This is a genomic window from Uliginosibacterium gangwonense DSM 18521 (genome assembly GCF_000373965.1).
Lineage (GTDB): Bacteria > Pseudomonadota > Gammaproteobacteria > Burkholderiales > Rhodocyclaceae > Uliginosibacterium > Uliginosibacterium gangwonense.
The window spans coordinates 113,336-167,877 of the sequence record NZ_KB892865.1 but is presented as its reverse complement, the minus strand read 5'-3'; the positions used below and the strand labels follow the sequence as shown (position 1 = coordinate 167,877).

The 54,542-nt window shown below is 57.8% G+C and carries 62 protein-coding genes and 3 tRNA genes (2 of these 65 running past the window's edge); 37 read left to right on the top strand and 28 right to left on the bottom strand.

What is annotated here, in order from left to right:
- From B145_RS0119660 to hisD, 7 genes are all read left to right on the top strand, one after another.
- A protein-coding gene (locus tag B145_RS0119660) for an MlaC/ttg2D family ABC transporter substrate-binding protein (protein WP_018609664.1) crosses the window boundary here: on the top strand, positions 1–175 show its 3' end. 452 nt of this gene lie to the left of the window's left edge; 175 of the gene's 627 nt are visible here — the last part of the coding sequence; the start codon falls outside the window, past its left edge; it ends in the stop codon at positions 173–175.
- Entirely contained in the window at positions 176–496 is a 321-nt protein-coding gene (locus B145_RS0119655) for an STAS domain-containing protein (protein ID WP_018609663.1), read from the top strand. It abuts the gene before it with no gap.
- Entirely contained in the window at positions 489–1,400 is a 912-nt protein-coding gene (locus B145_RS0119650; RefSeq protein ID WP_018609662.1) for an ABC transporter ATP-binding protein, read from the top strand. The genes B145_RS0119655 and B145_RS0119650 overlap by 8 nt, the downstream gene beginning before the upstream one ends.
- Positions 1,397–2,152, top strand: coding sequence for an ABC transporter permease (locus tag B145_RS0119645; protein WP_018609661.1), 756 nt, complete (start codon positions 1,397–1,399; stop codon positions 2,150–2,152). Before B145_RS0119650 ends, B145_RS0119645 begins: the two co-directional genes overlap by 4 nt.
- A gap of 64 nt (positions 2,153–2,216) precedes the next feature.
- Positions 2,217–2,465, top strand: coding sequence for a BolA family protein (locus tag B145_RS0119640; protein WP_018609660.1), 249 nt, complete (start codon positions 2,217–2,219; stop codon positions 2,463–2,465).
- A 120-nt stretch (positions 2,466–2,585) separates the two neighbouring features.
- Positions 2,586–3,230 (top strand): ATP phosphoribosyltransferase, encoded by a 645-nt coding sequence (gene hisG, locus B145_RS0119635; protein WP_026259313.1) that lies wholly within the window; start codon positions 2,586–2,588, stop codon positions 3,228–3,230.
- On the top strand, positions 3,227–4,531 hold the full coding sequence (gene hisD / locus B145_RS0119630; protein ID WP_018609658.1) for a histidinol dehydrogenase: 1,305 nt from the start codon (positions 3,227–3,229) through the stop codon (positions 4,529–4,531). Before hisG ends, hisD begins: the two co-directional genes overlap by 4 nt.
- 64 nt (positions 4,532–4,595) lie before the next feature.
- Here the strand turns inward: hisD and bioA are convergent, their stop codons facing one another.
- Entirely contained in the window at positions 4,596–5,903 is a 1,308-nt protein-coding gene (bioA, locus tag B145_RS0119625; RefSeq protein WP_018609657.1) for an adenosylmethionine--8-amino-7-oxononanoate transaminase, read from the bottom strand.
- Positions 5,904–6,270: 367 nt separating this feature from the next.
- Here bioA and B145_RS0119620 point away from each other — a divergent pair, with 367 nt between their 5' ends.
- Positions 6,271–8,157 carry a glycoside hydrolase family 3 protein gene (locus B145_RS0119620; protein ID WP_018609656.1) on the top strand — a complete coding sequence of 629 codons (1,887 nt, stop codon included), beginning with the start codon at positions 6,271–6,273 and terminating at the stop codon, positions 8,155–8,157.
- Here the strand turns inward: B145_RS0119620 and B145_RS0119615 are convergent.
- Positions 8,139–9,095 carry a helix-turn-helix domain-containing protein gene (locus B145_RS0119615; protein WP_018609655.1) on the bottom strand — a complete coding sequence of 319 codons (957 nt, stop codon included), beginning with the start codon at positions 9,093–9,095 and terminating at the stop codon, positions 8,139–8,141. The two genes, B145_RS0119620 and B145_RS0119615, sit on opposite strands and share 19 nt — an antisense overlap.
- A 115-nt stretch (positions 9,096–9,210) precedes the next feature.
- On the opposite strand from B145_RS0119615, the gene B145_RS0119610 reads away from it, so the two are divergent.
- Positions 9,211–9,855 (top strand): HAD-IA family hydrolase, encoded by a 645-nt coding sequence (locus tag B145_RS0119610; RefSeq protein ID WP_033407717.1) that lies wholly within the window; start codon positions 9,211–9,213, stop codon positions 9,853–9,855.
- Between the two features lie 18 nt (positions 9,856–9,873).
- Positions 9,874–10,146: a SemiSWEET transporter gene (locus B145_RS0119605; protein WP_018609653.1), complete on the top strand. Its 273-nt coding sequence runs from the start codon at positions 9,874–9,876 to the stop codon at positions 10,144–10,146.
- 25 nt (positions 10,147–10,171) lie between these two features.
- Here the strand turns inward: B145_RS0119605 and B145_RS0119600 are convergent, their stop codons facing one another.
- The 10 genes from B145_RS0119600 to nifE all read right to left on the bottom strand — a co-directional run bounded on the left by B145_RS0119600 (position 10,172) and on the right by nifE (position 17,593).
- Positions 10,172–11,212, bottom strand: coding sequence for an oxidoreductase (locus B145_RS0119600; RefSeq protein ID WP_018609652.1), 1,041 nt, complete (start codon positions 11,210–11,212; stop codon positions 10,172–10,174).
- Between the two features lie 85 nt (positions 11,213–11,297).
- Entirely contained in the window at positions 11,298–12,311 is a 1,014-nt protein-coding gene (locus B145_RS0119595; protein WP_018609651.1) for an alpha/beta hydrolase, read from the bottom strand.
- 86 nt (positions 12,312–12,397) lie between these two features.
- Positions 12,398–12,736, bottom strand: a complete 339-nt coding sequence (locus B145_RS0119590; protein WP_157288530.1) for a hypothetical protein — start codon at positions 12,734–12,736, stop codon at positions 12,398–12,400.
- Positions 12,737–12,886: 150 nt separating this feature from the next.
- Positions 12,887–13,186: a ferredoxin III, nif-specific gene (gene fdxB, locus B145_RS0119585; RefSeq protein ID WP_018609649.1), complete on the bottom strand. Its 300-nt coding sequence runs from the start codon at positions 13,184–13,186 to the stop codon at positions 12,887–12,889.
- A 35-nt stretch (positions 13,187–13,221) separates the two neighbouring features.
- Entirely contained in the window at positions 13,222–13,458 is a 237-nt protein-coding gene (locus B145_RS0119580) for a CCE_0567 family metalloprotein (RefSeq protein ID WP_018609648.1), read from the bottom strand.
- A gap of 7 nt (positions 13,459–13,465) precedes the next feature.
- The gene (locus tag B145_RS0119575) at positions 13,466–13,915 is read right to left on the bottom strand and encodes a NifX-associated nitrogen fixation protein (protein ID WP_018609647.1); all 450 of its coding nucleotides are present in this window, start codon (positions 13,913–13,915) and stop codon (positions 13,466–13,468) included.
- On the bottom strand, positions 13,912–14,361 hold the full coding sequence (locus B145_RS0119570; protein ID WP_018609646.1) for a SoxR reducing system RseC family protein: 450 nt from the start codon (positions 14,359–14,361) through the stop codon (positions 13,912–13,914). The genes B145_RS0119575 and B145_RS0119570 overlap by 4 nt, the downstream gene beginning before the upstream one ends.
- Entirely contained in the window at positions 14,358–14,765 is a 408-nt protein-coding gene (locus B145_RS0119565; RefSeq protein WP_211209880.1) for a NifB/NifX family molybdenum-iron cluster-binding protein, read from the bottom strand. Before B145_RS0119565 ends, B145_RS0119570 begins: the two co-directional genes overlap by 4 nt.
- A 22-nt stretch (positions 14,766–14,787) precedes the next feature.
- On the bottom strand, positions 14,788–16,194 hold the full coding sequence (gene nifN / locus B145_RS0119560) for a nitrogenase iron-molybdenum cofactor biosynthesis protein NifN (RefSeq protein ID WP_018609644.1): 1,407 nt from the start codon (positions 16,192–16,194) through the stop codon (positions 14,788–14,790).
- Position 16,195: 1 nt separating this feature from the next.
- A complete protein-coding gene (nifE, locus tag B145_RS0119555) occupies positions 16,196–17,593 on the bottom strand; it encodes a nitrogenase iron-molybdenum cofactor biosynthesis protein NifE (protein ID WP_018609643.1) in 1,398 nt (465 codons plus the stop codon).
- Positions 17,594–17,862: 269 nt separating this feature from the next.
- On the opposite strand from nifE, the gene B145_RS27765 reads away from it, so the two are divergent.
- From B145_RS27765 to B145_RS26385, 3 genes are all read left to right on the top strand, one after another.
- Positions 17,863–18,399, top strand: a complete 537-nt coding sequence (locus tag B145_RS27765; protein ID WP_018609642.1) for a nitrogen fixation protein NifQ — start codon at positions 17,863–17,865, stop codon at positions 18,397–18,399.
- A gap of 16 nt (positions 18,400–18,415) precedes the next feature.
- A complete protein-coding gene (gene modD, locus B145_RS0119545; RefSeq protein ID WP_018609641.1) occupies positions 18,416–19,249 on the top strand; it encodes a ModD protein in 834 nt (277 codons plus the stop codon).
- 90 nt (positions 19,250–19,339) lie between these two features.
- Positions 19,340–19,741, top strand: coding sequence for a hypothetical protein (locus tag B145_RS26385; RefSeq protein WP_051082629.1), 402 nt, complete (start codon positions 19,340–19,342; stop codon positions 19,739–19,741).
- 146 nt (positions 19,742–19,887) lie between these two features.
- Here B145_RS26385 and B145_RS0119535 read toward each other — a convergent pair whose 3' ends face one another.
- Complete coding sequence (locus B145_RS0119535) at positions 19,888–20,316, bottom strand: TOBE domain-containing protein (protein WP_018609639.1); 429 nt, start codon at positions 20,314–20,316, stop codon at positions 19,888–19,890.
- A gap of 182 nt (positions 20,317–20,498) precedes the next feature.
- Here B145_RS0119535 and B145_RS0119530 point away from each other — a divergent pair, with 182 nt between their 5' ends.
- The 4 genes from B145_RS0119530 to modC are packed head-to-tail and all read left to right on the top strand — an operon-like array spanning position 20,499 to position 23,881.
- The gene (locus tag B145_RS0119530; protein WP_026259309.1) at positions 20,499–21,311 is read left to right on the top strand and encodes a TOBE domain-containing protein; all 813 of its coding nucleotides are present in this window, start codon (positions 20,499–20,501) and stop codon (positions 21,309–21,311) included.
- A gap of 42 nt (positions 21,312–21,353) precedes the next feature.
- Positions 21,354–22,097, top strand: a complete 744-nt coding sequence (modA, locus tag B145_RS0119525) for a molybdate ABC transporter substrate-binding protein (protein WP_018609637.1) — start codon at positions 21,354–21,356, stop codon at positions 22,095–22,097.
- Positions 22,098–22,105: 8 nt separating this feature from the next.
- The gene (gene modB / locus B145_RS0119520; RefSeq protein WP_018609636.1) at positions 22,106–22,786 is read left to right on the top strand and encodes a molybdate ABC transporter permease subunit; all 681 of its coding nucleotides are present in this window, start codon (positions 22,106–22,108) and stop codon (positions 22,784–22,786) included.
- A gap of 9 nt (positions 22,787–22,795) precedes the next feature.
- Positions 22,796–23,881, top strand: a complete 1,086-nt coding sequence (gene modC, locus B145_RS0119515; protein ID WP_018609635.1) for a molybdenum ABC transporter ATP-binding protein — start codon at positions 22,796–22,798, stop codon at positions 23,879–23,881.
- 66 nt (positions 23,882–23,947) lie between these two features.
- On the opposite strand, the gene B145_RS0119510 is transcribed toward modC, so the two are convergent.
- From B145_RS0119510 to B145_RS0119495, 4 genes are all read right to left on the bottom strand, one after another.
- Positions 23,948–25,213: a J domain-containing protein gene (locus tag B145_RS0119510; RefSeq protein WP_018609634.1), complete on the bottom strand. Its 1,266-nt coding sequence runs from the start codon at positions 25,211–25,213 to the stop codon at positions 23,948–23,950.
- A 1-nt stretch (position 25,214) separates the two neighbouring features.
- The gene (locus B145_RS27760) at positions 25,215–26,489 is read right to left on the bottom strand and encodes an ankyrin repeat domain-containing protein (RefSeq protein ID WP_018609633.1); all 1,275 of its coding nucleotides are present in this window, start codon (positions 26,487–26,489) and stop codon (positions 25,215–25,217) included.
- 138 nt (positions 26,490–26,627) lie between these two features.
- Positions 26,628–27,905: an MgtC/SapB family protein gene (locus B145_RS0119500; protein WP_018609632.1), complete on the bottom strand. Its 1,278-nt coding sequence runs from the start codon at positions 27,903–27,905 to the stop codon at positions 26,628–26,630.
- A gap of 180 nt (positions 27,906–28,085) precedes the next feature.
- Positions 28,086–29,252 (bottom strand): GGDEF domain-containing protein, encoded by a 1,167-nt coding sequence (locus B145_RS0119495; protein ID WP_083917822.1) that lies wholly within the window; start codon positions 29,250–29,252, stop codon positions 28,086–28,088.
- A 464-nt stretch (positions 29,253–29,716) separates the two neighbouring features.
- Here B145_RS0119495 and dctP point away from each other — a divergent pair, with 464 nt between their 5' ends.
- Together dctP and B145_RS0119485 are read left to right on the top strand one after the other, a co-directional pair.
- Positions 29,717–30,622, top strand: coding sequence for a TRAP transporter substrate-binding protein DctP (dctP, locus tag B145_RS0119490; RefSeq protein ID WP_245541892.1), 906 nt, complete (start codon positions 29,717–29,719; stop codon positions 30,620–30,622).
- Positions 30,623–30,931: 309 nt separating this feature from the next.
- Positions 30,932–31,789 carry a hypothetical protein gene (locus tag B145_RS0119485; RefSeq protein WP_018609629.1) on the top strand — a complete coding sequence of 286 codons (858 nt, stop codon included), beginning with the start codon at positions 30,932–30,934 and terminating at the stop codon, positions 31,787–31,789.
- A 10-nt stretch (positions 31,790–31,799) separates the two neighbouring features.
- Here B145_RS0119485 and B145_RS0119480 read toward each other — a convergent pair whose 3' ends face one another.
- Positions 31,800–32,633 carry an undecaprenyl-diphosphate phosphatase gene (locus tag B145_RS0119480; RefSeq protein WP_018609628.1) on the bottom strand — a complete coding sequence of 278 codons (834 nt, stop codon included), beginning with the start codon at positions 32,631–32,633 and terminating at the stop codon, positions 31,800–31,802.
- 278 nt (positions 32,634–32,911) lie between these two features.
- Between B145_RS0119480 and B145_RS0119475 the strand changes: the two genes are divergently transcribed.
- The 5 genes from B145_RS0119475 (at position 32,912) to B145_RS0119455 (ending at position 35,214) form a co-directional block, all read left to right on the top strand.
- Positions 32,912–33,802 carry a Tle-like phospholipase domain-containing protein gene (locus B145_RS0119475; RefSeq protein ID WP_018609626.1) on the top strand — a complete coding sequence of 297 codons (891 nt, stop codon included), beginning with the start codon at positions 32,912–32,914 and terminating at the stop codon, positions 33,800–33,802.
- Between the two features lie 32 nt (positions 33,803–33,834).
- Complete coding sequence (gene dusA, locus B145_RS0119470) at positions 33,835–34,851, top strand: tRNA dihydrouridine(20/20a) synthase DusA (protein ID WP_051082628.1); 1,017 nt, start codon at positions 33,835–33,837, stop codon at positions 34,849–34,851.
- 37 nt (positions 34,852–34,888) lie between these two features.
- Positions 34,889–34,964 (top strand) — tRNA-Gly (locus B145_RS0119465).
- An 83-nt stretch (positions 34,965–35,047) separates the two neighbouring features.
- Positions 35,048–35,121: transfer RNA gene (locus B145_RS0119460), tRNA-Cys, on the top strand.
- A gap of 17 nt (positions 35,122–35,138) precedes the next feature.
- Positions 35,139–35,214: transfer RNA gene (locus tag B145_RS0119455), tRNA-Gly, on the top strand.
- 238 nt (positions 35,215–35,452) lie between these two features.
- Here the strand turns inward: B145_RS0119455 and B145_RS0119450 are convergent.
- Positions 35,453–35,872, bottom strand: coding sequence for a DUF1178 family protein (locus B145_RS0119450; RefSeq protein ID WP_018609623.1), 420 nt, complete (start codon positions 35,870–35,872; stop codon positions 35,453–35,455).
- A 128-nt stretch (positions 35,873–36,000) separates the two neighbouring features.
- On the opposite strand from B145_RS0119450, the gene B145_RS0119445 reads away from it, so the two are divergent.
- The 5 genes from B145_RS0119445 (at position 36,001) to B145_RS0119425 (ending at position 39,093) form a co-directional block, all read left to right on the top strand.
- Complete coding sequence (locus B145_RS0119445) at positions 36,001–36,963, top strand: tRNA dihydrouridine synthase (RefSeq protein WP_018609621.1); 963 nt, start codon at positions 36,001–36,003, stop codon at positions 36,961–36,963.
- 1 nt (position 36,964) lies between these two features.
- Positions 36,965–37,636, top strand: a complete 672-nt coding sequence (gene trmB / locus B145_RS0119440) for a tRNA (guanine(46)-N(7))-methyltransferase TrmB (protein ID WP_018609619.1) — start codon at positions 36,965–36,967, stop codon at positions 37,634–37,636.
- The gene (locus tag B145_RS0119435; protein WP_018609617.1) at positions 37,629–37,970 is read left to right on the top strand and encodes a YkgJ family cysteine cluster protein; all 342 of its coding nucleotides are present in this window, start codon (positions 37,629–37,631) and stop codon (positions 37,968–37,970) included. The genes trmB and B145_RS0119435 overlap by 8 nt, the downstream gene beginning before the upstream one ends.
- 87 nt (positions 37,971–38,057) lie before the next feature.
- On the top strand, positions 38,058–38,645 hold the full coding sequence (locus B145_RS0119430) for a peroxiredoxin (RefSeq protein ID WP_086010506.1): 588 nt from the start codon (positions 38,058–38,060) through the stop codon (positions 38,643–38,645).
- Positions 38,611–39,093 (top strand): FKBP-type peptidyl-prolyl cis-trans isomerase, encoded by a 483-nt coding sequence (locus B145_RS0119425; RefSeq protein ID WP_018609614.1) that lies wholly within the window; start codon positions 38,611–38,613, stop codon positions 39,091–39,093. Before B145_RS0119430 ends, B145_RS0119425 begins: the two co-directional genes overlap by 35 nt.
- A 102-nt stretch (positions 39,094–39,195) precedes the next feature.
- On the opposite strand, the gene cpsG is transcribed toward B145_RS0119425, so the two are convergent.
- The 4 genes from cpsG to B145_RS0119405 form a co-directional block, all read right to left on the bottom strand.
- Complete coding sequence (gene cpsG, locus B145_RS0119420; protein WP_018609613.1) at positions 39,196–40,572, bottom strand: phosphomannomutase CpsG; 1,377 nt, start codon at positions 40,570–40,572, stop codon at positions 39,196–39,198.
- A 576-nt stretch (positions 40,573–41,148) separates the two neighbouring features.
- Positions 41,149–41,496, bottom strand: coding sequence for a hypothetical protein (locus B145_RS26375; RefSeq protein WP_018609612.1), 348 nt, complete (start codon positions 41,494–41,496; stop codon positions 41,149–41,151).
- A 41-nt stretch (positions 41,497–41,537) separates the two neighbouring features.
- Entirely contained in the window at positions 41,538–41,675 is a 138-nt protein-coding gene (locus B145_RS29685) for an SEC-C metal-binding domain-containing protein (protein WP_211209879.1), read from the bottom strand.
- 199 nt (positions 41,676–41,874) lie between these two features.
- Positions 41,875–42,219 (bottom strand): hypothetical protein, encoded by a 345-nt coding sequence (locus tag B145_RS0119405; protein ID WP_018609608.1) that lies wholly within the window; start codon positions 42,217–42,219, stop codon positions 41,875–41,877.
- Positions 42,220–42,345: 126 nt separating this feature from the next.
- Here B145_RS0119405 and eat point away from each other — a divergent pair, with 126 nt between their 5' ends.
- From eat to B145_RS26370, 3 genes are all read left to right on the top strand, one after another.
- Positions 42,346–43,734 (top strand): ethanolamine permease, encoded by a 1,389-nt coding sequence (eat, locus tag B145_RS0119400; RefSeq protein WP_018609606.1) that lies wholly within the window; start codon positions 42,346–42,348, stop codon positions 43,732–43,734.
- Positions 43,735–43,763: 29 nt separating this feature from the next.
- On the top strand, positions 43,764–44,570 hold the full coding sequence (locus B145_RS0119395) for a TorF family putative porin (RefSeq protein WP_018609604.1): 807 nt from the start codon (positions 43,764–43,766) through the stop codon (positions 44,568–44,570).
- A 170-nt stretch (positions 44,571–44,740) separates the two neighbouring features.
- Positions 44,741–45,484, top strand: a complete 744-nt coding sequence (locus B145_RS26370) for a rhamnogalacturonan acetylesterase (protein WP_018609602.1) — start codon at positions 44,741–44,743, stop codon at positions 45,482–45,484.
- Here B145_RS26370 and B145_RS0119385 read toward each other — a convergent pair whose 3' ends face one another.
- On the bottom strand, positions 45,485–45,895 hold the full coding sequence (locus B145_RS0119385) for a lysozyme inhibitor LprI family protein (RefSeq protein ID WP_018609600.1): 411 nt from the start codon (positions 45,893–45,895) through the stop codon (positions 45,485–45,487).
- 110 nt (positions 45,896–46,005) lie between these two features.
- On the opposite strand from B145_RS0119385, the gene B145_RS0119380 reads away from it, so the two are divergent.
- Together B145_RS0119380 and B145_RS0119375 are read left to right on the top strand one after the other, a co-directional pair.
- Complete coding sequence (locus tag B145_RS0119380; RefSeq protein ID WP_018609597.1) at positions 46,006–46,587, top strand: chromate transporter; 582 nt, start codon at positions 46,006–46,008, stop codon at positions 46,585–46,587.
- The gene (locus tag B145_RS0119375; RefSeq protein ID WP_018609595.1) at positions 46,584–47,108 is read left to right on the top strand and encodes a chromate transporter; all 525 of its coding nucleotides are present in this window, start codon (positions 46,584–46,586) and stop codon (positions 47,106–47,108) included. Before B145_RS0119380 ends, B145_RS0119375 begins: the two co-directional genes overlap by 4 nt.
- A gap of 51 nt (positions 47,109–47,159) precedes the next feature.
- On the opposite strand, the gene B145_RS0119370 is transcribed toward B145_RS0119375, so the two are convergent.
- Together B145_RS0119370 and B145_RS0119365 are read right to left on the bottom strand one after the other, a co-directional pair.
- Positions 47,160–48,818 carry a tannase/feruloyl esterase family alpha/beta hydrolase gene (locus tag B145_RS0119370; protein ID WP_018609594.1) on the bottom strand — a complete coding sequence of 553 codons (1,659 nt, stop codon included), beginning with the start codon at positions 48,816–48,818 and terminating at the stop codon, positions 47,160–47,162.
- Between the two features lie 51 nt (positions 48,819–48,869).
- Positions 48,870–49,385, bottom strand: coding sequence for a phenolic acid decarboxylase (locus B145_RS0119365; protein WP_018609593.1), 516 nt, complete (start codon positions 49,383–49,385; stop codon positions 48,870–48,872).
- Between the two features lie 117 nt (positions 49,386–49,502).
- Between B145_RS0119365 and B145_RS0119360 the strand changes: the two genes are divergently transcribed.
- Complete coding sequence (locus B145_RS0119360; RefSeq protein ID WP_018609592.1) at positions 49,503–50,411, top strand: LysR family transcriptional regulator; 909 nt, start codon at positions 49,503–49,505, stop codon at positions 50,409–50,411.
- Here B145_RS0119360 and B145_RS0119355 read toward each other — a convergent pair.
- Both B145_RS0119355 and uvrB read right to left on the bottom strand, forming a co-directional pair.
- Positions 50,406–50,726 carry a low molecular weight protein tyrosine phosphatase family protein gene (locus B145_RS0119355; RefSeq protein WP_018609591.1) on the bottom strand — a complete coding sequence of 107 codons (321 nt, stop codon included), beginning with the start codon at positions 50,724–50,726 and terminating at the stop codon, positions 50,406–50,408. The two genes, B145_RS0119360 and B145_RS0119355, sit on opposite strands and share 6 nt — an antisense overlap.
- 124 nt (positions 50,727–50,850) lie before the next feature.
- Positions 50,851–52,902, bottom strand: coding sequence for an excinuclease ABC subunit UvrB (gene uvrB / locus B145_RS0119350; protein WP_018609590.1), 2,052 nt, complete (start codon positions 52,900–52,902; stop codon positions 50,851–50,853).
- Positions 52,903–53,034: 132 nt separating this feature from the next.
- On the opposite strand from uvrB, the gene B145_RS0119345 reads away from it, so the two are divergent.
- A complete protein-coding gene (locus B145_RS0119345) occupies positions 53,035–54,240 on the top strand; it encodes an amino acid aminotransferase (protein WP_018609589.1) in 1,206 nt (401 codons plus the stop codon).
- Positions 54,241–54,425: 185 nt separating this feature from the next.
- Positions 54,426–54,542 carry the 5' end (the start) of a nucleotidyltransferase domain-containing protein gene (locus B145_RS27755; RefSeq protein ID WP_157288528.1) on the top strand. Its footprint extends 621 nt past the window's final position, so 117 of the gene's 738 nt are visible here — the first part of the coding sequence; it begins with the start codon at positions 54,426–54,428; its stop codon lies off the right edge, out of view.

The following is a 54,542-nucleotide window of genomic DNA, read 5'->3' as shown; positions in this document are numbered from 1 at the left end:
CACCGACAACTGGAAGGTTTATGACGTATCCGTTGCAGGGGTGAGTCTGGTCACCAACTATCGTGAAACCTTCGGCCAGGAAATCAAGGCCAGTGGCATCGATGGGCTGATCAAGTCTTTGCACGACAAGAACCAAGCCGGGGCGGCCAAGGCGGCCGATACAGGTAAGAAATAAATGCTGAACGAGCGCGATGGGCGCCTGTATGTGGCAGGCGCCATGACCATGCATCAGGCGGCGGCGCTGCTTGCCCTGGGGGAGGAGCGTTGTACCCAGGGGGACTGCATCATTGATCTGGCCGAGGTGGAGTCTGCTGATTCCTCCGCCATTGCTGTTGTGCTGGGATGGGTGCGCCGCGCCCATACCACCGGGCGCAAGGTGCAGGTACTCAATCCGCCACAATCCTTTGTCAGTCTGGCCGCGTTGTATGGCGTCGATCAATTGCTTGCACCTTATGTGGAAGCAGTGATGTCTGAGGGCGAGGCTCCCATTGAGTGACATACCAGCCATTCGTGTGAGTGGCGCAGTTAAATGCTTTGGCGCACTACGCGCCCTGGATGGGGTCGATCTAGATATCCGTCAGGGCGAGTTCTTTGGCCTGCTCGGGCCAAATGGCGCGGGCAAGACGACGCTGATTTCCGCGCTGGCGGGCTTGTCCCGTCTCACCGAAGGCCATATCGCCGTGATGGGGCATGACGTGGTGCGGGACTACCGCCAGGCCCGTTCTGTGCTGGGCGTGGTGCCGCAGGAATTGGTGTTTGACCCCTTCTTCTCGGTGCGCGAACTCCTGCGCATCCAGGCCGGCTACTTCGGCATCCGTGGCAATGATGACTGGATTGACGAACTGTTGGCCAATCTGGACCTCACCAACAAGGCTGAGACCAATATGCGCCAGCTCTCCGGCGGCATGAAACGCCGCGTGCTGGTGGCGCAAGCCCTGGTGCATAAGCCGGATGTCATCGTGCTGGACGAACCCACCGCCGGGGTGGATGTGGAGTTGCGCCAGACGCTTTGGCGCTTTATCCGCAAGCTCAATGAAAACGGCCATACCATCGTGCTGACCACCCACTATCTGGAAGAAGCCGAGGAGTTGTGCCACCGTATCGCCATGCTCAAGGCCGGGCAGATCGTGGCTTTAGACACTACCCAGAACATTCTCGCCCGGGTGGGGGGCCAGACGCTCAAACTGCACATCGGCTCGGCCGCGCTGCCAGCAGTATTGGTGGCCAAAGCATTGAGTTTTGATGCAGGGGTGGCGCAATTCAATTTTGCCGACCCGCTCCAGGTTGAAGAAACCTTGCGCGTTATGCGCGAAGCCGGGGTGCGTGTGGAAGAAATGGAAATCCTCAAGCCCGATCTGGAACAAGCCTTTATCCAGATGATGCGTCAGGAGGCCGCGTGATCGCCTTCCGTACCCTTCTGTACAAAGAAATGCTGCGCTTCTGGAAGGTCAGCTTCCAGACCGTGGCTGCACCGGTGTTGACGTCGGTGCTTTACCTGATGATCTTCGGCCATGTGTTGGAGGGACGGGTTCAGCCTTATCCCGGCGTGAGCTACACCGCCTTCCTGATTCCCGGCCTGGTGATGATGAGCGTGTTGCAAAACGCGTTTGCCAATAGCTCCTCTTCGCTGATCCAGAGCAAGATTACCGGCAACATCGTTTTTGTGCTGCTGCCCCCCATTTCCTACCGTGAATTCTTTTCGGCCTACGTGCTGGCGGCTGTGGTGCGAGGGATTGTGGTGGGGCTGGGCGTGTGGCTGGCGGCGGCATTCTTTGTCCTCACGCCCCTGGCTCATCTGTTCTGGGTGCTGTGTTTTGCCACATTGGGCGGGGCCATCATGGGCGCATTGGGGGTGGTGGCAGGCATCTGGGCGGAAAAGTTTGACCAGCTCGCCGCGTTCCAGAACTTCCTCATCATGCCGCTGACCATGCTCTCCGGCGTGTTCTACTCCATCCATTCTTTGCCGCCCTTCTGGCAAAGCCTGTCGCGGCTGAACCCATTCTTCTTCATGATTGACGGTTTCCGCTACGGATTCTTTGGCGTTTCCGACATCAACCCTTGGGTGAGCTTTGCTGTCGTCGGGATTGCCCTGATCCTTGTGACAGGATTTAGCCTGGAAATGCTCCGTCGAGGCTATAAACTGCGATACTAATGCCTTTGGCGACCTGCCCCCAGAGGCAGGCGACCGTGTTTCCACCCCCGGCATTTGGAAGATCATGTTTCAGGCAAACGAAATCAAGCGTCTCATCGAGGCAGGCCTGCCCTGCGAATACGTCGCCATCGAAGGTGATGACGGCGTACACTTCTCCGGCATTGTCGTCAGTGCAAGCTTTGCAGGCAAAATGCGGGTGCGCCAGCATCAGGCGGTGTACGCCACCCTGGGCGCGCTGATGGGCAACGAAATCCACGCCTTGCAGTTGCAGACCTACACGCCCGAACAGTGGCAGGCCGCCCAGCAGGCTTGATGGATACGCTTACCCTGATTGCAACCCGGCCTGGCCGGGTTTTTGATGTTTGAGATGGAAAAAAAACTGGCTGTCCGGCATGTCCTTGATCTGAACTCCGGACAAATTGAGGAAATTATCGTGACTGGAATTACCCTAGCCCTCTCCAAGGGGCGCATCTTTGAAGAAACCTTGCCACTGTTGGCGGCTGCGGGCATCGTCCCGGTGGAAAACCCGGAAAGCTCGCGCAAGCTCATCATCGAAACCAATCGCTCGGAAGTGCGGCTGGTGATCGTGCGCGCCTCCGATACACCCACCTATGTGCAATACGGTGCGGCAGATCTGGGCATTGCGGGCAAAGATGTGCTCATTGAGCATGGTGGGGCAGGGCTTTATCAGCCGGTGGATCTGAACATCGCCAAGTGCCGCATGAGTGTCGCCGTGCCTGTGGGCTTTGACTACGCCGCTGCCGTGCAGCGCGGCGCGCGGATTCGAGTGGCCACCAAATACATGAAGATTGCCCGCGAGCACTTCGCCTCCAAGGGTATGCACGTCGACCTCATCAAGCTGTATGGCTCCATGGAACTGGCCCCGCTGGTGGGTTTGGCCGAGGCGATTGTCGACCTTGTGTCTACCGGCGGTACGCTGCGCGCCAACAGGCTAACCGAGGTGGAAGAGATTATGCAGATCAGCTCGCGTCTGGTCGTCAATCAGGCCGCGCTGAAAATGAAGCGCGAATTGTTGCAACCGATTATTGAAGCCTTTGCAGGGGCCGTCAAGCCATGAGCACGCAAGCCTTGATCCGCCGTTTGGATTCTCGAACGGCTGATTTCACCGCCACGCTGGATGCTTTGCTGGCCTTTGATAACAGCACGGATGTCCGCGTTAATAACGCCGTGGGAGAGATTCTGGCTGCGGTGCGCAGTCAGGGTGATGCCGCAGTCATTGACTATAGCAACCGTTTTGACGGCCTGAATGTCAAAAGCATTGAAGCGTTGGAGCTTCCGCGCCGTGAGCTGCAAGCGGCGCTGGATTCCCTGCCTGCCGAAAGCCGCGCTGCGCTGGAATGTGCCGCTGAACGGGTGCGCAGCTATCACGAGAAACAACGGCTGGAATCCTGGAGCTATACCGAAGCCAACGGCACCCGCCTGGGGCAGAAAGTCACCCCGCTGGATCGCGTGGGCCTCTACGTGCCCGGCGGCAAAGCCAGTTATCCCAGCTCGGTTCTCATGAATGCCGTGCCTGCCAAGGTGGCCGGTGTGGGCGAACTCATCATGGTTACACCCACCCCGCGTGGCGAGCGTAACCCCTTGGTGCTGGCTGCTGCTGCCATTACCGGCGTGGATCGTGTGTTCACGATTGGTGGTGCACAGGCCGTGGCTGCGCTGGCCTACGGCACGCAAAGCATGCCGCAAGTCGACAAGATCGTAGGCCCCGGCAACGCCTATGTGGCCGAAGCCAAGCGCCGCGTGTTCGGTACCGTCGGCATCGATATGGTGGCGGGCCCCTCGGAAGTGCTCATCATTTCCGATGGCACTGGCAACCCGGACTGGGTGGCCATGGATTTGTTTGCGCAGGCCGAGCACGACGAAGTCGCGCAATCCATCCTGCTGTGCACAGATGCCAAATTCATTGATGCCGTCGCAGCCTCCATCGCCCGGCTACTGCCGGAGATGCCGCGCCGTGACATCATCGCAGCCTCGCTTGCCAATCGTGGCGCGCTGATCAAGGTGGCCGATCTGGACGAAGCCTGCGCGATTGCCAACCGTATCGCCCCGGAACACCTGGAACTAGCGATTGAGCACGCGGAACCCTGGGTCGAAAAAATCCGCCATGCCGGCGCCATTTTCGTCGGCCACTGCTCGGTGGAATCTCTTGGCGATTATTGCGCCGGGCCGAACCACGTGTTGCCCACCATGCGCAGCGCCCGCTTCTCCTCGCCCCTGGGCGTGTATGACTTCCAGAAGCGTACCAGCATCATTCACATGTCGCCCGCAGGCGCGGCTGAGCTGGCCCCGGTTGCCGCCACGCTGGCCTATGGCGAAGGCTTGCAGGCACACGCCAAGTCGGCAGAGTATCGCAAGTAATCTGCGGACTTTGCTGCAAATAAAAAAGAGGCCAAACGGCCTCTTTTTTATTGGGCTGTTCTGCTTATGACAAAGCCTTCGACAAGGCTTGCAGTGTTTGCACACCTAAATATTGGCATTGCTTCTGCGTGAGTACATACGGCGGCATCCAGTAGATCGTGTTGCCAATCGGGCGGAGCAAAATGCCTTCGGCAAGTGCGGCCTGATGGAAACGTTGGGCGAAGCCTGGGCTTGCGCCTTCCGCATCGAATGCCAAAATCATGCCTTGTTGGCGCAGGTGGCGCACAGCCGGGTGTTCCGCCAAGAGATCAGCCGCTTGCGCAAGCCAGCTTGCGCGCTCCTTGTTTCGCTCAATCACCTTTCCATCGCGGAAGATTTCCAACGTGGCAAGTGCTGCGGTGCAGGCGAGCGGGTTGCCGGTGTAGGAGTGCGAGTGGAGAAAACCACGAGTCACTTCATCGGCATAAAAAGCCTGATAGACCTGATCGGTTGTCAGCACTAAAGACAGCGGCAGATACCCGCCGGATATGCCTTTGGAGAGACACAGAAAGTCCGGCCAGATGCCTGCGGATTCGCACGCAAAGAAGCTGCCGGTGCGGCCACAGCCGACGGCAATTTCGTCAGCGATCAGGTGAACACCATATTTGTCGCATAGCGCACGGGCTTGGCGCAGGTATTCGGGGTCGTACATCGCCATGCCGGTGGCACATTGCACCAGCGGTTCCACGATCAAGGCAGCGGTTTCCCGGTGATGCTCGGCAAGCCAGCCTTCCAGTGCGGCGGCAGCGCGTAGCGCCACGGCACGGGCGGTTTCACCGGGCTGGGCTTGGCGCGCATCGGGCGAGGGTACTGTAGCGGCGGCACGCACCAGTGGGGCGTAGGATTCGCGGAACAGGGCGATGTCGGTCACTGCCAGCGCCCCCACGGTTTCACCGTGGTAGCTGCCCGCAAGGCTCACAAAGCGGGTCTTTTCCGTTTGCCCGCTGTTGCGCCAGTAGTGCATGCTCATCTTGAGGGCAATCTCGGTGGCGGAGGCACCATCCGAGGCGTAGAAAGCGTGCCCCAGCGCATGCCCGGTGAGTGCGGCCAGTTCTTCAGACAGGCGCACCACCGGCTCATGGGTGAAACCGGCAAGGATGACGTGTTCCAGGCGTTCGAGCTGCTCACGCAGGCGCTGATTGATGTGGGCGTTGCAGTGGCCGAACAGATTCACCCACCATGAACTCACGGCATCCAGATAGCGGCTGCCATCTTCTGCGTAAAGCCAGGGGCCTTCACCTCGCACAATCGGGATTAGGGGCAGGGTTTCGTGCTGCTTCATCTGGGTGCAAGGATGCCAGACAGCGGCGAGGGAACGTTCAAGCAAGGTCATGGAGTGGAAATGCGTGGGAATAGCCAAGGGGTGAGTCTATCCCGATGGGCGTACAAAGCAAAATCTGAATTTGGTAGCCCCTTTTTGTATATGCCATTCGAGTTGCCGCGAGTTTGATGATGGAGGTAGGTCGTAGTATTCCCTTGGCACCCGTGATTTTATTAATAGACATCTACAGGCTCGCCTGATTGATCTTGTGGAAGCACGTATTCGGCCATCAGGTCCGGCCAGCATGGTTTGGAGACCCGCATAGCGATAAGGGAATGCCCGTAATGCCATCGCTTGAGGCTTGACCTCCCCCCATGGGATAGGTGCATCATGGTAACGTTTTCAGAAACGTTCCACGATTGATTCATAGGGGGATCTGATGCGTTTGCCGAAGCTGCTTTCTGTGTTGTGTCTGTTCGTCTGTTCACCGGCGCTTCTCGCCGATGTGCTTCCTTACCAAAACCCTGCATTGCCGGTCGCAAAGCGCGTGCAGGATTTGTTGGCGCGCATGAGCCTGGATGAAAAACTGGGCCAGATGCTGATGGGCGGGCGGGATTGGGTGAAGCCTGATCAGGTGCGCCAACTCAATATGGGCACGCTGCTGTCCGGCGGGGGGAGTGTGCCGTCACCCAATACGGTGGATGGTTGGGTGAAAATGATGAAGGGATACCAGGAAGCGGCCCATGCCACCCGTTTAGGTATCCCCGTGTTGTATGGAATTGATTCAGTTCATGGCTTCCAGTTGTTGCCCACGGCGACGATTTTTCCGCAGCAAGTGGGGCTTGGCGCCGCGCGTGATGAGGATTTGATGCGCCGGATCGGCCAGATTACCGCGCGCGAGATGAGTGCTGCAGGGGTTTATTGGAACTTCGCGCCCGTGGTTGCCGTGGTGGATGATATTCGCTGGGGGCGCGCCTATGAGGCTTTGGGCGAGGATACCAAGCTGACGACACGTCTTGCCACGGCCTATAGCAAAGGTTTCCAGTCGGGGCTGGAGGTGTTTGGGCAAGGGGCTCCGCATCCGATTGTGACCGCCAAGCACTATCTGGGGGATGGCGGTGTGGCCTATCAATCGGCCAAAATGCCTACGCCAACGGGGCAGGCGCCAATCATGGACCGTGGGGACACCCGTGGTGATGAAGCTGCGCTGCTGGCGCGTTTCCTGCCTCCCTACAAGGCGCAGATTGATGCGGGTGCCCGTAGCGTGATGCCGTCTTTCAGTAGCTGGAATGGGGTCAAAATGCATGCCAATGGCAAATTGCTGACGGATGTGCTGCGCAAGCAATTGGGATTTAATGGTTTGGTGGTGACGGATTGGGAGGCGCTGCAATACCTGCCCGCCAATGGTTTTGGTGAGCAATTGGCACTGGCCACCAATGCGGGGGTAGATGTGTTCATGGAGCCTTCCAAGACGGCTGAAGTGCTGCGCCTGATGCGCCAGAACGTGGAGCAGAACAAAGTTTCCCAAGCGCGAATCAATGAAGCGGTTGCCAACATCCTGCGGGTGAAGTTTGAAATGGGGCTGTTTGAGCATGACGGCCCGATTGCCGAAGCCAAGGCGCTGGTGGGAAGCCCGGAACACCGTGCGGTAGCGCGCGAGGCAGTTCGCAAATCATTGGTGTTGCTTAAGAATGGAGGTGCTTTGCCGCTTAAACGCGATCAGCATATCATTGTGGCTGGGCGGCATGCCAATGACTTGGGTTTGCAGTCTGGCGGCTGGACTTTGGAATGGCAGGGTTTTGCCGGTAATAACAGCCGCCTGCCCGGCGCAACCACGATCGTGGATGGCATCAGGCAAGTTGCGGGGCCGAGTGCCAAGGTGGATTACCGCGAGGAGGGGGATTTCAGCAAGAGTGCGGTCAGTGCCAAAGCTCCGGCGGATGTTGCCCTGGTCTTCGTGGGTGAGCCACCCTATGCAGAATGGTTGGGCGACCGCATGGCGGAGGGGCTCATGTTGAGCGCGGCAGACCTGCGCCAGATCGCTACGTTGCGGCCTCTTGCCCGTAAGTTGGTGCTGGTGTTGGTGAGTGGGCGCCCGCTGATTCTTGGTGATGCGCTGGCGCAAAGCGACGCGGTGGTGGCAGCATGGCTACCGGGCAGCGAGGGTGAAGGCGTGGCGGATGTGCTGTTTGGTGATGCGCCATTCGTGGGCAAATTGCCGTATGCATGGCCACGCGATGCAGCGGGTTTTTTGCCCGCCTCGGCACCTGTTGAGGCACGTAAGGCGAGTTTGCTTTTTGAGGTGGGCTACGGTCTGAGCAACTGAATCCGCTGCTCGTCTGATACATCCGGCGCTTGCAGCGGGTGACCGTCTTGTGTGCGGAAGCCCTCTGTTGGCGGCATGTCTTCCTTATCCATTTGGCGTAGATGATGCCGCTGGCGGAATTGCGCCGGAGACATGCCGCGCTGCATCTTGAACTGGCGGTAGAAGTGGCTCGGGTTGGGGAAGCCCGCTTCCTCTGCCACCAGTTGGATGGGCAGATCACCTGCAATCAACAGGTTACAGGCATGGCTGATGCGCAGGTGAATCAGGAGTTCCGTTACACTCAGATTCAAATGCTGCCGGAATAGCCTTTTGAGTGTGGCTTCGCTGGTGTTGGCGGTTTGTGCGACTTGGATAAGATTGAGGGGCTGGCGATAATTCTCCTGGATGAAGCGCAAGGCGATTTCCAGGCGTTTGTCATTGCTCTCCGATACCCCCCGTTTGCCCAGATGACGGGCCTCCAGGTCGCGCGGCAAGGCATCGAAAATCTCCATCAGGCAACTCAGGCGTGCCAGATCACGGCATTGGCGCAGGCGCTCAAATGCGGGGAGTAGCTGCCGGATACAGTCCTGGCTGAATACAACCCCTTGGCGGATGCCATTGAGCCAGGAGAGAAACCCTGTCAGCTCTGGCAGTGGGCCGATTGCTAGGGACTCCAGCCATTCCCGCGTAAAAAATACCACCTGGATATGCTGGATGCGGCCATCCTCACGCGGGGTGGTGTCCCAGGTGTGGGCCTGATTGGAGGCCACCAAGGCCAGATCGAGTTCGCCAAAGGCCGAAACATCGCTGCCGATGTAGCGCAGGCCATTGCCATCCAGGGTCAGCGTGAGTTCAAACTCCGGGTGATAGTGCCAAAAGAAGGTGGAGCGCTCGGAGAGCAGGTCTACGTGGTGCCAGTTCTGGCCAAAAGTTCTACCAACAATCTCCCGTGTGAGCATGATGCAAAAGCCAAGAAGTCTTAAGTTGAGCTAATAGTAGACAAAATTGCGCTCTGGCGCAAAGAAAGTGGACTGAAGTGGGCTTATCGTACAGATAGAGGATTTTTGGAAGCGAATGATGCAGGTGATTGTGGCGAGTGCGATTCTGTTTGATATGGATGGAACCCTGGTGGATTCCAATCTGTGTGTCACGCTGGCTTGGCAGGCGTGGTGCGCGGATACGGGGGCTGATCTTGATGAGGTGATGCGGATCTGCCACGGAACACCAAGTCGCTCCACGATCTCGAAAGTCGCTCCGCATCTGGATCTAGAGTACGAAATCGCTCGTCTGGAGGATTTTGTGCGTAACGTGGATGGCGGGCAGAAACCCATGCCGGGTGCAGCAGAGATTCTGGCGAGCTTGCCACCGGATCGCTGGGCCTTGGTGACTTCGGCCGTGGAGGAGACTGCACGTTTCCGCTTTGTGCATTGCCATCTGCCGTATCCGCGTGTCGCCATTACCGCGCAGCCTGGGCGTCCCGGCAAGCCGGCGCCAGACCCTTTTCTGGCCGGGGCGGCGGCTTTGGGGATGGCGCCCGCCGAATGCGTGGTATTCGAGGATTCCGAAGCGGGTGTGCAAAGTGCGTTGGCGGCAGGGTGTAGGGTGGTTGTGGTGGGCAATGGCCCGGCACTACGCCCAGGCGTGCTCGCACGTATTCAGGATTTTGCGTGCGTGCGGGTTGACATGCAGGATCGGCTGAAAATAGCGATTCATTTGTAGCTTTTCAGGAATTTTTTCGTGGATACAATCAACATTCTGGGGCTGGTCGCAGGCACTTGCACCACGGTGGCCTTTATTCCGCAGGTTCTTCAGGTATGGCGCACCCGCTCGGCGCAGGATATTTCGATTGGCATGTACAGCGTTTTTATCGTCGGGGTTGCCCTGTGGCTGGTCTACGGCCTGGTGGTCAATTCCATGCCGGTGGTGGTGTCCAACCTTGTCACCCTGCTGCTTGCCAGCGCTGTACTGGGGATGAAAATGTGGTTCGAAAACAGACAAAAGAACGCTTGATGCGCTCTTTTGTCTGATCGCATGTTTATGCGAAGGGTATTTCTCTGCGTTCGCGTATGCTGGCAATGCCCGCTTCAATCAGGCGCATCACCTGAATGGCATCTTCCGCTGGAACCGGGTTGGGGGTGCCGCTCTGGATTGCGTCCCTGATGGCTGTGTAATAGGCAGGGTAATTGCCCAGTTCGCAGTACTCTTCGCGTGATGTGCGTTCGCCCTGTGCCCAGACGGTGATTTCCGCCTTCAACGGATCATGTCCCCAGTTAGCTGCGGGGGGACGGGCGCCTGCTTTGAGCGCATCTTCCTGCGTGTCCAGGCCATACTTGATGAAGCTGCCCTGCGTGCCATGTACCGCAAACCGTGGTCCGAGGCGCGGAACCAGGGCGCTGGCGTGCAGAATTACACGGCGCTCGCCGTAGCGCAGCAGGGCGTGAAACCAATCATCGGCTTGCGCGCCGGTACGCTGGATGGCGGTATCCACCGAGATGGCCTCAGGCATGCCAAATAGTTGGATGGTTTGATCCAGCAGATGCGCGCCCAGGTCGTACCACAAGCCAGAACCCGGCAGTGCCTGTTCGCGCCAGCGTTGGCGGACTTCCGGCCGATAGCGGTCGAAGTGCGATTCAAAATGCATAATCTCACCCAGTTCGCCGCTGGCGATGAGCTTACGCAGGGTGAGGAAATCAGCGTCCCAACGTCGATTGTGGAACACCGATAGCAGCTTGCCACAACGCTTGGCGACGGCGCACAACTCTTCGGCCTCTGCCAAGGTGATGGTGAAGGGTTTGTCCACCACCACATGCTTGCCTGCTTCCAATGCGGCGCGAGCCAAGGGTGCATGGGTTGTGTTGGGGGTGGGGATGACGACCAGGTCGATATCCGCTCGCGCAAACAAAGCCTCTGACGAAGACTCAGCTTCCACTTGTGGCCAATCCTTGTGTACTTTTGTGGTGTCACTGCTGGAGATGGCAGTTAGCGCCAAGCCGGGGACGGCTGCAATCAAGGGGGCGTGGAAAGTGCTTGTGGCAAAGCCGTAACCGACGATACCGACTCTTAGGGGTGTGGACATGAGGGGGCTTTCCGATTGTGTACGGGAGATGCCTGATATTACACCCTGGCCTCAAGTGTTGCCGCTGCGCCCACGGATTGGCTGCTTATTGTGCGGTGACTTCCCACAAAGGCCAACGAGGGGCCGCGTCCTGATACACCTGGGTGAGAAGCGTGCGGAAAGCGCTGACGCGGCTCGCGTCAATGGGGTGCAGGATGCCCTGTGCCTGCAATACGGCCAATAGCTTGACCGGCGCTGTCTTTTTGTCGCCCACAATCTCCACATGCCCGGCCTTGACTTCGAGCCGGTGGGTAAGAGGGCCGGTTTCTATGACATTGTTGTGCTGTTCGGTCAGGCTGAAAATGTCATCGCTTTCCACACAGCGGCCATTCTTTTCCTGGCGGCAACTGTCTTTTTCGTCGGTGTCAATCTTCAGATAATTCTGTACCTGCGGTGACAATTCTCCGGGAGTGCGGATGAAATCGGAATACTCAGTGATGTCTGCCCATTTTGCCCCAGTGGCAATACGGCAGGATGCGGTGATCAAGCCCAGCGTGAGGGGCTTGAGCCAAGGGTTGCCGCAAGGTTTGGCCGCTGCAATGCCACCGAAAGGGCCAGAGATGGTGACCAGATGTAGTCTGCTCGCCGGGACTGCACCGGAGATGCGGGTGGTGAGCGATTTACGTGCAACCAGTGCTCCCTGGCTGTGACCAATCAGATTAATCTGTGGGACGTGGCTTTGTTCGGCAAGCTCATTGAGCGCGTAACGCAATTGGCTGGCACTGTCAGTCAGCGCCGCACGGTCGTCGTAGGTGAAGCAGGCACTCTGCTGCCCCTGAAAGGCGAGAACCTGTGCCAGCCCACGAAATTGACCCGATGAGCCGAAACAACCATGCACCAGAACACTGACTGTTTGGGCACTGTTCAGATGCAGACTGCGATCTGGGTTATCGGTACAAGGGCCAAGGCCGGGGATGTTGAGCGTGACATCTGGCGTGGGGAGTGTGCCGGGATCTATCTGGTAATAGCTGGCACTTGGCGGTTCGATGCTGGCGCATGCACTCAGCAGGAGTGTGCAAGCCATCATACTGGCAGTGGCAGACAGGGAATTTGCTCGCATGAATAAGCTCTTGCTCAGGGCCGAGGCTTTCAGTGTACGCCATTTGCTGCAACCCGAACAAATTCCATGCTCCTTGGCTGATTGAATTACCCAATCATGTGTTCGTAGGCCAGACGCAAGACGGCCAATTCAGCGGGCGCAATACCCGTGGTATCAGTGATGGAAATCCACTGCGCATGAATCTGTTTGGCAATATCCCAAGGTAAGTCAATGCTGTTGAAACTCGCAAGCAAAATTGTAATCGGGGCATGCGTTGGGCTATGTGCTTCGGCATGGAATTCAGGCTCCACCGCCAGCATGTGAGTGGGAAGCTTGAGCAGACCCGCCAGATGGGCGGTCCAGGCGGCTGGGTGGATGCGGACGGGGGAGGGGGTATTCCTTGGGTAGATGCTTGCGTCTTCCGGCAAGAGGGTTGGCATCAACATGCCATGTGCAAATCGCAAGAATTGCAGTCGCGCACTCGTTTTCTGTTTATGGCATAGCAGGATGCGTGGTGTCTCTGGGGCTGTGTCGAGCTTGGGCATGTTCGAACGGAGCCGGTCTGGCAACCGGCTCTGAAGTAGCCATTTGCGTGATTATGCGCCCAGTGCCATCGGGGAGTGGGTAAAACAGCCCTTTGGGCAGACACGTCCACAGGCCCCACAGCCGGTGCAGTCCATGGCATTGGCCAGCGACATTTTGGAAGAGATGCTTTCGCTGTCGTCGTCATCGTCTTCCATGATTTCGTCTTCGCTGCGGTCGATGAGTTCGAGTACATCCCGCGTGCATACCTTGTAGCAGCGGCCACAGCCGATGCACTTTTTGTCATCAATGGAGATGGCAAATTCTGGTGTCCAGGACGAGCCTCCTCGGGTGATTGCGGTGATAGGGTCCATATTGGGTGCTCCTTGTGTAAAAGATAAGGGGTGGGTCAAAGACGGTGAGGTGTTGGGGAGCAAGCCTGCTCTTGCTGCGCGAGGATCAGCCTCTTCTGGGCTTCTTCCCACGCACGGCAGGCATCGAAAGTGGACTGGCTGATGCCAGGCAGATCAAGGTAGGCGGCAGGTAGGCGGTCTTCCACCAGATCGTGGAGTTGCCCGGCCCATTCGGCTGCGATGCGCCGCAGGCGGCGCACCTCCTTGTCCAGTTCTTTCAGGGTGTCGTCCATGATCGCATTACAGCTCGGCAACTTCGGAATAGCGCCCAACCAGTTCAATGGCGAGTGCCAGCTGTTTGTCAGCCTCGGTTTTCATTTTCGAGAAACTCTCGAAGCCGAAGCGGTGAACGTCGCGCAGGGTGCGATCCAGCGCGACGAGCTTGCCCACGGTGATGATGACGCGGCCAAAGCCTTCATGCGACAGATGTACCAGCGGTACGGCCATGGAGCCGCATTCCTTTTCTATGAGTATGGCGATGGAATTATAAAAGGCTTTGACGCGTGAGAGCGTGCGCTCATCCGGGTCGCCAACGATGGGGATGGCTGCCTTGCGCGCCTTGTCCAGCACAAAGGGGGCAAGCAGCTCATCGGCTTGCTTACCGTCATACATGCCATAGGTATCCAGTGCGCGCATCTGGCGCAACATTTCCTTCATGAAATCGGTGGACATCAGGGGGTCGGTGGTCATGACAAATGGCTCTGTTGATGGGTTGAAGGAATTTGGCTGGCACAGCTGTTAACAACTGGGAATTGTTGGGTGTGGCGCAACAGTTTGCTCAGGCACCAAGCCGCCGCTACACCGATGCACAACCCGAGTGCGGCGCCGACAATGGCAAACAGATCCGCGTCCTTGGCGCTCAGGCTGTCTCCCAGCCATGCCCCGGCAATCAGGCTCAGGGCCGGGAGCAGGTAGGCGAGAAGTGCAGAGAGGTTGACTGTGCTTTCTTCCATGCCAAGCGTGATGGCGTCTCCCGTATGCATACCGGGTTCGAGGGGTAGTGTGACACGTGCAGGGTCTGTGCCATGGCAGCTCTGTCTGCTGCCACAATGGCCGCAGGCAGAAGGCGTGTCGACCTTGACTTCGATGCGATCAGCATGGATGGCGATGATTTTTCCGCTGCGTTCGAGCATCATTCCTGCCATCCTTCTTCGGCCATGCGGTCGAAACGGCTCTCGTCAGCATTGCGGTGGATGATCTTGTCGATCCAGGCGACGCCGCCATTGCGAATACTGTCGCGCAGTGAGTGCAGGATAGGCTCGATGGATTCCGTATCAGCCAACCGCATCGGCTGAATGCCTGCCGCGAGGAGCTGGCGTACCGCAGAGCCGCCCACGGCGAGGCAGTAGACCGCCGCACAACCGGTCAGCGCGGCGATTTTTTCAGCGAGCTTGTTCTCATTGCCATCCATGGATTCAGGTGCGAACTCCAGCACGCCCGACAAGCGGGTGCGCTCAGCATCAATGCTGTAGAGCACAAAGCCCTCCGCTGCGCCAAAGTGTTGGTCGACATGCATACGATCACGGCTGGCGAAAGCCACGCGCAATGTCCCCGGTTCAGGGTCAGTGGCCGACCACGCCAGCGACACGCGACGATGCGGGGCGGTTGTCTTCGTGGTCGCGGGGGCCGCCTGACCAGAAGACGGAACGGTAGGCAGGGATGTCATGGTGTTGCTCCAAGACGAGATTGGCAATGTCAAACAGGGCTTGGCGCGATGCGCGATAGCCCACCCAGGGGCGGGCGAAGCCTCCCACCCTGTCATATAACGGAAAGCCCGCACGTAGCAGTGGCAGGCCGAAGCGCTCTGCACTTTGGGCTAGATGTGAGCTACCGACCAGCAATTGAACGTCATTTTTAATCACGGCATGTTCAAGGTCTTGCAGATCACCGATCTGCACCGCCTCGCACGGCAATTGTTTGAGCGCTTCACTCATGATGGGGGATACCGCCGCCGCAATTTCACAGCCCATTCCGGTGAATAGCGCACTCATGCCAGCAAGCAGATCGGGCTCTGCGGCGAGCCCCACACGCAAGAAACCCGTCATGAAGTGGCTGTCGACCATCGCATCCTGCAATTGGGCGCGGTGGCGTTCAACCCGTAGCGGCACGGCACGTGCGGAGATCGTTGCCAGGGTCTGCGTAAAATTGTCGCAGGCATCCAGCCCCATCAGGTGGTCGAAGCGGTAATCGGGCACGCCGGTGCGGCGTTGCAGTGCATCGGCGGCGCGATGAAGTGATGCACCGATGACCAGGGTGGCGATTGATTCGCCCATCGCGGCAATTTCTTCGCGCGAGGTGCCGCCCAATGTCAATGAGGTATGCTCGGCTTCTACAAGGTGGCCGTCGAGCGAATCTCCTATATCTGGAAGCAGCACGGCACGCAGGCCGAAATCCTCACACCACTCGCGGATGGCTTCCATGTCACCCGGGGTGAGCGAAGCGTTCGTGAGCACATTGACTTGGCGACGACGGCGGCCAACATGCTGGGAGATGGGGACCAGATGTTCAATCATGGCCTCAAGCGCCAGGGCAAAACCACTTTCCAGGCTGCCGGTGAAATCCGGCGTATTGACCGGAATGACGGAGACATGATTGTGTTGTGGGTACTTGGCCCGGAATTCGCGCACCAGGCGGAAGATATCTGTTCCCTGTGTCTCGGACAGACCCGTGGTAGGGAGCCCGATGACCTCCGGTTTGCTTTTTTCGCAGATCGTGCGCAAGCCTTCCACGACGTTCTCATCCGAACTCATGACGGTGGCAATCTGGTCCATCGCCGTGGTTTGCAGCGGAATCGGCTCACGGAAGTGGCGCACGAAGAATACTTTGCCAAAAGCGGTGCAACCCTGCGAGCCATGCATCATCGGAATCGAGCGGCGCAAGCCAAGGAAGGCCAGGGAGGCGCCCAAGGTGGAACTCGCCTTGAGCGGATTGACCGAGAGTGGTTTGCTGCGTTTGATGATCTGTGCCATATCAAGCCTCCACCGCAATGCCAATCAGATTGCTCTGCGCCCACGGGGCGGGTTTGCGTACGGCTTGCCAGACCGGGTTCTCGATGCTCAGTGCAAGCTGCCGCGCCAGTTCCAGCATGCCGCGATAGCCTGCGTAGCCAAACTCGCGTTCCTGATTGATGTCCAGGAAGGGGATGCGGGCCTTGAGCGCGGTATACAGGTTGCGTCCGCCCGCGATCAGGATGTCTGCGCGTAGGTCCTTGTAGGCGCCCAACAGTGCTTTGGGACTACCGTCGTCGATCATGATAGCGTCATCGCCCATCAGGTCACGGATGCGCGCCTTGTCTTCTGCGGTGGATTTCTTGGTGCCAGTGGCGACCACCTCCATGCCCAGGTCTTGCAGCGCCGAGACGATGGACCAGGACTTTACTCCGCCGGTATAGAGCAGGACGCGCCGCCCTTTGAGGCGTTCCCGCCAGGGCTGAAGTGCTGCGTTGATGGCGGCTTCCTCGCGAGCGATGAGCGCTTCGGTGCGGTTGGCAAGGTCCGTGTCATTGAGCAGGCGGGCAAATTCGCGCAGGGCCTGGGAAGTATCAGCAACGCCATAAAAGCTGCCTTCAAAGAATGGGACGCCCCAGCGTTCCTTGAGCTTGCGGGCAACATTCAATAATGCTTTGGCACACACCACCATGCTGGCTTCGGCACGGTGCATGGTCTGGATTTCATGATAGCGTGCGTCACCGGAAAGGCTCGCCAGCACACGCAGCCCAAGTTCATCGAACAATGGCGCGACATGCCAGAATTCGCCTGCGATGTTGTATTCACCTATCAGGCTGATGTCATGCGTCCGGATGCCGGGGAGGGCGCATGCCGGTTCCGGCTCACGGGTGCCGATCACGTGGCGCAGCATGGTTTCGCCTGCAATCCGGTTGCCCATATTCTTGGTGCCATAGAACCCGGCACAGTCGACGGGCACCACCGGCACCCCCCAGCGAGCCTGTGCGGCTTGGCAAACGGCTTCCAGATCATCGCCAATCACGGCGGTTACGCATGTGGCATAAACAAACACCGCTGCAGGGGTGTGTTCGTCAATGGCTTGCTTGATGGCATGAAACAGGCGTTTTTCGCCCCGGCCCATGATCACGTCCTGTTCGGTCAGGTCCGTGGTCATTCCGATGCGGTACAATTGCGGCCCGGAAGAGCGTGTGCCGCGATTATCCCAGGAACTGCCTGAGCAGCCGATGGGGCCGTGCACGATATGGGCCACATCCGCGATGGGCAGCAGGGCAATCTGGGCGCCATCAAAGGTGCAGCCCCCTGCGGTCGCGCCGGGCTTGGGGCGGGCACAGCCTGATTTCTCCCCTTTGTTGTGGGTGCAGGCGGGTTCGTTTTGCAAGGCTGCGATGTCGGAGGCTTTCACGGCAGAGTCCCCATTGTGATCTCACTTTGCCTGTATCAAGAGCCATGCCGGATTTAAGTTGTTGATTTGAATGGATGGGGCGGTGCTGTGTCTGTGGGGTTTGCGACAACGGCGCCGCGTATTGTGTTATTTGGCATCAAAGCTCCACCTATCAATGAAGCAGATGTTCCCGTGTTTCCCCCCTGTTGCTACAGGCTTTTTGAGGGGAGAGACTCCAGACGAGCGTGATTGGGTGCATTCCTTGCATAGCGGATGGTGGAGGTAAGCCCATGAATGCACCTGATACTTCGTTGTTACGCTTGAGCGCGGCCACCATGCCCCTGGAGCAACTGGTTCTGAGTTGCGTGCTGACCGAGGGGCAGCGCATTGGTGCTCAGCCCCTGTTACGTGGTGTGGATGTTGCCGACTATGCGTATTTGGCAGGGCTATGCGGTACGGGTTTTGATCTGGCGCCGATGCAAAGCCTTGCTGCAGAGCCTTTTGACGAGTTCGATGAACTCTTTGAATTGCTATGGGAATATGCTGAACCGCAGGATGCCATGGGGCGCTGGTTGGCTTGTGCCATCTCAACCGCCGCGCAGCGCAATAACCACCTTTGGCAAGACATGGGCTTGCCTTCGCGCCGGGAACTATCGGCGATCCTGAATTTGCGTTTCCCCCGGCTGGCGGCGCAGAATGTGAATGATATGAAGTGGAAGAAGTTCTTCTATCGCCAGCTCTGCCAACGCAGTGGAATCTCGATCTGCAAGTCGCCAAGCTGTGCGGATTGTTGCGATTACGCCATTTGTTTTGGTCCGGAGCATTGATTTGAAACTATGCTGTTTGAGTGATTCAGCTTTGCTGGCCATACTGGCTGAAGATGTACCACATGGAGATTTGACCACCACTGGCATGGGGATCGGCAGTCGACCTGCACGGCTGACGATGACGGCAAGGCAGGCGATGTGTCTGTGTGGCAGCGAGGAGGCTGCGCGCCTGATTGAGTTGTGCGGAGGCCACGTCTTGACTTGCCTTGCTTCGGGTGAGCGCGTCTCGGCGCAAGCTGAGGTCTTGCGGGCACAAGGCGATGCCGCCGGGTTACACCGTGCCTGGAAGACTGTGCAGACTTTGATGGAGTATCTGTCTGGCATGGCTTCCTGTGCGGCCGATATTCTGCATGACTTGCACGAGGCAGGTTTCGATCTGCCCCTGGCGTGCACGCGCAAGAATCTGCCCGGCACACGGACCTTGGCGATCAAGGCTGTGCATGCAGGTGGGGCGATTGCACATCGGCTGGGATTGTCGGAAACCTTGCTGCTGTTCCCCGAACATCGTGCGTTTGTCGACAAAGCCGACATGCCCGCACTGCTCGCGCAACTGCATCGGCAGAATCCTGAAAAGAAGCTGGTGGCGGAAGTCGAAAATCTGGCAGAGGCCTTGTGGTTGGCTGAATGTGGGGCGGATGTATTGCAACTGGAACGCTTCAGCCCCGAAGCCCTGCAAGCGTGCCACCAAGCCCTGCGGGCCAAAGGATTGGCCCCTTTGCTGGCGCCTGCCGGCGGGGTGACGCGCAGCAATGCCCTGGCCTATGCGCGGGCGGGGGCTGATTTCCTGGTGAGTTCCGCCCCTTATTTTGCGCCACCCCGCGACGTGAAGGTGCACTTGGTGCCTGCCTGAGAACGCCTGCCAGCGCGATTGGCATGTTATTCGCTATATACTGACTAACATATCGAAAGCCGTGATTGACTGGGGAGCGAGGTGGCGAACATGTGGGATGCATGTGGACAAACGGGCGGCAGGGTTGAGCGAACCCCGTGCCGCCACTGGAACAAGAAGCCCGCCTGGCGGGCTTTGCTGCCCAAGGATTGGGCGCATCAGGTGGTTGAGCCGATCAGCTTTGAGCATTTCCGGGATTACGAAATCGTCTCTGAGCGTGTTCTGGGCTATGAGTACGAGGATTGCCCCTGCTATTGCGAGCATTACTTTGTGCTGACTGATCTGCGTTCCGATGATGACGAAGCCTACTACCTTGCCCCCAGTTATTGGGAGCATCTGGTGGCTTGGCGTTTGATTGATGGGCGCTGGCTGATCCACCGGCGGATTTCATGTAGTGATGATTGCCAGCAGCATCAGGCGTTTTTCTCTTTTGCAGATCAGATGCCACGTTGATATGGCAGGGGCTCCACGCCGTCTATTTTTATGGCATATTGTTTGTGTTTTATTTGCCTAGGGGCACGGGTTCCGGCTGAGCGTATGCACCATTACTGTGCCATACCGCGCCCAGAGGGTGGGGCGCCGTATGGCTGTTTGCCAGCTTAGGCCTTGATGCCGATGATCACTGAGGATGCCTTGATCACGGCAGTGGCGACGGAACCTTCCTTGAGGCCAAGTTCGTCGGTGGCCTCACGGGTGACACTGGCAAAAATCTCGGCGCCGCCAGGAAGTGCAATGATCACCTCTGCACTGACCGGGCCGGGGACCAGCTTTTTGACCTTGCCGCTCAGGCAGTTACGCGCGGAGAGTTTGACGCCGCTGCCATCGGTCATGACCATCACATTCGAGGCCTTGATCAGTGCGATGACTTCCTTGCCAACGGCCAGCCCCAGCGACTGTGCGCTGCCCTGGGTGATGGTGGCGATGAGTTTGTCGCCGCCTTGGGTGATGATTTCGACTTCGGCACTGACCGGGCCGACATTCAAGGCACTGATCTTGCCTTCGAAGGTGTTGCGTGCGCTGATTTTCATTTGGGGTCGCTTTCCTGGTGATTGAAGAAGGGATCAAACGGCGGTATGACCAATGTAATAGAACAGTACAAGATGTTTCAACCACAGCGCCAAATCGAAAAAACAGTGAAAAAGACATTCCGCTTATAAAAGCGCTGTGTAAGAATATAGATAACGCGGGTCTGTATAACAAGAAAGCCGGTATGAAATCAAACAGGATGATTGGGCGTTTTGGCGTGGATCTGGAGGCGGGCAGCTTTTTGGGCGATACCCGCATTCGTCTGCTGGAGGCGATTGAGCGCTGTGGTTCGATCTCCCAGGCGGCCAAGGAGGTGCCCCTTTCTTACAAGGCCGCGTGGGATGCCGTGGATGCGATGAACAACCTTGCTGATCAGGCGCTTGTGGAGCGCGCAGTGGGGGGCCGCCACGGTGGCGGTACCGTGCTGACTGATTATGGGCGCCAGGTGGTCAAGGTGTATCGCGCAATGGAGGCTGAATATCAGTTGGCGCTGGACCGGGTAGCGGCAAGTCTGGGCCAGGCGGGAGACGATGATCCGCAATCCCTGCGCCGCCTGATGCGTAGCGTGGGGGTGACGACAAGCGCGCGCAACCAGTTTGTGGGCCCGGTGACGAGTCTGCGCGCGGGCGATGTGACCTATGAAGTGGGCATTCGTTTTGACGGCCAGAATGAAATCGTGGCCCATGTCTCGCGTGAAGGGGCCGAACAGATGCGCCTGAATATCGGGCGTGAATTGCACGCCTGGGTCAATTCTTCTGCCGTGATCCTGTCGACTGATGAGGGCATGCGTCTGTCTGCCCGCAACCAGTTGTGGGGTGAGGTGGTGCGCATCCACGAAGGGCCGGTGGCGGTGGATGTGGTGCTGAGCCTGCCTGCCGGGCGCACCGTCAGCGCGATTATCACCCGCGATGCGCTCAAGGAGCTTGGCTTGCGCGAAGGCTACCGGGCCTGTGCGATTTTCAAAGCTTCCAGCGTGATGCTTTCGGCATTTGATTGAACGGGCGATTGGGCTCACTCTTTGACCAGAAAGGAATTTGTGATGAAAAAACTGCTTTCCCTGTTGGTTTTTGCGTGCTTGGCCAGCCCTGTGCTGGCGGACGAAGTGAAGATTGCCGTGGCGGCCAACTTCACCGCGCCGATCCAGAAGATTGCGGCTGATTTTGAAAAGGATACGGGCAACAAGGTATTGATCTCCACCGGTGCAACCGGTGCTTTCTATGCCCAGATCAAGAATGGGGCGCCTTTTGAAGTGTTTCTTGCTGCCGATGATGAAACCCCGGCCAAGCTGGAGAACGAAGGCGCAGGCGTAAAGGGGAGCCGCTATACCTATGCAATTGGCAAACTGGTGCTGTGGAGCGCCAAACCAGGTTTTGTGGATGCCAAGGGGGATGTGCTGAAAAAGGGCGGATTTGAACACCTCTCGCTGGCCAACCCCAAGACCGCGCCCTATGGTGCAGCCGGGGTCGAAGTGCTCAAGAAGCTGGGGTTGTTTGATAGCCTGCATGGCAAGATCGTACAAGGTGAGAACATCTCCCAGGCGCAACAGTTCGTCGCCAGTGGGAATGCCGAGTTGGGCTTTGTGGCGCTTTCCCAGGTGTGGAAAGACGGCGCCTTGACTTCGGGCTCCGCCTGGATTGTTCCAGCCAGCGAGTACACGCCGATCCGCCAGGACGCCATTCTGCTGAGCAACGGGGCAGGCAAACCGGCCGCCGAGGCGCTGCTCAAGTACCTGAAGGGCGACAAGGCCCGTGCGGTGATCAAGTCCTACGGGTATGAGTTCTGAGTAGGGTAATGATGCTTGATCCGCAGGATTGGTCAGCCCTTTGGCTGACCGTGCGCCTTGCTACCACGGTGACGGTGTTGTTGCTGATTGTGGGCACCCCCATCGCATGGTGGTTGGCATATACCCGCTCACGCTTGCGTGGAGTGGTCAGTGCGCTGGTTTCCATGCCATTGGTGTTGCCGCCTACGGTGCTGGGTTTTTATCTGCTGCTGCTGATGGGGCCGCATGGTCCCGTCGGGGCGCTGACTCAGGCGCTGGGGCTGGGAATGCTGCCCTTTACCTTTACCGGGCTGGTAGTGGCCTCTACCTTCTATTCGCTGCCCTTCGTGGTGCAACCGGTGCAGAACGCCATTGAGGCAATTGGTCGTCGGCCACTGGAAGTGGCCGCTACGCTACGGGCTTCTCCCTGGGATCGGTTCTGGTCGGTTGTGGTGCCGCTCGCGCGCCCTGGTTTTTTGACCGGGGCGATCCTGGGGTTTGCGCATACAGTGGGTGAGTTTGGCGTGGTGTTGATGATCGGCGGTAATATCCCGGATAGAACGCGGGTGGTGTCAGTGCAGATATTCGATCACGTCGAGGCGCTGGAATACACTCAGGCCCATTGGCTGGCAGGGGGAATGGTGGCGTTTGCGTTCTTCGTTCTGTTGGCGCTGTACACCTTGAACCCCCAGGGTTCGTTCAGAAAGTAAGAGACTGTGATGGGTGATGAGCCAATCGTCCTGCGCCTGGCGCATCAGTATGCAGGTTTCGATCTGGATGTCGAACTGAGCTTGCCCGGCAAAGGGGTCAGCGTATTGTTTGGGCATTCCGGCTCAGGCAAGACAACGCTGCTGCGTTGTGTGGCGGGCCTGGAGCGGGCGACAAACGCATACCTGCGGGTACAGGGGGAGGTGTGGCAGAACACAGCACAAGGGGTTTTCCTGCCGACCTGGAAACGCGCCATCGGCTACGTCTTTCAGGAAGCGAGCCTGTTTCCGCACCTGAATGTGCATGGCAATCTGACTTTCGGGATGCGCCGCGCAGGCGGGCGGATCAATGAGGATGAGGTTCAGGCCGCATCACGGCAACTAGGGATCAACCACCTGCTCACCCGCAAGCCTGAGGGGCTGTCTGGTGGGGAGCGGCAGCGTGTGGCGATTGCCCGGGCCTTGCTGACCAGGCCGCGCCTGCTGCTGATGGATGAGCCGCTTTCGGCGCTGGACCATGCGCGCAAGCAGGAGATACTGCCCTACCTGGAACGCCTGCATGACGAGCTGGAGATTCCCATGTTGTATGTCACGCACCAGATCGAAGAGGCGGCGCGACTGGCCGATCAACTGGTACTGCTGGAACATGGCAGAGTTTTGGCCAGTGGCCCTCTGGATGAGACCCTGGCACGCCTTGATCTGCCCTTGGCGCGTGATCATGAGGCCAGCGTGGTCATATCGGCAGAGGTGGTCGGGCATGACGAGCGCTGGCACCTCACCCGCCTACGGTTTGGAGGCGGGGACATTTTTGTTTCTCGACGCAACTTCACGCAGGGCAAACGATTGAGGGTGCGCATTCTCGCCCGCGACGTTTCCATCGCCTTGAACAGTGATCATGCCTCCAGCATTCAAAATCGTTTTGCTTGTCGCGTGATGGAGATCGGGGAGACAGAAGACCCGGCACAATGCATGGTCTCCTTGCAGGCAGGTGGTACAACGCTATTGGCACGCATCACCCGGCGTTCTGCTGATCAGCTCGTCCTGACCGTGGGGCAGGATGTATGGGCGCAGGTTAAGGCAGTGGCCCTCCTGGAGTAGTTTCATTTCTAAGTTTCGATATTTAAAAACGGAACACCCAAAGCCATGCCTTTGGGTGTGACGGCTTCAGTTTCCGATCAGGGTGGCGATGAAACGCGCCATCTTTTGCAGGCGGATTTCGTCGAAGCGTGAGTTTTCTTCATCCCGCGTCATGAATAGGTTGATGCCCATTTCATAACCCAGGCTGGCGTACTGGGCCAGATCGGCCTGCCAACGTTCGCGCTGTATCTCATCCAGCTCCGGCAAGTGGAACCAGAGGATGGTGTTGCCCGAGCCATCGTGCAGGGTGAAGTCTGGCACCCGCAAGTGGCGCACGCTGGCCCCGTCAAGGGCTTGGCGATACTCGTAGCCCAGGCGCATGGCGTAGAGTTGCTCTGCGATATATCGCAGGGCAGGGCGATGAATTTCGTGCGAATCGTCCTCTTCCGCGCTTTCTTCGGTGGGCTCGGGCTTTGGCTGCGCACTGTCTTTTGGCTGGGGCGCCGCTTCTTCGACTGGAGGGCGGCGCGACTGGCGCGCAGAGGGCACCGGCTCATCCGTGGTGTTGGCGGCGGTGGCAGCTGTCTTGCGGATGCGATCCAGGCGCAACTGGGCTTCGCTAATCTGGCGCTCCACGCCACGGGCGAGTTCGGAGAGTTTATCGGTGCCTTTGGCCTCGGCTTCTAGTACGATCTTTTGCAGGCGATACAGCTCGGACTCCCGCAGCGTAATGGTTGCCGCCTCAATCTCCCGGATTTGCTCGCGCATGCGAGCAATGGTGCGGATGGTGCGGATGAGCCGTGTAGCGGCATCTTCCTCACCTGTTTCCGCCCGCATCTGGTATTCCTCAATCAAGGATTCGATCACCAGCCCGTTGTTATTGCGATAGGCGGCATTGATGCGCGCCATGATGTCGTCGCGCAGGTTGCGGTCTTCGTCGTCATCGGCGCGATCAGGGTGGACCAGTCGGGCGGCTTGGCGGTACAGGCGCTTGAGGTCTTCACTGGTGGTGAATTCCTCGCTGTTGCCATCGTCCTCTGCTTCGTGTAGTGCTTCGGCACTGGCTTTGGCCTGGGCACCGGCAACGCGAGCGGCTTGCTGGCGGATCGGGTTACGCGGGGCACTACGGGCCAGCTCACGGGCAATTTCGGCACGCAGTTCATCCAGGCGCGCATACAGCGGCCCCACGCGGCGCCAATAGCGCAGCTTGAAGGCCGACAATTCGTTTTGCAGTGTTGCGTACTCGGTCTGGACTTCAGCGTAGCGCTCTTCCACAACTTCGAGTTGGCGCAGTTTTTCCTCAAGCTCCAGGGCTTCGGGGGCGGGGCGGTCACTACTGAGCCACTTGAACAATTCACTTCTCCATCTGCTTGCGATCACCGGGCAGCGCCCGATAGACGCGGGCCAGGTGCACACGATTTTCTGCGCCGAGCACTTCCGCAAGCCAGTCACTGAGTACCAGCAGACCACGGCTATTGACCGGGCACTCGGTGAGCAGATTTTCCAGGAACGGGGTCATCTCCACATAGTGGCGACGCTGCCAGGTGATGGTCTGACCATCCATTCCACTGAAGACTTCTTCGGTAAAGTCCCGCTTTATGGCCGTGTTCAGCAAGGCCACTATTGGCGCGTCGTCATTGCGGCGTGCCATGTCTAGCGCAGTGGCGCGGCTGTTGCTCTCAACCAGGGTTGGGTTGGCACCATAACACAAGAGCATCGCCACTGTATGGGTGTGGCCATTGAGTACGGCGTAATGCAGTGGGGTGAGGTCCGTGGTGATCTTGCCCACGGTGGAGGCTTCACGCGCATTGGGGTTGGCGCCGGAGGCCAGCAGCACCTCCACCACATCGGTGTGGCCTCGTGCCGCCGCGTAGAACAGGGGGCTGCGCAGGTCGTCCTTGGCCAGATCACGCTCTGCCCCTGCCTTGATCAGCAGCCAGGCCATGTCGAGCTGGTTGCCGAGTGCGGCGACATGAAGAGGGGTGTTGCCGGTGTAATGTCCCAGTTCGTCGTCAAATGAACTCCAGGTCGCCTGCGCGTTCAAGGGCGCATCGGTCAGGATCAGGCGCCGGGCAAGGCGTTCCATACCCAGCGAGGCGGCGCAGTGCAAGGGGGTGTCACCGTTAATGGGGTCGGCATGCGCAGGGTCTGCGCCCCAGTCCAACAATTCCAGCGCGTTATCTTCGCGGCGATTGCGCGCGGCAATCAGCAGGGGCGTCCAGCCCGGCAAGGGGCCTTCTTCCGGGCTCTGGCTTGTGCCGCACCCCTGTTCCAACAAGGCCCCATGCTCCACCAGTAGCGCAATGCTGTTCGGGCTGCCTTGGCGTGCGGCTATGTGGAGCAGGCTCAGGCCATCTTCCGTATCCGGCAGGAAGTCGATCAGGTTGGGCAGATCGCTCAACAGGCGCCCCAGCTCTTCCATCTCGTCGCGTTCGATCATTGCCACTGCGGCGCTGTAGGCCATTTTCAGGTCGTGCTGACTCAGCGTCAGGGCCGAAGTCGCCAGACTGCGGGTGACAAAGTGCCCCATGTCGCGTATCAGCCAGAGCGCTTGATGCTCGGCCGCAGCCATGGAGTTCAGCGTTGCACGGGCCAGAATCGGAGTGGAGTCCTGATGCTGATCGAACATAAACACAAAACCAAGGGTGAAATTCCAAGATGGGGATGATACCGCCAGTCTGAATCAGTGCGTAGGACAATGCCTTGATTCTGCCCAATCAGGAATCGCCAAATAGCCTTTCTGGCTGGGGGGCGTGATCGGTGTGGCCTAGACCATGAACATACTGCCACCCCCGACCACCAGCAAGACGACTGACGCCGGGATCATGCTGCGCCCCAGCCCCTTGCTGCCCAGCCCGACTGCCAGCGCACACTTGACCACCGTGTTGGCCAACACCGCCGCGACAATAGCCTGAATGGCGATGCTCGACATGCCTGCCGTCTTGCCGAAATCAGACATCGACAAGGTGATGGCATCCACGTCTGTCAAACCCGCCAGCACGCCCACCCATACCACGCTGCTGGCTGAGAACGCCTGCCGGGACACAGCGACGAGCAGAAGCACGACGGCAAAGAGCAGGCCGAACTTACTGGCTGACCACAGGCTGAAGGGGTTGGTCAGGGGGACTTCGTTGACCTCCCCCGGTTGGGTGCGCAGGCCGTGCAGGTAGTAGCCCAAGGCAAAGCCCAGGTTGATCAGCAGCATCAGGCCCAAGGCGGGGAGCGCCTGACGCAGCAGGGTGGGGCTGAGCACCAGCATCATGACGATGATGCGCAGGAACATCACCACCCAGGCGAATAGGATGCCTGCGGCATACGTTGTACCCATTGCCTCATGGCCGCCTTCACGGCTTTCGCGTGCCATCGAGAGGGTTACTGCCGTGGATGAGACCAGCCCGCCACTGAAACCGGTGATGGCGACCCCACGTGCGCTGCCCAGCCAGCGGGTGGCAACGTAGCCGACCAGGGACAATGCCGAGATCAGGATGACCAGCAGCCACAGTTTGTAGGGGTTGAGTGCGTGCCAGGGGTCAATGGGCGCATCTGGCAGCAAGGGCAGCACGATAAAGCTGGCGATTAACAGTTTCAGCCCCGCGTAGATATCGTCCTGCCCCAGTTTGTTGACCGCACCGTGCAACTCACCCTTGAACGCCAGCAGGGTGGTATTGATCACGGCCAAGCTGATGGCGATGGCGGCATGCCCGAACATGACGGCTGCGCCAAGCATGAAGACAGCTACACCTGCAAACTCGGTGGTGAGCCCGACGGAACTCGTGTTGGCCCGCTTTTCCAGCACGTAGGCCACGGCGACCTGAGCGAACAATCCGGCCAGCGCCACGCCGAAGATCAGGGGCATGCTCATCTGGATGGAGAGCCATGCAGAAAGCGCCCCGATTTCGGCAATCAGTATGAAGGTGCGGATGCCTGCAAAGGTTGGAACCTGTTTGAGCGCCTTGCGTTTCTCCCTCTCAATGCCGACCAGGGCGCCGATCAGCAGGGCCATACCAAACTCATGCACCGTCCGCATATCCAGTTCGAAGATCATGCCGCAGCCCTCGTGGTGGGGGAGACTGTCTGCAAGCGCATCTTGCAGCGATGCATGATCTTACCGTGATCTTGGTGGGCGTAGGGGCGGGTGTGACAGCCCGCCACATTGTGTTCCCTGAAGTTCAGCGGGAACGGACAGTCATCTTCACAATCCGGCGCGTGATGACTATCCGGGCCGCTAGAAGCGGCTGACTTCCCACACTCCAGGCAAACCTTCGCGTCTGCTTTCCAGCTTATAGGCGTAGGCCGCATTGCCCGCACGCTTGGCCTGTTGCATCGCAACGCTGGCAGCGTCCAGCAGCGTATCAGGGGTTGTCCCATCGGCCGGGTAATTGGCCATACCGATGCTGACAGTCACCAGCCCGCCGGGAAGGTCCGGGACGATGGGTTTTTTCAAGTGCCGGATCAGGCGCTCGGCAAAGCGGCCTACCTCTCGACTGTCTGGCTCGCAGGAGAAGATCACCACAAACTCATTGTTACCTATGTGTGCAGTGAAATCCCCCGCCCGGGAGTTGCTGACCAGCCTCTGGGCGGTGGCCTTGAGGAACTCGGTCGTCATCGCTTCGCCATAGGTCTGGCTGATCTGGTCTAAACCATCCAGGTTCAAAAGCATCACATTGAAGCTATCCCCCATGCGGGAGGCCGTCGATATTTGCGCCCTTAACCAGTCATTGAGGTAACGGCGATTGGCCAAGCCGGTCTGCTCGTTATGGGTGGCTTCTTCCTTGAGCTTGTGCTCCAGCGTGCGCACCCGCAGGCGGGCGAAATTCATGATGCACAGCGCAGTGCCCAGCAGGCTGAACAACACCAGTGTCAGTGCGATGGCGATGTAGAAAAACCGCCTGATTTTCGACCCCAGGCGGGCATCCAATAGCTCGTGCTGGGTTTGCAAGGTAGCTTCCAACCGGGCATAGGCATCCAGGCCACTAAACGAGGGCGGTTCTGCCGGAATCCCCCCAGTCTGAATGGTTTCAAGTGTCTGCGCCTCGCGCCCCATGCGTACCCGTGCGTCATCGGCCAGTGTGTTCAGGGTGTGGTGGAGTTGCGGGCTTCCCTCCAGATTCTGTAGGGCAAGCTGCAATGCAGCCTCCCACCGTTGCCGGGCTTGGCGGTATTGCACCAATGCTTTGCCTGCGCCTTCCTGTACTGCGGTCGCGTAGGCCAGTTCCAGCCCATAGTGGGCATCTTGCACAGCGTGAAGGTTGGTGATCTGGGTGTGAAGCGTATCCTGGTTCTGCTCATCGCTCAGGAAATTCCGGTAGTCCATGCTTAACCAGACGCCAAGCGCTACAACGCATGCGGCCGTCAGGCTGATGAGCAGAAGTTTTCGGTAACTTTGATTCATTGGGGGAAATCTTGGGCGAATAGCCTGAACTGCGGGTTGCGGGGTAAAAACGTACTCACAATAGCGAGTTTGGGCGCGCTAAGTTGTTGAGCCGACACACGGTTAGTGATTAAACGTTATTTGTTTTTCTGGTTGAGGCGCAAAACCGCACGGTGAGAGGGATTAACATTTTGTGCCCAAAAGGACGAATTTTGCATGTGATGAATTTCTCACTTTTTCCATTTATGATGTGTTTATTAGTGTAAGTGCTCAACTCAGGCGGGTTTGCTTGCTTTGGCGTGGGATGCACACCAGAATTTCTTTGAAAGTGTGTGACAGTTTTTTACATATTAATTGCAGGTTTATGGTTGGATTTATAATGCAATTTGCATAAAGGTGCCTATATGCGATCTGTTTTTGCGTGTTCCCGTACAGTGCTCTTCGGGCTGGGAGTGTTTTGCTGCGCAGCTTCGCAGGGCGCGACCGTGTTGGTTTCATCTGACCAGCAGAATGCTAATCATCCGGTGGTCCGAACCGTCGAGTATTTTGGACAACTGGTGGCCCAGCGCAGTAAAGGTGAGCTTTCCGTAGTGGTCAAGCCCGATGGTGCGTTAGGGGGCGAACAAGATGCCTTGCGCCATGTAGTAGAGGGTAGCCAGGCGTTTGCGCGGGTGAGTCTGGGGTCTTTTGCCGGCAAGGCACCTGCGGCAGATCTGGCAAGTCTGCCCTATTTGTTCCGCTCCTCAGATCACATGTGGAAGGTGCTCAAGGGGCCGTTTGGGCAACGTCTTGATGACGAATTGCTGCGCGCAGGATATGTCCGCATCATGTACCTCGATAGCGGGGCCAGAGATTTCTACTGCAAAAAAGCCTTGCGCTCCCGGGATGATTTTGCGGGGCTGCGTATCCGCATTCTGCAATCCAAAGTGTTTGAAGCCTTGATCCTGAATCTGGGGGCCACGTCCGTCTCAATTCCCTTCAACAAGGTGGCCGACGCCTTTCGCGCCGGAGAGATTGATTGTGCCGAAGGAGGCATTGTTAACTATGTAGGGGCCGATCATCACAAGCTCGCCCCCTATCTGATGCAGGATGAGCACATGCTCATGCCCGATGTGTTGGTGATGTCAAAGAAAATCTGGGACAAGCTGCCGTCCGCGCAGCAGGACATACTGAAACAGGCCGCAAGCGAGAGCACCGAGTACATGGGCAAGCTGTGGAAAGATCAGGAAGCGGCTGCATTGGTCGCAGCCAAAAAAGCAGGCGTGACGATCATCGCGCATGCGCAGATTTCCATGACCGGGATCGAAGCCCAAGCCGTCAAGACCTACAACGCCTTCATCAAAGATTCCAACGATCTGGAAACCGTGATGAAGATCGTGACCACCAAATAGCACCACCAACAGTCATAAAAGCTACCCGAAGCATATGTGTTGCGGGTGGCTTTTGCTTTTATGGCTGCGGCCACGCTGCGCCTGAGAATGAGTCTTTGTGCTGGGAAGGATCGCTCAGTCTGAATTAGAGGCCAGAACTGTCGCACTCCATTTTGTTACAGCTTCTTGGAATGTATTTGCTATATTCGGATAGAATCCCTTTGAGTTCATCCAATGGGAATCAGGCTCGTGTCAGAGTGCACGGATAAAAGTGAGAGCGGGGCGACACAACCGCTTCTAACTTATGTGGCAGCGGCAAAAAACAAGCGTATGGCGTGGGTAATCATACCTGTAGCGCTGTTTGTGATTGCCTGGTTCATCTACATGCATCATGGCACAGGACTGTCGGATTTTTTTGTGACGTTTGTACTAATTGGTCAGACCCTGAATCCGCTGATCATTACTTATTTCATTCTGGCTTTTCGTCTGGAGTTGGGGGAAGACTTTCTGTCATTTGAGACAGGCTATCGATCCGCCTGCATTGAGCGTGAGCGCATCATTGGCTATTCAATCCGCCCGCGTGGTGGGCATATGGACTTGTATCTGTATCTGGTCGGAGGTGTGAAAGACTCCGTCAAGATTCCGCTCCCCTGTACTGCTGACGAGGCCTTTTATACATGGCTCCGTAGCAGCCCCAACTACTCAAGGCCTGAACAGGCTGGAGTAGATCTGCCCTGCGACAGGCCTTTGCAAACCTACATGGCTAGCAGACAGGAAAAGATTCAGGAGTGTGCAACATTTGCATGCGGGCTTTTGGCTTTGCTGTTTGCAGCATACCTTTTCCTGTCGACCGGTTACGTGTCGATGCTATTGTTGGCTGTTCTTGGTGTGTTTGCCCTTTTGTGGGTTTATTTTGGGTGGATGAGTTACGGACGTCTGAAATGCTGCCTGGAACTCCATGTCGACCATATGAGCTTTCGGGCAGCTTTGCGTAGCGGAAGTATCCCGCGTGATGAGATCGTGGGCTACTCAACCGAACCCGGCCCTGGTTACGTCAAGCTGCATGTGAAACGGCGGGATGCAAACAGTGAGACGTGCGTAATTCCCATCTATGGGCAGTTTGACCAAACGCTTTTAGATTGGCTTGCGCAAAGTACGGGGCAGGCGGGCGAGGGGCCGCCCGCCTGATATGTGCTGTTTAACCTACAGCCAGCACGACACCTGCGAAAATCAGGCAGTAGGCGCCGAACAGGTGCCAGCGCCCATGTTCCAGCCAGCTTGAAAGCCAGCGCAAGGCCAGGAGGCCCGCACCAAAGCTTAACACCATGCCAAGCAGGTTGGGGCCAAGGCTTGCTAGCAGTTGGGTGGAATGGCCTGCTTCGGCTTTGTACAGGCGATACGCCTCCCGCACGATCACGGCGGGGGTGAGTGCCACCGCCAGCGCAAAGCTGAATTCTTCTGCCTTGGTGCGGGCGACGCCCAGCACCATGCCTGTCGAGATGGTGGCACCTGAGCGGGTAAAGCCTCGGAAGGGCAGGCATAGGCCCTGCACCGCGCCAATCCACGCGGCACTGCGCCACGAGATGTCACGCTGGTCGGTTTGCCGCAAACGGCTGGAGAAGATGATCAGAATGCCTGCTGCTGCCAGCGCACTTGCAATCAGGCGTGGGTTGCCGAACAGGTTTTCGATCTCGAATCCCGGGGCATTGCCCATGATGGTGTGCTTGATGATGGCCTGGAGGAAGAGGCCGATCCCCCCGGTCAGGGTGGTGGCTAGCACCACGTATCCGCATGTGCGCAGAAACACTTGTCGGGAGCTGAAGTAGGCGCGTTGCCAGGATTTCCAGAAATGCACGATCACGGCGAACATGGTGCCTGTGTGCAGCATCACCAGCAGCATGGTCATGGCCGGTGCCGTAGGGTCCAGCCCCATGAGCTTTTCGGCCAGGATGACGTGAGCCGAGCTGGAAACCGGCAACAACTCAGCCGCTCCCTGGACAATGGCCAGGATCAATACGTGAAGCAGATTCATGGGGATCAGGCAAAAAACGCAAAGCAGTAATTATGTGGGGATTGGTGCGCGGAAGAAAGCGCCAAAATGTAAGCAAACAAACTGATTACAGCGAAAACATGACCCCGCAGTCTGGTGAGGAACTTCCTTTTACGCTGATGTTGCCCGCCTATTGATAATGGCAAACCAGCCAGATGGCGGTGTAATTTGGGTTCGCCGCAGGCATCGGGTAGACTGCCTCCCTTGTGGGCAGGATGTGCCTTGTGTTGGGGTGTCGGCGGGTGATGTGGAAGAAGTGGATGAGTGCGCTGTTGTTGGCGTTTGCCGCGACAACGGCGTGGGGAGCGGAGACTTCCCGATTCTGGTGTAACGAGCGGTTTTTGAATGCGCAGCAGCGCCCATTTGACAAGCGCCATCTCCTGATTGCCAAACGCGGCTATTTGTATGCCTTGGCTGCCGCGCTTGCTTTGCAGAAGAATAATCGGGAAGGGCAGACCCATCATTTCACCGTGCCAGACCGGATGCGTGAGGTGGATCGTCCTCGCCGCGATCCTTCTGGTTTTGAGGCGGCCGCATTTGAAATCCACGCCGACAATGCCCAAGGCCCATTGCAAGAGGTGGTGGTCGCCTATACCGGTTCAAACGATGATGCGGATTGGCATAACACCAATTTTGGTTTTGACCTGACCCAATATAGGCTGGCCCGCCGTTACCTGAAGTCAATTGCCAGCCGTCCCCAATACAAAGGGGTGAGGGTGGTGGTGACGGGGTTTTCTCTGGGTGGTGCATTGGCCGTGCATGTGACCAAGCATCAGGAAACCTCCGCTCTGGTCGCCGAGACATGGGTCTTCAACCCCAGCCCCAAGACCTGGGTGAGTGGGCGCGTGGATAAGCGCATCTGGCTGGCGGCGGTACAGAACGAGGCATTGCACTTTGCGCGTACCAACAAGTTGTTGGCTGCCGTGGTGCCTGGTGTGGCCGCTATTGGTGCGCCGCCCGAGCAGACTGCGGAAGGTTTCTATCTGCTGGAAGCGAACCCGGTGTACAGTCATTTCCGTTGGGTGCTGACGCGCAATATCCTGTATGCGGCTGATCTGGCAATTGTTGCCGAGCAGCCGGATGCGCCGACTACCGAGCCTTTGGAAATTTTGCAGGCATCCCATTTCACTTCCTGTGGACGGGATTCCTGATTTTTGCAACTGTAGTTTTATCTGAATCAGACATGACTCTTCCTGTTTCCGCCCTCCCGCCCCGGCGCTTGACCGTGGCGCCCATGCTTGACTGGACGGATCGCCATTGCCGCGCCTTTCACCGCCTGCTGGCGCCCAGTGCGTGGCTCTATACCGAGATGGTGACAACCGGGGCGTTGCTGCACGGTGATGTGCCCCGGCATCTGCGCTTCAATCCCTGTGAGTACCCGGTTGCCCTGCAACTGGGCGGGAGCGAACCCAAGGACTTGGCGCGTTGCGCAGAGTTGGCCCAGGAGTGGGGCTACGATGAGGTGAATCTAAACTGCGGCTGCCCCAGCGAACGGGTCCAGAAGGGGGCTTTTGGTGCCTGCCTGATGAATGAGCCGCAACTGGTGGCCGATTGTGTGCAGGCCATGCGTGAGGCGTGCAGCCTGCCGGTGAGTGTGAAGCACCGGATCGGTATCGACCGCATTGAGGACTACGCCTTTGTGCGTGATTTCATCGCCAGGGTGGAGCAGGCCGGATGCAGCATTTTCATCGTGCATGCCCGTAACGCTTGGCTCAAGGGGCTTTCCCCCAAGGAGAACCGCGAGGTGCCACCGCTGCGCTATGAAGTGGTGCATCAGCTTAAGCGGGAGTTTCCGCATCTGGAAATCCTCCTCAATGGGGGCTTATGCGATACCGCCAGCATATTGGAGCAGGTGCGTCATGTGGATGGAGTGATGATTGGGCGTGAGGCGTACCAGAACCCCTGGGCCCTGGTGGAATGGCAACGCGTTCTCTATGATGAGCACTGGCAACCGGAGCGCGGGCCGATTCTGGCCGAGCTTGCCAAGTATTGCCGGGCGGAGCGTGAAGAGCATGGCACCCCGATACGTGCGGTGGTGCGTCACATTTTGGGCTTGGCAAATGGCCTACCGGGGGCCAAACGTTTTCGTCAGATTCTCTCGGACCCCAACGAATTGCGTGACGCGGATGAGAGCCTGCTACTGCGTGCCTGGGCGGCTGTCGGCCCGTTGCCTGAAGGAAAAGATTCACATAAGGCTTGACATTCTCGCCCCATGGTATAGAATTCTTTCTCTCAGCGCGGGAGTAGCTCAGTTGGTAGAGCGCAACCTTGCCAAGGTTGAGGTCGCGAGTTCGAGACTCGTCTCCCGCTCCAGGATTTTAAGGAAAGTTTGGCCGCTTTTCTTGTGAATTGTGTGAGGCGTTGAGTTGTCAGCGTCACGTAGTACAGGTTTAAGGGGCGCGATAGCAAAGCGGTTATGCACCGGATTGCAAATCCGTGTAGGTCGGTTCGACTCCGGCTCGCGCCTCCAAGAAGTATAGTTTTATTGCGGGAGTAGCTCAGTTGGTAGAGCGCAACCTTGCCAAGGTTGAGGTCGCGAGTTCGAGACTCGTCTCCCGCTCCAGGTTCAAAGAGGAAGGCTTCGGTCTTCCTCTTTTCGTTTGTGACGTGTCATGGGCCTGTCATCTGCTGCGTCTATGCTCCTTCCAGCAAAGGAGAACGTACGATGAAAATCCGATTCCCTCACAAGAAAGCCCATCAGCCCTGGTTCGCCCGAGTGCCTGCAAAGCGCCTGAATGCGGCATTCGACGCTCTGTTTCCCTTGTGCTTTGTGCCGGAGGCCCGCAATGCAGCAGCCTCTGCTAATGCAGGTCTTCCTTTGGCGGAACAGGCAAGACGCTGATCCCTTCTTCCAGCAGATCCAGGGCTTCCCGTGGGCTGGCCTGCCCACGGATGGCGCGTTCCTCCGCGTCGCCATAGTAGATGCGCCGCGCCTCTTCCGGGAAACGGCTTCCTACGTCCTCCGAATTGGCCGCATGCTCCCGAATGGCTTCGATCAGCTTGGCAACCGCCTCCGGGGGTACGGCAGGTGGCGTGGGGGCTGGCGTTGGCGCTATGGCCCGGGCCAGATGCGGGGCAGAAGGTAGCCGGCGGATATGGGTGGCGCCACATTTAGGGCACGACACCATCCCGGCCGCATTCTGGTGTTCGAATGCTTCCTGCGAGGCAAACCATCCTTCGAACCGATGTTCGGCGGAGCAGATCAGGTCAACAACTATCACTTTTTGTGTTCCGTGTTTCCAGTTTCAAATCCCTACACTACAAAGATAACACGCACTTGGCGCATATGCTTGGGGCCTTGCTGCAACATGGATAGAATCCCGCCTTTGCACGACTTTCATCTTCCCTGATGTCCCTTGTTCTGCTCGCCCCGATGGAGGGGCTGATCGATGAGCTTATGCGTGAGCTGCTCACCCGTTCCGTGGCCTACGACGTGAGCGTGACGCCCTTTATCCGCGTCACCGATGCGTTGCAACCGCGCCGGGCGTTCTACCGCATGGCGCCAGAGTTGAAACAGGGGGCGCGCACCAATTCCGGTACACCGGTCAGCGTGCAGTTGTTGGGGTCGGACGCCGAATTCATGGCACAGAACGCCGATCGTCTGGCGGGCATGCAGCCTGCCGGGGTGGATTTGAATTTTGGTTGCCCGGCGCCCCTGGTCAATCGACATGGCGGGGGCGCGGCATTGCTCGACGAACCGGAAACGCTGCATCGAATCACCGTACAGTGCGCACAGGCCGTGGCCGGGCGCGTGCCCTTTAGCGCCAAGATGCGTCTGGGCGTGCGGGATACCGGGCGGTGTGTCGAGGCCGCCCAGGCCATTGCCAGCGGAGGCATCCAGCAACTGGTGGTACATGCCCGCACTCGGGACGAATTCTATCGCCCGCCCGCGCACTGGCATCTGCTGGGGCGGATTGCCGAGGCCATCAAGGTGCCGGTGGTGGCAAACGGCGAAATCTGGACGACTGCAGACTATGAGCGCTGCCGTGCTGAAAGTGGCTGTGCCGATGTGATGCTTGGGCGAGGCGCGGTGGCCGACCCTTTCCTCGTGGAGCGTATCCGTGCCGTGCAGACCGGGGCACAGCCGCGTTCTCTGGCACAAGATTGGCTGCGCCTGGCCCCGTTGCTGGGCGAATTCTGGCAGGGCGTGCTCCTCAAAGTAGGGCCGCGACACGCGCCAGGACGACTCAAACAATGGTTGAATTTGCTGCGCCGCAATTACCCGGAGGCGGAGCGCCTGCACACGCATATCCGCGCCATGCGCGAGGTGGGCGAGATTGCCCAGGCGATGCAACAGGCAGGGGTGCTCTGAAATGTTTGCCAACTCGCGCTCAATCAATACCGCTCAGACCGGGCCGCATGAACACCTGCTCGATTTGCTGGAGCGGCATCGCCAGGAAGTCTTTCGCAAACCTTTTGCGCCCTGGAATGTCACTGCTTTTGAGCAGGCCATGGCGCGCTGGGATCAGCGCAGCCCCTTGATCCTGGATGCCGGATGTGGGGTGGGGTGGAGTTCGCTGGCGATTGCCAAGGACTTCCCCGACCACTTCGTGATGGGGGTCGATCAGAGTGAGGATCGGCTCGGGCGAGGCAAGCCGGAGGATATCCCGGAAAATCTCTGCTTTGTTCGCGCCGATCTGGTCGACTTCTGGCGCCTGCTAGATGTCCAAGGGATTCGGCTGGCGCGCCACTACATCTTGTATCCCAACCCCTGGCCCAAGATCGGCCAACTGGCGCGGCGCTGGCATGGGCATGCGGTGTTCCCGCACATTCCGCGCCTGGGCGGGGTGCTGGAGTGTCGCAGCAACTGGCGTATCTATATCGAAGAGATGGCGCTGGCCTTGGGGGCTTTGACCGGACACACGCCCAGCGTGGACGACTGGGCACCACAGCAGGCCATGACGCCTTTTGAGCGCAAGTACCAGGCGTCCGGCCAAGCGTTGTTTCGCCTGAGAACCGACCTGAATGGAGACACGCATGGCTGAAGACAAGTTGGACCCCTGTATCAGTTGTGGCGCGTGTTGTGCCAGCCTGCATGTCTCCTTCCACCGCAGCCAACTCGTCAGCGAAGGCGGTTGCGTGCCCGATGCGCTGGCCGACGATGAGACAGGTGAGACCTGCCGGATGCGTGGCACGGATCGCTCTCCGCCACGTTGCGTGGCCTTGGTGGGCAAGATCGGGGAGTCGGTGCGCTGCGGCATCTATGAATTCCGCCCGGACCCCTGCCGGGAGTTTGCCCCGCACGGCGTGTTCGGGATACTTAACAGTGAATGCTCACGCGTTCGCCAGCGCTATGGTCTGCCGCCGCTGAGCAAGTGAAAATGTTGTAAGGAACGCACATCTGCCTTGTCCTTCTGGCCTGCCTCGTCTATTCCAGATAATGTAGGTACGACTTTAGGGGGAATCATGGGACAGCTTGCCGCGTGGTTAACTGATAGTGTTGCAGGGACAGGCGGGGTAGAATTCGCCGTACAGCAGCCAACCGTGCTGGCGTCGGGTTTCCCGGCGCCAAATTTTTGTCTGCTGGATGCTGACATGGAGTCCTTTGAGTTGGCCGAAGCGTGGCAGAAGGATATCGTCGTCCTGCATTTTTACCTGCATGACAAGATGCCTCTGAGTGTGCGTCAGGCAATCAGCTTCTCGGATCACGAAGAAGACTTTCACCGTTATGGTGCCCGGGTCGTCGGCGTGAGTCTGGACGATTGCTCCACGCACGCGGATTTTCGGGATGAACATGGCTTGGGTTTCAGCCTGCTCTCGGACGCCGACGGCGCTGCCTGCAAACTCTACCGGGTTTGGCAGGACGCCAGGGGTGGGGAAGCAGTACGCCCTGCCGTGCAGCGCGCCACGTTTATCGTCGGCAACGATGGTAGGCTGTGGCATGTGGAATACAAGGTCGATGTGCAGATGCACACCGACAATGTGCTTGATTTATTGAAAAATCTTTCCGGGAGAAAGAATGGAAATCGTAAAGAACACCGTCGTCACGCTTGATTACAAGGTGAAGGACCCTGATGGCAACGTGGTGGATGACGGTGCTCAGCCGCTGGTCTATCTGCATGGCGGCTATGACGCTATTTTTCCGCTTCTGGAAGAAAAGCTGCATGGTTTGAAGGTGGGTGAAAAGCTGAGCGTGAAGCTCCAGCCCGATGATGCCTTTGGCGAGTATGACGAAAGTCTGGTGCTGATCGAAGATCGTGACTGCTTCCCCGACACTGTGGAAGTGGGTATGTCTTTCGAGCGCGTGGGCGACGAAGGCGAGGAAGACATGATCTTCCGCGTGACCGACATTGCCGACGAAAAGGTGGTCGTTGACGGCAACCACCCCCTGGCTGGCGTTGCGCTGGTTTTTGACGTGACGGTGAGTGCCGTGCGTCCCGCCTCGGCAGAAGAACTTGCCCACGGCCATGTGCATGGTCCAGAAGGGCATCACCATCACTGATCGCTTGGTTCGATCATGATGGAGTAATATCGGAAAGGCCATGCTTGCATGGCCTTTTTTCTTGCTGGCACGTCTGGCGTGCGCAGCGAATCAATCAAGCTTCTATTCGGCTTCAATCAGGTTCAGTAGCTCCCTGGTCTTTGCCTGCATCAGCGCAATATCACCACGGCTCTCCACATTCAGGCGCAGCACAGGCTCGGTGTTGGATGAACGTAAATTGAAGCGCCAATCCCCCATGTCCAGGCTTAAGCCATCCGTGGTGTCGAGGGCGGCAGCATCTTTCTCGTAGGTTTCACGGATGCGCTGGATGGCGGCTTTGGCGTCGGCCAGTTTGCGATTGATTTCACCAGAAGACGGGTACTTGGCGATCCGCTCCTTCACCAATGCCGAAAGTGCCATACCTTTGCGACTCAGAAGTTCCATTACCAGCAGCCAGGGAATCATGCCACTGTCACAATAGGCAAAATCGCGGAAATAGTGGTGGGCGCTCATTTCGCCGCCATATATGGCGTCTTCCTTGCGCATGCGTTCCTTGATGAAGGCGTGCCCGGTCTTGCACAGAATCGGTTGCCCCCCCGCCTGGGTGACGACGTCAACCGTGTTCCAGGTCAGGCGTGGGTCATAAATGATCTTGGCACCAGGGTTTTTCTGCAAAAACGCTTCAGCCAGCAGGCCAACAATGTAGTAGCCCTCAATGAATGTCCCAGTTTCATCAAACAGAAAGCAACGGTCAAAGTCTCCATCCCATGCAATCCCCATATCTGCACCATGTTGCCGGACTGCATCGGAAGTATCTTGGCGGCATTCCGGCAAAAGTGGATTGGGAATGCCGTTCGGGAAATGCCCATCCGGGTTGTGATGAACCTTAATGAATTCAACGGGAACGTTTGCCGCCCGGAAGCGCGCTTCCAGTGCATCCACCACATGCCCGGCTGCCCCGTTCCCGGCGTTGACCACGAGTTTGAGCGGGCGAATGGCGGAAAGGTCTACATAGCCCAGCAGATGATCAACATACGCTGATAGAATATTTGTTTGCGTAAGCGAGCCACGTTTGCCAACCGCAGGGAATTTGTTTTCCTCGGCCAGCCGTTTGATATCATTCAAGCCAGAGTCGCCACTGATTGGTTGCGCGCCACGCTTGACCATCTTCATGCCGTTGTAATCAAGTGGGTTGTGGCTGGCGGTGACTTCGATCCCCCCGTCTACATCCAGGTGAAATGCGGAGAAATAGATTTCTTCCGTTCCGCTCATGCCGATATCAATCACATCAGCCCCCGCATCCATCAAGCCTTCAGCCAGCGCGTGCTTAAGTGCTTCAGAGGTCAGGCGCACGTCTCCTCCCACCGCTACGCATTTGGGTTTGAGATATTCACCAAAAGCACGACCGATACGGTAGGCGATGGCCTCATTCAATTCATCGCCGAGTTTTCCTCGGATGTCATAAGCCTTGAAGCAGGTGAGTGTGGAATTTTTTGTCATGATAAGTAGAGTGGACTGCGGATTTCACCAAAAACGCCCACATTGCCGCCACTGTTGTGGACAATACGTGACTCAAACAGAGGGTTGCAGGCGAAGTGAGGACGTTGCGCATTGCTCGTGAACATCAAGTGATGATAGTGAATGTTTGCCGCCAAGAAAAGTATTTGCTGCCGATTGGGGGGCTATCGTTCCTCAATAGCAGGCGCAATCCGAGTGCCGCCACTGCAGGCATGGCATCAGTTATGCGTTGTCCGCAAGCGCTCAACTGGCACTAGATGCCATAGGCTCGTGTACATTTTTGGCCAAATTGAAGAAAGTTGTGGGTATACCCGAAGGGGTAATGCAGGCTGGAAAGTGTAGTGCGGAAATTTTGCGAACAATCGCAACATGTAATTGTTTCTGACAATTCTTGATGGTCGTGTACCAGAAGTTGACCTAGAGTAAAAGCAAGTTTCCTCCCTTGCTCCTTGGATGCAACAGCTCGCGTTGCCGTATCCATTGAGGATTAACCCGCTTCGGTTCGGCGGGTTTTTTTTTGGGAACGAGTGATCGATTTGGGCTGTTTGTATCTGGAAACTACCGGGTACGGCGTGTAGATATTTCAATCGTGGCTTCGTATGCGTCCATCTTTTCGATAATCTCTGGATTGCCCGCGTACTTTCTTTTCAATCGGGCCAACTGGGCGTCGGTGCCCGTGCAATATTGGTGCAGACGACGATTGATGAGAGCTTGGCGTGCCTTACTGTAGCCTTCTTCACCTCGAAAGTGATCGCAGGTGTCGCGTCGCTGAATGAATGTTTGAACCTCCTTGGGCATTTCAGCTGCTTGTGCAATCAATCCATGCATCATGAGCAAACATGCTGCCAGGATTTTGCAGAAGGTGCGATATCTCAAAGCCATCTCTCCATCAAAAAAGGCACGCATCACTTTTTTGCGGTTTGTAATGCGTGCCCTGTGCTGGTGGTCTAGCTTGGCGTATGCCTAGCGGAAGTAATCATCACGATTGCTTCCATCGAAAGCTGCCCGATTTCAGGCAGCAGCGCCTGAAAGGATTTGCCCGAACCGCAGGGGCAGGGGTCTTGTCGGCCAAGTTTTTCGAGCAATTCCTTGTCGCCATGAACGACGCGGAAACCAGCGCGAACCTGGGTTTCCGACGGGAAGCCTTTACGACGCTTGCTGGTGACTTCGAAATGGCACCTGTGTTGGGTTTTTTCTGCTCATGATGCACCTCCATGTAAATAGGCCCAGCAAAAGATGCTGGGCTGAACGGTCCCGCTTTTCCACAGCGAGCCCCGGCGGAGTTTAGCACACCTGTTCCGGCCCACCGAAGCAATGCATCAAGACGAAGAAATATGCAGCGTAACCAAAGGGGCGTGCCTTGTTCTCGCTTGGTGTCCGTCCGCGTGGTGTTGCCTCCCGATCACGGCGTTTTTTAGGCTGGGCACCATCTTGGGTCGTCAGGCGGATGGAAAGGACATCTGCATGTGTCTGCAATGCATGGTCGAGTAGTGGCGATGCGGATGCGGTTGCATTCGCAGGCGGGTAAAAAAGCATGCTTTGAAATTGTGCATGGAATCCGATTGCATCCCGCTTTGGTGCATTTTTAAACTTTGCCAAATTTCGATAACGCCGCAAGGTTGCGCTCACTAATCTTGTCTCTATGCGGTGCCAAATCCAAGGTTTTCATCTGTACGAAAACCGTGCACCAAGCATACGCACGCTGGCCCGCATTGGCTGGCGCAATTCATGGATATGCAGATTGGAAGGGTTATCATGAGCACAACAGATAGTTCCGCGTTGCGCCCCACTCTTGGGACGCTTCAGTTGTGGGGCATTGCCGTCGGTCTCGTGATTTCAGGCGAGTACTTCGGCTGGAGTTACGGTTGGGCTTCGGCAGGAACCCTGGGGTTTCTCGTTACTGCCATTTTTGTGGCGGCAATGTATACCAGTTTCATTTTCAGTTTTACTGAATTGACCACTTCGATCCCTCATGCCGGTGGGCCGTTTGAGTATAGTCGCCGCGCCTTTGGTTCGGTGGGGGGCTATCTGGCAGGGGCCGCCACCCTCATTGAGTTTGTGTTCGCCCCTCCGGCGATTGCACTGGCCATCGGCGCCTATCTGAATGTGCAATTCCCATCGATCAATCCAAAGGCGATTGCGGTGGGGGCATATGTTGTTTTCATGGCCCTGAACATTGTTGGCGTACAGATTGCTGCAAGCTTTGAGCTGTTTGTCACCATTCTGGCGATTGTCGAGTTGCTTGTCTTCATGGGAGTGGTGGCGCCGGATTTCTCCATGAGCCATTTCATGCAAGGTGGCTGGGCAGGGGCTGATTCATTCAGCATTGGTTCGCTGTCGGGCATCATGGCGGCGATCCCGTTTGCAATCTGGTTCTTTCTAGCCATCGAAGGTGTGGCCATGGCGGCGGAAGAGGCCAAGACCCCCAAACGTTCGATTCCCATTGCCTATATTGGTGGCATTCTGACGCTGGTGGTGTTGGCGATTGGGGTGATGGTGTTTGCCGGTGGCTCGGGTGACTGGAAGGCGCTGTCTAACATCAATGATCCCTTGCCGCAAGCCATGAAGCGCGTGGTGGGCGATAGCAGCGGATGGCTGCATATGCTGGTGTGGTTGGGTCTGTTCGGGCTGATTGCCTCCTTCCACGGCATCATTCTGGGCTATTCGCGTCAGATTTTCGCGCTGTCTCGCGCCGGTTTCCTGCCCAAGATGTTTGCAGAGGTGCATCCACGTTTCAAGACTCCGCACAAGGCCATTCTGGCCGGTGGTGTGGTGGGCATCCTGGCGATTTTTAGTGACGAGTGGCTGACCTTTGGTGGCCAGACGCTAACGGCGAATATTGTCACCATGTCGGTGTTCGGCGCGATCCTGATGTACATCCTGAGCATGGCCAGCCTGTTCAAGCTGCGCCGGACTGAAGCTGCCCTGGCACGTCCGTTCCGTGCTCCCGGCTTCCCGCTGGTTCCGGCCTTCGCCTTGGCTGCGTCAGTGGTCTGCATGGTGACAATGGTTTATTACAACCGCCTGATTGCCGGGATATTTGTAGGTTTGTTGGCGGTAGGTTATGCCTATTTCCTGACCACCCGGAGTCGTCGTGAGGCGGTGGAAGAAGAACTGGTTCCGGCTATTGCCAGCGCTGAATAAGCTTGTTTCAACCCACTTGGGAAAATATCATGAAGCATCAATATCTCCTCTCCCTTCTTGCACTGGCGGTGAGCACGCAAGTCCATGCAGCGGACGCGCCTGCAGCACCTGCCCCGAGCTGGACCACGGTTGGTAACATGAGTCTGGTCAGCGACTACATTTTCCGGGGGATCTCGCAGACGCAGCACAAGCCAACCATGCAAGCATCGCTGGAGTTTGACCATGCCAGCGGGTTTTATGTAGGCACCTTCGGTTCCGGGGTCTCGAATGCGGCCTACCCTAATGGCAGTGGTTCTGAGCTGGATCTGTACGGTGGCTATCGCTATACCCTGGGCGAAGATAGCAATATTGATGCAGGGGTTGTGAGTTACTGGTATCCGGGGGCCAAAGCGAGTGTGGGCGACAAGACGATCCGCTACCACACTCAGGAGGTCAAGCTGGCCTACAACAAGGGAACCTTCAATGTTACCGGTTGGGTTGCTGCCAGCCAGTACTGGTTTGGTTTCGCAGCTGATCCCTACAGCGGGGAACGGCGTAGCACGCGCGGCACCACCTATATCGAAACCAACTGGAACCCGGAAATTGCCAAGGGGGTTGCACTCAATCTGCATGCTGGCGCGCAGCAACTGCGCCACCTGTCCGCCTATAATTATTATGACGCCAAGGTAGGCGCTACCTGGACGCTGGATCGCTGGGCGTTTGCCGGGGCTGTCAGCTATAACAGTGGCAAAGCCTCCAAGAACGGTACGCCGTTGTGGACCTTCTTTGATGCGGATGGACATGGCACAAAGGTCAGCGGAACCCGTTTGCTGGCAACGGCGACCTATAGCTTCTGATTCTGGCTGCTACGCGCACGGGTGGGGTATCTGCTGCGCGTGTATTGCTCGGGCGCCGATGGGCGCCCATTTTTTTGGGTGAGCCAGAGGCAAGACCGCAATGGCGATCAAGCTTCAATGCGCGAAGGGGGATACACTGGCGTACGGTTTATTTCGTGGAGTGTTGTTGCATGCTGAACCTGAAACGACTGATCGCCATGTGGGCGCCACTGGCCTTGTGCATGGCATGCGCCAGCCCCCCGGCTGAAAAACCGGGTGTGCGTGTGACCCTGGTGGGGGACTCGACTCAGACTGAGCGCCAGGGCTATGGAAGCGGCTTCTGTGCCAATCTGGACGCCCGTGTCGATTGCGTGAACCGGGCCAAAGGGGGCGCCAGCACCAAGACTTATCGCCAAGAAGGGCTGTGGGAGAGGGCGCAAACGCCAAAGCCCGATTGGATGTTGATCCAGTTTGGCCACAACGATGTGCAAAGCAAGGCTCACGCAGACCGAGAAACCGATCTGGCGACCGAGTATCCGGCCAATTTACGCCGTTACGTGAGTGAGGCCCGTGCCGCAGGCATCAAGCCGATCCTGGTGACGCCGATTGCCCGACGGTATTTTGAAGCGGATGGCAAGATTCATGACGATCTCATGGGGCATGTGGCAGCCATGAAAGCGGTGGCTGCCGAGATGAATGTTCCGCTGATCGACCTGCACCAGATCAGCCAGGATTACTTTGAGAAGTTGGGTGAGACTGAAGCCAACAAGCTGGGGGCCACCAAGAAAGACATGAATGGCCAGACCATCCCGGACAAGACTCACTTCAATCTTGATGGATCGTATGCGCTTGGGCGCCTGGTGGCTGAAGCCATGGGGCGTGCTGTGCCAGCGTTGGCGGCTTACGTGAAGCCGACGCCTGCGCCCAAGCCCTGATCATTCACCTGGGGTCGGGCAGCTCAGATCGCCGTCCTTGCAGTCAGCCAGCGCCTTGATCTCTTCAAGGCGCTGGTGGGTGCGCCGGGTTATGCATTGCGCGTAGATCATGGGGCGTACCGATCCACCTTCCACCCCGGAGGAGTCGTAATCGCAGGCCAGATCCCGGTATTTGATCCAGGCCAGTTGCACCGTTTTCAACTGCTCTTTCTGCTTGGCACTCAGGCGCGCGCGATAGGCGTTGTAGGCTGCATTCAGGGCCTGGTCTTCATGCTTCAGATCACGGTATGCGCATTCGTTCATGTCACCCTGGGTCATGGCATTATTACAGTCCAGGGTGTCCGCTGCATGGGCGGCGGGTATTCCCAAGCCGATTGACAGCACTATGAGCGAGATGCTGGTTATTTTCATTGTTTGAAATTCCTGTATGCGTGTCTGTGTGGTGCATGCCGTGCACCAAAGCAACAATTTCACCATTAAGAATACTATAGGTTTCTCTGCTGCAACGTAGAATTGCGGGCATGGATACCAACGAATCATCTTCGCCCAGCCTTATCGTACCCAGCCTGCTCGGTTTGTTTACGGGCTTTTTCCGTATCGGCATCAGTAGCTTCGGCGGGGCTTTGCCCCACGCCCGGCGCATTCTGGTCGAGCAGCTGCAATGGGTGAGCGAGCAGGAGTTCCTCGAACTGCTTGGCCTGGGGCAATGTCTGCCGGGGCCGAACGTGGGGAATCTGAGCATTGTATTGGGGGCTCGTTTCCATGGCTGGCGTGGCGCACTGGCGGCAATCCTGGGCTTGCTCTTTGCCCCTCTCATCATTGCCCTGAGCCTGGCCACGTTATATGGGCATATGGCCCATTCGGCCCACCTGCAACATGCCTTGAGTGCCATGGCTGCGGGTGCGGCAGGTTTGATGTTGGCAATGGGGCTGAAGCTGGCCAGCCGCTTGCGCAAAAGTCCGCGATGGGCGCCCGCCGTGGCGCTTGTGACCCTGCTTGCGATCTGGTGGCTGCGCCTGCCTTTGCTCTGGATACTGTTGGTGCTGGGGCCGGTTTCCGTGGCGCTGGCGTGGTACTCGATCTACAAGGAGAAAGCGCGATGAATCGCCCAGGCTTGTGGGAATTGTTCTGGCGTTTTGCTCTGTATTCCCTGATGGCAGTGGGCGGGGCCAGCTCACTGCTGCCGGAAATCCATCGTCAGGTGGTGGATGTCGGTCATTGGATGAATGGTGCAGAATTTGCCTCGCTGTTTGCGATTGGGCAGGTTGCACCTGGGCCTAATGTGTTGATCGTCAGCCTGATCGGCTGGAAGGTGGCGGGTATACCGGGCGCATTGGTCTGCACTGTAGGCATCTGTTTGCCATCTTCCCTGCTGGCGTTTCAGGCTGGCAAGCTATGGTATCGCTTTGCTGATTCGCCTTGGCGTAAGGCTTTGGAAATGGCGCTGGCCCCGATTACCGTTGGCTTGGTGTTGGGCAGTAGCGGGGTGCTGGCAAGCCTGAATGGTCAAGAATGGCTACTATATGCCATTACAATTGCCACGGCGGCGACCAGCTACTTTTTGCGCTTTAATCCCCTGTGGTGGTTGGCCGCTGCTGCGGTGCTGGGGATTGTTTTTTTGTGATGCAATCCTCTGGCTGCGCAAGGCAGCCGGAGGATTCTCAGTCAGGCTATTTCAGGGCGCAACACAGCGATATGCGTTGATGCTATTTGCATCGCCACCCATATATTGTGCAGTTTGCGGGTAGGGGCATAGAGGCTGTTCTTTGCCGGGGAAGCGCTTGCCTTTGGCAGCCATGTAGGCCGGGGCCTGACCCTGCTCGACCCAGGCCTGAATGGCTGCCAAGGGATCAAAGTCCTCCAGCGCCGGGCCTTCGCCGCAGTGGGTCATGCCGGGCACCATGAAGAGTCGGGCCCATTGTTTGAGTTGGCTGGCATCACCCGCGTCAGTATTCTGCTGCACGGCCTCATACCAGCGCATGATGTCGTTGGCAGAAAACACCGGGTCCGACAGGCCATGAAATACCAGCAGCTTGCCACCACGCGCTTCAAACGTATTCAGATAGGTGGAGGTGGCATCGTTCAGGGCACCGATTTCGGCGATCCTGCCCATGTCTTTGTCAAAATCGAATTTCAGTGTGTCGAAACCTTTGACCGGTGGCGTCATATAGTATTCGGAGAGCGAACCCGAACCCAGCACCACATTCCGCGCATCAGGTTTGGCTCCGTCAGCGGAGGAACCCAGCTTCCAGGCCCGCCAGCCTGTGGAGGAAATGCCTGCGTCGTAAGGCCAGCTGCTGTAGAGTGCATCGCCACGGCTGTCATGGGCGCCGTCAAAGATTTTTTTCAGCACGGCAACCTGCTGCTGTTGCAGGCAATCGGAAGTCCGTCCGGCCTTACATTGCAGCACTTCGGGCTTGAAGTGGCAGGCGTGATAGTTGTTGATCAGCCCGTCTTCAATGCCATCGAGCTTATCACAGGCCTTGAGGACGGCCTTGCTGACCAAGGCAAGATCAGCCTCGGAAAATGCCTGGGCTAATACGGGTAGGCCTTTGGCATCCTTGGGGGCGATGCTCATGAAGGCTTGGGTATCCCAGGCTTCGGCAACGGCTGCGCGGCTCAAGTGGAAACCGGCATTGCCCGCTACTACGCCATCGAATTCGGTAGGGTAGCGCTGGGCGGCCAGCATGGCTTCACGCCCGCCGTTGGAACAACCCATGAAATACGAATGCTTGGGGGCTGCGACATAATAACTGTTGATCAGGCGTTTGGCCTGTGTGGTGACTTTGCCGATCGCAGCATAGGCGTAATCCAGGCGTGCTTGCTGATCGTGTGCAAATTCCGGTCCCAGCCCTTGGTGGCCGCCATCCATCGAAACCACGGCATAGCCACGCGTAAGCGCAGGGTTGGCGGTGGCGCCCCGCACGGGGATCTTGCCGAGCGCTGGTGCCAGGAACCCATCCAGACCGCCGCCGCCCTGGAAGATGAAGCGCCCTTGCCAATCGTCTGGCATACGCAGCTCGAAGTTGATGCCATAGGGCTTTCCGTCGGCCCCGGTACGCGCTTCAATGATCCCCTGGACCCGGCAATGTGCGGGCAGGGCTGAATTGCCCCCGCTGGCCCCTGTCAGCGCGCTCTGGGCATCCTGTGCCCCCTGGCCGCTGGCAAGGTATTCAGCCACGTCGATCCTGACGTTGGGCGCACTGGCTGAGAGCAGAGCTGCACAGGCTTCCTGAGGCTTTGCAGAGGCGGCTTGGGCGGCATAGCATGCCAGCGCTGCAAGTGTGCCCAGGGCTGCGCGCTGCACGGCGTGGCGTGATGATAGATGCGTCATGAATTGTCTCCTGTGAAGGGGAATCCCTCCTCTTTGGCAAGCCTTGCAGATTTAGGTTTTGTTGGCAAGATTACGCGGGAAATCGGCGGGTAGTTCGCTGGCCGGGCAGTTGATGATGCTATCGTCGTTTTGTGCACAGGTGCGCACGAAGGTAATGGTAGCAAACTCATCAATTACCTCGGTCGGGTAGACCGGGCCTGCTTCACGGTAAGCTTCCATTTGTGGAATATGTTCATTCTGGAAGCACACTGTTTTCTTCGGGTCGTTGATGACCCAACGCGGGAAGAAGATGGTGCCGTGGTAGATCATGTCCTGCAAGTTGGCGATCAGGCTGACATCCGTACCGGTGGGTTCGGTCCAGGAAATCTTGTAGATTTCTGCACCCACGCGGGCGATGAACACGCGCTGGTCCTTCACCCAGCGGTTGGCCACGATGCCACTGTGGATGCGGTAATCGATGGTGTGATCGTTCTTGATGTAGATCTCGTAATTCCAGCCATTGTCATAGGTGTAGACGAGGTGTTTGCCCACAAAACCGCTCAGATCGTGCTTGTCGAAACCAGCCATGAAAATCTCCAATAAAAAGAAGGTCTGGCTTGAATAATATAAGATATTTTTAGATAAAATGCGGCTAGTTTTGGATGAAAAACATCTGTTTTTCTGATTAATTAAGGTGCTCCAACAATGCCTAGCGAACTCCCTGCCACCACGTTTGAACAATGGTTTGTGCTGCAAACAGTTGTGGATGAAGGCAGTTTTACCCGTGCCGCCGAGCGCCTGAATCGCAGCCAGTCTGCGGTGAGTTACGCGCTCAATGCCTTGCAGGAACGCTTGGGGATGGAGTTACTCCAGATCGTTGGGCGCAAGGCGGAGCTTACCGAAGCGGGGCGCCTGATGTTGGCGCAGGCACAGCCGCTGTTAGCCAGTTTCCGCCAACTGGAATTTCGGGCCCACGGGCTGAAGGCAGGGGTGCGTGCGAATCTGGCCTTGATTGTTGATACCGTCTTTCCCAAAAGTGTGCTGTTTGCTGCGCTCAGGGCGTTTCAGCAGGCCTATCCGCAGGTGCAGGTTCATGTCACCGAGGTGCTGCGCACCGAGAGTGAGCAGTTGTTAGCCCAGCAGGAGGCGGACCTCTATATTGTGGCGCTGAAGCAGGAGGCTGCACGCATGGGGAATTTCCTGATGAACATGGATTTTGTTGCGGTCGCCCACCCGGATCATCCCCTGCATGGCCTTGAGGGGCCGCTCACCGCTGCGCAACTGGAGCAATACCCCCTGGTGGCCATGGCGGATCGTGCCCAGCAACGCACAGAAATGCGTCATAAACGGGCGCTGTGGTCTTTTACGACCATTGAGGCCGCTATCGAGGCTGTTTGTCATGGCGTGGGCTATGGCTGGTTGCCCTTGGCACGCATAGAATCCTTGTTGGCGCGAGGTGAGCTTAAGCGCCTGCCAATGGCTGCTCAGCAGGTGCGCCAGACGCCGCTCTACCTGATTTTTGGGAGCGAAACCCTGTGCTATGACCAGACGGTGACGGCCTTGGCGGATGTCATCCGGCAACTGGTGAGCAGGCCGGGTGGGCGAATTCTATAGTTTGGGCGTGATGCGGGCTTTGAGCAGCCCGATCAGCGCCGGGTCCATGTAGGTGTAATCGTATGGAATATCCAGGCAGATCACGCGCTGGCCGTGCAATGCGTGTTTGAACTGCTTGTTGAGCCTGCTGCGCTGGGCTTTTTCCATCACGAAGATAAGATCCGCCCAGGCCACCCGCTCACTCGTCAAGGGATTGTCTGCATCGTGACTGAGCCCGGCAGAGTTGCAGACGATGCAGGGATGATCGGCGAAGATTTGCTCTGCTGTAGGGCTGCGCCAGCGGTTTTTACCGCATACGAAGAGTACCTTTTTCATGTGCAGGGCTTAGAAGTTGTAACAAAATGGAGTGCAACGGTTCTGGCTAGGCGCGCCAACGCAGACAGTACAAGTAGTACGGCAAGGCGGCGTAACAACGCCAGAACCATTTTGTTACGGCTTCTTAATGGTGGTCCGCCCCGAAAGCGCGCTGGCGCAGCTTGAAAAGTTCATCGCGTGCAGCGGCAGCTTTTTCGAACTCCAGGTTTTTGGCATATTCCTGCATATCCTTTTCCAGTTGCTTGATGGTGCGGGCCAGGGCCTTTTCGTCCATCAGGGCGTAATCCTTGCCCGGTTCGGTGGCGACACGGCCCAGGCGTGGATTGGCATCATCCTGATAGACGCCATCGATGATGTCCTTGATGCGTTTGTGCACCGATTTCGGAGTGATGCCATTGGCTTCATTGAAGGCAATCTGCTTGTTACGGCGCCGTTCGGTTTCATCCATGGCGGCGCGCATAGAATCCGTGATGCGGTCGGCATATAGAATGGCAGTGCCATGCAGGTGGCGGGCGGCACGTCCTATGGTCTGGATCAGTGAGCGTACCGAACGCAGGAAGCCTTCCTTGTCCGCGTCCAGAATGGCGACCAGCGAGACCTCCGGGATGTCCAGCCCCTCGCGCAGCAGGTTGATGCCGATGAGCACATCGAATTCGCCCAGGCGCAGGTCGCGGATGATTTCCACGCGCTCCACCGTATCGATGTCGCTATGCAGATAGCGTGCGCGGATGCCGTTCTCCACTAGGTAATTGGTGAGGTCCTCGGCCATGCGCTTGGTGAGCACGGTGACCAGGATGCGCTCCTGCACCGCGATGCGCTTGCGGATTTCCATGAGCACGTCATCCACCTGGGTGATGGCCGGCCGGACATCTACAATCGGGTCGACCAAGCCTGTGGGGCGCACTACCTGTTCGACGACTTGGCCCTGATGTTGTTCCTCGTAGGTGGAAGGAGTGGCGGAGACGAACACGGTCTGCGGCATGAGGCGCTCAAACTCGTCGAATTTGAGCGGTCGATTGTCTGCTGCCGAGGGCAGGCGGAAACCGTATTCCACAAGGTTGAGCTTGCGTGCCTGATCACCCTTGAACATGCCACCGACCTGCGGGATGGCCACGTGGGATTCGTCGACAAACATCAGTGAATCCGGTGGCATATAGTCGATCAGCGTGGGCGGCGGGTCCCCCGGCATGCGCCCGGAGAGGTGGCGGGAATAGTTCTCGATGCCCTTGCAGAAGCCGAGTTCGGAGAGCATTTCCAGGTCGAAGCGGGTGCGCTGTTCGACGCGTTGGGCTTCAACGAGCTTGTTGTTGCGCTGGTAGAACTCGATGCGGTCGCGCAGCTCCTCTTTGATCGCCTCAATGGCCTTCATCACCGTGGCACGCGGGGTGACATAGTGGCTGGAGGGGAATACCGTGAAACGCCCGAGTTTTTGCTTGAGGTGGCCGGTGAGCGGGTCGAAGAGCGTGAGGTGTTCGATTTCATCGTCGAACAGCTCTACACGCAGCGCCAGCTCGGCACTTTCCGCAGGGAAAACGTCGATTACATCGCCACGCACGCGGAAGGTGCCACGCTGGAAGTCCACGTCGTTGCGTTCGTACTGCATGCCGACCAGGCGTTGCAGTACGTCGCGCTGGGCCATCTTCTCGCCTTCGCGCAGATGCAGGATCATGCTGTGGTAGTCGACCGGGTCACCGATCCCGTAGATGCAGGAGACGGTGGCGACGATCACCACATCGCGCCGCTCCAGCAGGCTCTTGGTGGCAGAAAGCCGCATCTGCTCAATGTGTTCATTGATCGAGGAATCCTTCTCGATGAATAGGTCGCGCGAGGGCACATAGGCTTCCGGCTGGTAGTAATCGTAGTAGGAGACGAAGTATTCGACCGCGTTTTCGGGGAAAAACTCGCGGAATTCGGCATAAAGCTGCGCAGCCAAGGTCTTGTTGGGTGCCAACACAATGGCCGGGCGGCCCATGCGGGCAATCACATTGGCCATGGTGTAGGTTTTACCCGAGCCGGTGACGCCCAGCAGGGTCTGGAACATCAGCCCGTCTTCGATCCCTTCGCTGAGCAGCTTGATTGCGGTCGGCTGATCCCCTGCGGGAGGGAAAGGTTGGTGCAGCCGGAAGGGGCTGCCCTCAAAGCAGACGATCTGGGGGGAAGATGCGGTGTCGTACATGCTAAAATTCCAATCTCGAAAGGTTTGGCAGCAAGGTCAACCGACTGAGCCAGCCAATCGTTGATTATTCCGCATTTCCTGTTTCACTGCGACAGCGGTGTAACGCATTTCTTCCCTAGCACTGGAGCACTCATGAGTTCGTCGATATTTGCTGCCGTCGAAATGGCCCCCCGCGATCCGATCCTGGGTCTGAATGAAGCTTTTGCTGCCGATACTCGCAGCACCAAAGTCAATCTGGGCGTTGGCGTGTACTTTACCGACGAAGGCAAGATTCCCCTGTTGGCCGCTGTGAAAACCGCCGAAAAGACCCGCCTGGAAGCTGCACCCGCCCGTGGCTATCAGCCGATCGAGGGTTTGGCTGCCTATAACAACGCAGTGGCTGCGTTGTTGTTCGGCAAGGATTCCGCGCTGATTGCCGAAGGCCGCACGTTGACGGTGGAAGCGCTGGGCGGTACGGGTGCGCTGAAAGTGGGGGCAGATTACCTCAAGCGCCTGTTGCCCGCTGCCAAGGTCTATATCTCTGACCCGAGCTGGGAAAACCACCGTGCGTTGTTTGAGTCTGCCGGTTTCGTGGTGGAAAACTACCCGTACTACGATCCGGCCACCCGTGGCGTGAACTTTGCTGCCATGAAGAGCTTCCTGGCTGCCCTGCCAGCGGGTTCGATCATCATTCTGCATGCCTGCTGCCACAACCCGACCGGCGCTGATATGAGCGACGCGCAGTGGGCTGAAGTGGTTGCGGTGTGCAAGGAACGCGGCCTGATCCCCTTCCTGGATATGGCCTATCAGGGCTTTGCCGAAGGGATTGATGCGGATGCCGTGGCCGTGCGCGCCTTCGCCGCCTCGGGCCTGCAATTCTTCATCTCCAGTTCCTTCTCCAAGTCCTTCTCGCTGTATGGTGAGCGGGTGGGTGCGCTGACCATCGTCACCAGTGCCAAGGAAGAGTCGGCCCGCGTGATGTCGCAAGTCAAGCGCGTGGTGCGCACCAACTACTCCAACCCGCCGACCCATGGTGGCGCGGTGGTGGCGGCGGTGCTGGCCTCACCTGAATTGCGCAAGATGTGGGAAGACGAGCTGGCCGGGATGCGCGTGCGCATCCGTGAAATGCGCACTAGCCTTGTCGAGAAGCTGGCTGCCCGTGGCACAGCGCAGGACTTCGGCTTTGTGGTCAAGCAGCGTGGCATGTTCTCCTACACCGGCCTCACCGCCGCCCAAGTGGAGCGTTTGAAGACCGAGTTCGGTATTTATGCCGTGTCGACGGGCCGCATCTGCCTGGCCGCGCTCAATACCAAGAACATCGACTATGTGGCGGATGCGATTGCTGCCGTGCTGAAGTAATTTCGGTACCAGTTGTATCAAAAGGAAAGGGCCGCTAGGCCCTTTTTTGTTGCCTGCCGTTTGGCGCCTGTCTGCCAGACAGCCGCGCTCACCCGATCTGCGTAAGCAGGATCGTCATGCTTTGTCCCGTATGATAGTGGGGAGAAAGAAACACACTAATAATCATGACCGATAAGGGGGTAAGCATGGTGATTGTGGAAACCAGCACGCTCAATGCAGTGTTGGACGAATTTGTGCAGGAAGCCCAACGTGCGTTTGGCGAGGATCTGCTGTCCGTCATCCTGTTCGGCTCGGCGGCAGAG

Bases quoted from the DNA above. Each gene is read 5' to 3' on its own strand.
- B145_RS0119655 (WP_018609663.1), top strand. From the start codon at position 176: ATGCTGAACGAGCGCGATGGGCGCCTGTATGTGGCAGGCGCCATGACC.
- B145_RS0119640 (WP_018609660.1), top strand. From the start codon at position 2,217: ATGTTTCAGGCAAACGAAATCAAGCGTCTCATCGAGGCAGGCCTGCCC.
- hisD (WP_018609658.1), top strand. From the start codon at position 3,227: ATGAGCACGCAAGCCTTGATCCGCCGTTTGGATTCTCGAACGGCTGAT.
- bioA (WP_018609657.1), bottom strand. From the start codon at position 5,903: ATGACCTTGCTTGAACGTTCCCTCGCCGCTGTCTGGCATCCTTGCACC.
- B145_RS0119620 (WP_018609656.1), top strand. From the start codon at position 6,271: ATGCGTTTGCCGAAGCTGCTTTCTGTGTTGTGTCTGTTCGTCTGTTCA.
- B145_RS0119615 (WP_018609655.1), bottom strand. From the start codon at position 9,095: ATGCTCACACGGGAGATTGTTGGTAGAACTTTTGGCCAGAACTGGCAC.
- B145_RS0119610 (WP_033407717.1), top strand. From the start codon at position 9,211: ATGATGCAGGTGATTGTGGCGAGTGCGATTCTGTTTGATATGGATGGA.
- B145_RS0119600 (WP_018609652.1), bottom strand. From the start codon at position 11,212: ATGTCCACACCCCTAAGAGTCGGTATCGTCGGTTACGGCTTTGCCACA.
- B145_RS0119595 (WP_018609651.1), bottom strand. From the start codon at position 12,311: ATGCGAGCAAATTCCCTGTCTGCCACTGCCAGTATGATGGCTTGCACA.
- B145_RS0119590 (WP_157288530.1), bottom strand. From the start codon at position 12,736: ATGTTGATGCCAACCCTCTTGCCGGAAGACGCAAGCATCTACCCAAGG.
- fdxB (WP_018609649.1), bottom strand. From the start codon at position 13,186: ATGGACCCTATCACCGCAATCACCCGAGGAGGCTCGTCCTGGACACCA.
- B145_RS0119580 (WP_018609648.1), bottom strand. From the start codon at position 13,458: ATGGACGACACCCTGAAAGAACTGGACAAGGAGGTGCGCCGCCTGCGG.
- B145_RS0119575 (WP_018609647.1), bottom strand. From the start codon at position 13,915: ATGACCACCGACCCCCTGATGTCCACCGATTTCATGAAGGAAATGTTG.
- B145_RS0119570 (WP_018609646.1), bottom strand. From the start codon at position 14,361: ATGATGCTCGAACGCAGCGGAAAAATCATCGCCATCCATGCTGATCGC.
- nifN (WP_018609644.1), bottom strand. From the start codon at position 16,194: ATGGCACAGATCATCAAACGCAGCAAACCACTCTCGGTCAATCCGCTC.
- B145_RS27765 (WP_018609642.1), top strand. From the start codon at position 17,863: ATGAATGCACCTGATACTTCGTTGTTACGCTTGAGCGCGGCCACCATG.
- B145_RS26385 (WP_051082629.1), top strand. From the start codon at position 19,340: ATGTGGGATGCATGTGGACAAACGGGCGGCAGGGTTGAGCGAACCCCG.
- B145_RS0119535 (WP_018609639.1), bottom strand. From the start codon at position 20,316: ATGAAAATCAGCGCACGCAACACCTTCGAAGGCAAGATCAGTGCCTTG.
- B145_RS0119530 (WP_026259309.1), top strand. From the start codon at position 20,499: ATGAAATCAAACAGGATGATTGGGCGTTTTGGCGTGGATCTGGAGGCG.
- modA (WP_018609637.1), top strand. From the start codon at position 21,354: ATGAAAAAACTGCTTTCCCTGTTGGTTTTTGCGTGCTTGGCCAGCCCT.
- modB (WP_018609636.1), top strand. From the start codon at position 22,106: ATGATGCTTGATCCGCAGGATTGGTCAGCCCTTTGGCTGACCGTGCGC.
- modC (WP_018609635.1), top strand. From the start codon at position 22,796: ATGGGTGATGAGCCAATCGTCCTGCGCCTGGCGCATCAGTATGCAGGT.
- B145_RS27760 (WP_018609633.1), bottom strand. From the start codon at position 26,489: ATGTTCGATCAGCATCAGGACTCCACTCCGATTCTGGCCCGTGCAACG.
- B145_RS0119500 (WP_018609632.1), bottom strand. From the start codon at position 27,905: ATGATCTTCGAACTGGATATGCGGACGGTGCATGAGTTTGGTATGGCC.
- B145_RS0119495 (WP_083917822.1), bottom strand. From the start codon at position 29,252: ATGAATCAAAGTTACCGAAAACTTCTGCTCATCAGCCTGACGGCCGCA.
- B145_RS0119485 (WP_018609629.1), top strand. From the start codon at position 30,932: ATGGCGTGGGTAATCATACCTGTAGCGCTGTTTGTGATTGCCTGGTTC.
- B145_RS0119480 (WP_018609628.1), bottom strand. From the start codon at position 32,633: ATGAATCTGCTTCACGTATTGATCCTGGCCATTGTCCAGGGAGCGGCT.
- B145_RS0119475 (WP_018609626.1), top strand. From the start codon at position 32,912: ATGAGTGCGCTGTTGTTGGCGTTTGCCGCGACAACGGCGTGGGGAGCG.
- dusA (WP_051082628.1), top strand. From the start codon at position 33,835: ATGACTCTTCCTGTTTCCGCCCTCCCGCCCCGGCGCTTGACCGTGGCG.
- B145_RS0119445 (WP_018609621.1), top strand. From the start codon at position 36,001: ATGTCCCTTGTTCTGCTCGCCCCGATGGAGGGGCTGATCGATGAGCTT.
- trmB (WP_018609619.1), top strand. From the start codon at position 36,965: ATGTTTGCCAACTCGCGCTCAATCAATACCGCTCAGACCGGGCCGCAT.
- B145_RS0119435 (WP_018609617.1), top strand. From the start codon at position 37,629: ATGGCTGAAGACAAGTTGGACCCCTGTATCAGTTGTGGCGCGTGTTGT.
- B145_RS0119430 (WP_086010506.1), top strand. From the start codon at position 38,058: ATGGGACAGCTTGCCGCGTGGTTAACTGATAGTGTTGCAGGGACAGGC.
- B145_RS0119425 (WP_018609614.1), top strand. From the start codon at position 38,611: ATGGAAATCGTAAAGAACACCGTCGTCACGCTTGATTACAAGGTGAAG.
- cpsG (WP_018609613.1), bottom strand. From the start codon at position 40,572: ATGACAAAAAATTCCACACTCACCTGCTTCAAGGCTTATGACATCCGA.
- B145_RS26375 (WP_018609612.1), bottom strand. From the start codon at position 41,496: ATGCGTGCCTTTTTTGATGGAGAGATGGCTTTGAGATATCGCACCTTC.
- eat (WP_018609606.1), top strand. From the start codon at position 42,346: ATGAGCACAACAGATAGTTCCGCGTTGCGCCCCACTCTTGGGACGCTT.
- B145_RS0119395 (WP_018609604.1), top strand. From the start codon at position 43,764: ATGAAGCATCAATATCTCCTCTCCCTTCTTGCACTGGCGGTGAGCACG.
- B145_RS26370 (WP_018609602.1), top strand. From the start codon at position 44,741: ATGCTGAACCTGAAACGACTGATCGCCATGTGGGCGCCACTGGCCTTG.
- B145_RS0119385 (WP_018609600.1), bottom strand. From the start codon at position 45,895: ATGAAAATAACCAGCATCTCGCTCATAGTGCTGTCAATCGGCTTGGGA.
- B145_RS0119380 (WP_018609597.1), top strand. From the start codon at position 46,006: ATGGATACCAACGAATCATCTTCGCCCAGCCTTATCGTACCCAGCCTG.
- B145_RS0119375 (WP_018609595.1), top strand. From the start codon at position 46,584: ATGAATCGCCCAGGCTTGTGGGAATTGTTCTGGCGTTTTGCTCTGTAT.
- B145_RS0119370 (WP_018609594.1), bottom strand. From the start codon at position 48,818: ATGACGCATCTATCATCACGCCACGCCGTGCAGCGCGCAGCCCTGGGC.
- B145_RS0119365 (WP_018609593.1), bottom strand. From the start codon at position 49,385: ATGGCTGGTTTCGACAAGCACGATCTGAGCGGTTTTGTGGGCAAACAC.
- B145_RS0119360 (WP_018609592.1), top strand. From the start codon at position 49,503: ATGCCTAGCGAACTCCCTGCCACCACGTTTGAACAATGGTTTGTGCTG.
- B145_RS0119355 (WP_018609591.1), bottom strand. From the start codon at position 50,726: ATGAAAAAGGTACTCTTCGTATGCGGTAAAAACCGCTGGCGCAGCCCT.
- uvrB (WP_018609590.1), bottom strand. From the start codon at position 52,902: ATGTACGACACCGCATCTTCCCCCCAGATCGTCTGCTTTGAGGGCAGC.
- B145_RS0119345 (WP_018609589.1), top strand. From the start codon at position 53,035: ATGAGTTCGTCGATATTTGCTGCCGTCGAAATGGCCCCCCGCGATCCG.